The 45276-nt window shown below is 31.5% G+C and carries 44 protein-coding genes and 1 other RNA gene; 26 read left to right on the plus strand and 19 right to left on the minus strand.

The window, feature by feature from the left end; translation table 11 throughout:
- The first annotated feature begins 170 nt into the window (after positions 1 to 170).
- On the plus strand, positions 171 to 1010 hold the full coding sequence (locus Q0935_RS15485) for a tyrosine-type recombinase/integrase (RefSeq protein ID WP_299388211.1): 840 nt from the start codon (positions 171 to 173) through the stop codon (positions 1008 to 1010).
- A gap of 4 nt (positions 1011 to 1014) precedes the next feature.
- On the opposite strand, the gene Q0935_RS15490 is transcribed toward Q0935_RS15485, so the two are convergent.
- Both Q0935_RS15490 and Q0935_RS15495 read right to left on the minus strand, forming a co-directional pair.
- Complete coding sequence (locus Q0935_RS15490) at positions 1015 to 3474, minus strand: carboxypeptidase-like regulatory domain-containing protein (RefSeq protein WP_299388293.1); 2460 nt, start codon at positions 3472 to 3474, stop codon at positions 1015 to 1017.
- 21 nt (positions 3475 to 3495) lie between these two features.
- Positions 3496 to 5181, minus strand: a complete 1686-nt coding sequence (locus tag Q0935_RS15495; RefSeq protein ID WP_299388214.1) for a M23 family metallopeptidase — start codon at positions 5179 to 5181, stop codon at positions 3496 to 3498.
- Between the two features lie 218 nt (positions 5182 to 5399).
- On the opposite strand from Q0935_RS15495, the gene Q0935_RS15500 reads away from it, so the two are divergent.
- The 4 genes from Q0935_RS15500 to rny all read left to right on the plus strand — a co-directional run bounded on the left by Q0935_RS15500 (position 5400) and on the right by rny (position 7823).
- Positions 5400 to 5690 carry a hypothetical protein gene (locus Q0935_RS15500; RefSeq protein ID WP_299255292.1) on the plus strand — a complete coding sequence of 97 codons (291 nt, stop codon included), beginning with the start codon at positions 5400 to 5402 and terminating at the stop codon, positions 5688 to 5690.
- A gap of 16 nt (positions 5691 to 5706) precedes the next feature.
- A complete protein-coding gene (locus Q0935_RS15505; RefSeq protein WP_055437720.1) occupies positions 5707 to 6000 on the plus strand; it encodes a cell division protein ZapA in 294 nt (97 codons plus the stop codon).
- Positions 6001 to 6053: 53 nt separating this feature from the next.
- Positions 6054 to 6196, plus strand: a non-coding RNA gene (gene ssrS, locus Q0935_RS15510) — 6S RNA.
- A 52-nt stretch (positions 6197 to 6248) separates the two neighbouring features.
- On the plus strand, positions 6249 to 7823 hold the full coding sequence (gene rny, locus Q0935_RS15515) for a ribonuclease Y (protein WP_299255287.1): 1575 nt from the start codon (positions 6249 to 6251) through the stop codon (positions 7821 to 7823).
- A gap of 39 nt (positions 7824 to 7862) precedes the next feature.
- Here rny and Q0935_RS15520 read toward each other — a convergent pair whose 3' ends face one another.
- The 3 genes from Q0935_RS15520 to Q0935_RS15530 form a co-directional block, all read right to left on the minus strand.
- Positions 7863 to 8981: a PAS domain-containing sensor histidine kinase gene (locus Q0935_RS15520; protein WP_299388218.1), complete on the minus strand. Its 1119-nt coding sequence runs from the start codon at positions 8979 to 8981 to the stop codon at positions 7863 to 7865.
- A 139-nt stretch (positions 8982 to 9120) separates the two neighbouring features.
- Entirely contained in the window at positions 9121 to 10017 is an 897-nt protein-coding gene (gene xerD, locus Q0935_RS15525) for a site-specific tyrosine recombinase XerD (RefSeq protein ID WP_299388221.1), read from the minus strand.
- A 67-nt stretch (positions 10018 to 10084) separates the two neighbouring features.
- Positions 10085 to 10429 (minus strand): TM2 domain-containing protein, encoded by a 345-nt coding sequence (locus Q0935_RS15530; RefSeq protein ID WP_299388224.1) that lies wholly within the window; start codon positions 10427 to 10429, stop codon positions 10085 to 10087.
- Between the two features lie 49 nt (positions 10430 to 10478).
- On the opposite strand from Q0935_RS15530, the gene Q0935_RS15535 reads away from it, so the two are divergent.
- The 4 genes from Q0935_RS15535 (at position 10479) to aroQ (ending at position 13753) form a co-directional block, all read left to right on the plus strand.
- The gene (locus Q0935_RS15535) at positions 10479 to 11354 is read left to right on the plus strand and encodes a hypothetical protein (protein WP_299388227.1); all 876 of its coding nucleotides are present in this window, start codon (positions 10479 to 10481) and stop codon (positions 11352 to 11354) included.
- Between the two features lie 502 nt (positions 11355 to 11856).
- Positions 11857 to 12444 carry an outer membrane beta-barrel protein gene (locus Q0935_RS15540; protein ID WP_299388231.1) on the plus strand — a complete coding sequence of 196 codons (588 nt, stop codon included), beginning with the start codon at positions 11857 to 11859 and terminating at the stop codon, positions 12442 to 12444.
- Between the two features lie 183 nt (positions 12445 to 12627).
- Entirely contained in the window at positions 12628 to 13260 is a 633-nt protein-coding gene (locus Q0935_RS15545) for a porin family protein (protein WP_299388233.1), read from the plus strand.
- A 76-nt stretch (positions 13261 to 13336) separates the two neighbouring features.
- Entirely contained in the window at positions 13337 to 13753 is a 417-nt protein-coding gene (aroQ, locus tag Q0935_RS15550) for a type II 3-dehydroquinate dehydratase (protein ID WP_299388237.1), read from the plus strand.
- Positions 13754 to 13863: 110 nt separating this feature from the next.
- Here aroQ and lpdA read toward each other — a convergent pair whose 3' ends face one another.
- From lpdA to msrB (Q0935_RS15570), 4 genes are all read right to left on the minus strand, one after another.
- Positions 13864 to 15240, minus strand: coding sequence for a dihydrolipoyl dehydrogenase (gene lpdA / locus Q0935_RS15555; protein ID WP_299388240.1), 1377 nt, complete (start codon positions 15238 to 15240; stop codon positions 13864 to 13866).
- Between the two features lie 278 nt (positions 15241 to 15518).
- Positions 15519 to 16070: a DUF1572 family protein gene (locus Q0935_RS15560; protein ID WP_299388243.1), complete on the minus strand. Its 552-nt coding sequence runs from the start codon at positions 16068 to 16070 to the stop codon at positions 15519 to 15521.
- Entirely contained in the window at positions 16063 to 16464 is a 402-nt protein-coding gene (gene msrB / locus Q0935_RS15565; RefSeq protein WP_299388247.1) for a peptide-methionine (R)-S-oxide reductase MsrB, read from the minus strand. The genes Q0935_RS15560 and msrB (Q0935_RS15565) overlap by 8 nt, the downstream gene beginning before the upstream one ends.
- Positions 16457 to 16942 carry a peptide-methionine (R)-S-oxide reductase MsrB gene (gene msrB, locus Q0935_RS15570; protein WP_299255256.1) on the minus strand — a complete coding sequence of 162 codons (486 nt, stop codon included), beginning with the start codon at positions 16940 to 16942 and terminating at the stop codon, positions 16457 to 16459. The genes msrB (Q0935_RS15565) and msrB (Q0935_RS15570) overlap by 8 nt, the downstream gene beginning before the upstream one ends.
- 262 nt (positions 16943 to 17204) lie before the next feature.
- On the opposite strand from msrB (Q0935_RS15570), the gene Q0935_RS15575 reads away from it, so the two are divergent.
- The 4 genes from Q0935_RS15575 (at position 17205) to Q0935_RS15590 (ending at position 21394) form a co-directional block, all read left to right on the plus strand.
- The gene (locus Q0935_RS15575; RefSeq protein WP_299255253.1) at positions 17205 to 18038 is read left to right on the plus strand and encodes a M48 family metallopeptidase; all 834 of its coding nucleotides are present in this window, start codon (positions 17205 to 17207) and stop codon (positions 18036 to 18038) included.
- A gap of 55 nt (positions 18039 to 18093) precedes the next feature.
- On the plus strand, positions 18094 to 19383 hold the full coding sequence (locus Q0935_RS15580; protein WP_299388251.1) for an MFS transporter: 1290 nt from the start codon (positions 18094 to 18096) through the stop codon (positions 19381 to 19383).
- A 47-nt stretch (positions 19384 to 19430) separates the two neighbouring features.
- Positions 19431 to 20264 carry a hypothetical protein gene (locus Q0935_RS15585; RefSeq protein WP_299255247.1) on the plus strand — a complete coding sequence of 278 codons (834 nt, stop codon included), beginning with the start codon at positions 19431 to 19433 and terminating at the stop codon, positions 20262 to 20264.
- Positions 20265 to 20440: 176 nt separating this feature from the next.
- Complete coding sequence (locus Q0935_RS15590; RefSeq protein ID WP_299388254.1) at positions 20441 to 21394, plus strand: hypothetical protein; 954 nt, start codon at positions 20441 to 20443, stop codon at positions 21392 to 21394.
- Between the two features lie 71 nt (positions 21395 to 21465).
- Here Q0935_RS15590 and Q0935_RS15595 read toward each other — a convergent pair whose 3' ends face one another.
- From Q0935_RS15595 to Q0935_RS15610, 4 genes are read right to left on the minus strand one after another with little or no spacing between them, the layout of a single operon-like run.
- Entirely contained in the window at positions 21466 to 22200 is a 735-nt protein-coding gene (locus Q0935_RS15595; RefSeq protein ID WP_299255241.1) for a head GIN domain-containing protein, read from the minus strand.
- A 42-nt stretch (positions 22201 to 22242) separates the two neighbouring features.
- A complete protein-coding gene (locus tag Q0935_RS15600) occupies positions 22243 to 23340 on the minus strand; it encodes a hypothetical protein (RefSeq protein ID WP_299388257.1) in 1098 nt (365 codons plus the stop codon).
- A complete protein-coding gene (locus tag Q0935_RS15605; RefSeq protein WP_299388260.1) occupies positions 23318 to 23884 on the minus strand; it encodes a hypothetical protein in 567 nt (188 codons plus the stop codon). Before Q0935_RS15605 ends, Q0935_RS15600 begins: the two co-directional genes overlap by 23 nt.
- Positions 23885 to 23933: 49 nt before the next feature.
- Positions 23934 to 24491: an RNA polymerase sigma factor gene (locus Q0935_RS15610; RefSeq protein ID WP_299388264.1), complete on the minus strand. Its 558-nt coding sequence runs from the start codon at positions 24489 to 24491 to the stop codon at positions 23934 to 23936.
- Positions 24492 to 24856: 365 nt separating this feature from the next.
- Between Q0935_RS15610 and lon the strand changes: the two genes are divergently transcribed.
- From lon to cmk, 6 genes are all read left to right on the plus strand, one after another.
- Positions 24857 to 27304, plus strand: a complete 2448-nt coding sequence (lon, locus tag Q0935_RS15615) for an endopeptidase La (protein ID WP_299388268.1) — start codon at positions 24857 to 24859, stop codon at positions 27302 to 27304.
- A gap of 2 nt (positions 27305 to 27306) precedes the next feature.
- Entirely contained in the window at positions 27307 to 28578 is a 1272-nt protein-coding gene (locus tag Q0935_RS15620; RefSeq protein ID WP_299388272.1) for a LysM peptidoglycan-binding domain-containing protein, read from the plus strand.
- A 73-nt stretch (positions 28579 to 28651) separates the two neighbouring features.
- Entirely contained in the window at positions 28652 to 29188 is a 537-nt protein-coding gene (locus tag Q0935_RS15625) for a LysM peptidoglycan-binding domain-containing protein (protein WP_299388276.1), read from the plus strand.
- Positions 29189 to 29237: 49 nt separating this feature from the next.
- Positions 29238 to 30257, plus strand: coding sequence for a type IX secretion system protein PorQ (porQ, locus tag Q0935_RS15630; RefSeq protein ID WP_299255222.1), 1020 nt, complete (start codon positions 29238 to 29240; stop codon positions 30255 to 30257).
- Between the two features lie 22 nt (positions 30258 to 30279).
- Positions 30280 to 31197: a biopolymer transporter ExbD gene (locus tag Q0935_RS15635; protein ID WP_299388279.1), complete on the plus strand. Its 918-nt coding sequence runs from the start codon at positions 30280 to 30282 to the stop codon at positions 31195 to 31197.
- A 17-nt stretch (positions 31198 to 31214) separates the two neighbouring features.
- The gene (gene cmk / locus Q0935_RS15640; protein ID WP_299255216.1) at positions 31215 to 31910 is read left to right on the plus strand and encodes a (d)CMP kinase; all 696 of its coding nucleotides are present in this window, start codon (positions 31215 to 31217) and stop codon (positions 31908 to 31910) included.
- A gap of 212 nt (positions 31911 to 32122) precedes the next feature.
- Here cmk and Q0935_RS15645 read toward each other — a convergent pair whose 3' ends face one another.
- On the minus strand, positions 32123 to 32500 hold the full coding sequence (locus Q0935_RS15645) for a LysM peptidoglycan-binding domain-containing protein (protein WP_299255213.1): 378 nt from the start codon (positions 32498 to 32500) through the stop codon (positions 32123 to 32125).
- 432 nt (positions 32501 to 32932) lie between these two features.
- On the opposite strand from Q0935_RS15645, the gene rpsA reads away from it, so the two are divergent.
- From rpsA to Q0935_RS15670, 5 genes are all read left to right on the plus strand, one after another.
- On the plus strand, positions 32933 to 34765 hold the full coding sequence (gene rpsA / locus Q0935_RS15650) for a 30S ribosomal protein S1 (RefSeq protein ID WP_299388283.1): 1833 nt from the start codon (positions 32933 to 32935) through the stop codon (positions 34763 to 34765).
- Between the two features lie 153 nt (positions 34766 to 34918).
- Complete coding sequence (gene pyrR / locus Q0935_RS15655; protein WP_055437748.1) at positions 34919 to 35458, plus strand: bifunctional pyr operon transcriptional regulator/uracil phosphoribosyltransferase PyrR; 540 nt, start codon at positions 34919 to 34921, stop codon at positions 35456 to 35458.
- 147 nt (positions 35459 to 35605) lie between these two features.
- Positions 35606 to 36535 (plus strand): aspartate carbamoyltransferase catalytic subunit, encoded by a 930-nt coding sequence (locus Q0935_RS15660; protein ID WP_055437749.1) that lies wholly within the window; start codon positions 35606 to 35608, stop codon positions 36533 to 36535.
- Positions 36536 to 36538: 3 nt separating this feature from the next.
- On the plus strand, positions 36539 to 36871 hold the full coding sequence (locus Q0935_RS15665; protein WP_299255201.1) for a ribonuclease Z: 333 nt from the start codon (positions 36539 to 36541) through the stop codon (positions 36869 to 36871).
- A gap of 41 nt (positions 36872 to 36912) precedes the next feature.
- The gene (locus Q0935_RS15670) at positions 36913 to 37818 is read left to right on the plus strand and encodes a ribonuclease Z (protein WP_299255198.1); all 906 of its coding nucleotides are present in this window, start codon (positions 36913 to 36915) and stop codon (positions 37816 to 37818) included.
- Positions 37819 to 37847: 29 nt separating this feature from the next.
- On the opposite strand, the gene Q0935_RS15675 is transcribed toward Q0935_RS15670, so the two are convergent.
- A complete protein-coding gene (locus tag Q0935_RS15675) occupies positions 37848 to 38264 on the minus strand; it encodes a hypothetical protein (protein ID WP_299255195.1) in 417 nt (138 codons plus the stop codon).
- A 265-nt stretch (positions 38265 to 38529) separates the two neighbouring features.
- Between Q0935_RS15675 and pdxH the strand changes: the two genes are divergently transcribed.
- Both pdxH and Q0935_RS15685 read left to right on the plus strand, forming a co-directional pair.
- Positions 38530 to 39177, plus strand: a complete 648-nt coding sequence (gene pdxH / locus Q0935_RS15680; protein ID WP_299255193.1) for a pyridoxamine 5'-phosphate oxidase — start codon at positions 38530 to 38532, stop codon at positions 39175 to 39177.
- A gap of 181 nt (positions 39178 to 39358) precedes the next feature.
- Positions 39359 to 39844, plus strand: coding sequence for a CAP domain-containing protein (locus Q0935_RS15685; protein ID WP_299255190.1), 486 nt, complete (start codon positions 39359 to 39361; stop codon positions 39842 to 39844).
- Between the two features lie 488 nt (positions 39845 to 40332).
- Here the strand turns inward: Q0935_RS15685 and Q0935_RS15690 are convergent, their stop codons facing one another.
- The 4 genes from Q0935_RS15690 to Q0935_RS15705 form a co-directional block, all read right to left on the minus strand.
- Positions 40333 to 40521 (minus strand): hypothetical protein, encoded by a 189-nt coding sequence (locus Q0935_RS15690; RefSeq protein WP_299255187.1) that lies wholly within the window; start codon positions 40519 to 40521, stop codon positions 40333 to 40335.
- A gap of 65 nt (positions 40522 to 40586) precedes the next feature.
- Complete coding sequence (locus Q0935_RS15695; protein WP_299255184.1) at positions 40587 to 42530, minus strand: OmpA family protein; 1944 nt, start codon at positions 42528 to 42530, stop codon at positions 40587 to 40589.
- Positions 42531 to 42536: 6 nt separating this feature from the next.
- Positions 42537 to 43484: a type IX secretion system membrane protein PorP/SprF gene (locus Q0935_RS15700; RefSeq protein WP_299255182.1), complete on the minus strand. Its 948-nt coding sequence runs from the start codon at positions 43482 to 43484 to the stop codon at positions 42537 to 42539.
- A gap of 8 nt (positions 43485 to 43492) precedes the next feature.
- Positions 43493 to 45276 (minus strand): gliding motility-associated C-terminal domain-containing protein (locus Q0935_RS15705; protein WP_299388290.1); only part of this gene is annotated, 1784 nt, incomplete at its 5' end.

Genomic DNA, 45276 nt, shown 5'->3' on the forward strand with positions numbered 1-45276 from the left:
ATCAACACCTTTTTTTAATAAATCACTTTCTTTGGTTATTAATTCTATTCTCATTTTCTCTAATTACAGCTAACGTTTATATATACCAAATTTAATGATTTAAGTTTGTAATACAAGCTAAATGAGGAGAATAACCCAACTTTTGTAAAGGTTTGTATATATTTGCTTTTATGGCAGATATCCCAACTTTTTTAAATTTTAAAAAGCTATTAGAAATTAAAAGATATAGTGCTAATAGTATTAATACTTATTTAGGGCTTTTAAAATCGTTTCATAAGTACATTGGTGTTGAGGTAAATATGGCAGATCTTGAAAATAAAGATTTGTTAGCATTTATTATAGAAGCGGTTAAGGAGAAACAATTGGCTTATACAACGCATAAACAACTTTGTGCTGCTCTAAAATTGTTTTACAAAGAAATGTATGGTAGAGAGATCGATTTTTTACCTGTTTATCCAACAATTCGTCCAAAACCATTACCTAAAATTATTTCAACAAAAGATGTAAAAGCTATTTTAGATTGTCATACTAATTTAAAGCATAAAACAATGCTTACAGTTATTTATGCTCTAGGTTTACGAAGTGGTGAGCTAATTAGTATGAGAATTAATGATATTGATGGAGATAGAAATCAAATACATATTCGTTCTGGAAAAGGAAATAAAGATAGAGTAATACCATTGCCAGAATCTTTAAAAGTGATTTTAAGAGTATATTATTTAGAGTATAAACCTAAAACATATTTGTTTTGTGGGCAAAAAGGAAAGCAATACTCGCAAGAAAGTTTAAGAAAAGTTTTTAAAACGGCTTTAATTAAATCTAAGGTTAATAAAAGTATTACACTTCATGGCTTACGACATGCGTATGCAACGCATTTAATGGATAGAGGTACAGATGTAAGAATAATAAAAGAGTTATTAGGGCATAGCTCAATAAAAACCACTCTTATTTACACTCATGTAACTAATAAAACTTTAGAAAACGTACCAAGTCCTTTAGATTTTTTATAACGTTTTAAAAACGCATTGTAGTTCTAATATTAAATACTCTTGGTGTTAAATAATTAGGAATTGCATATTGTCTTTTGCTATACACATCGCGAACCCAAGTATTGGTAATCGAGTTTTGTACATCGAAAACATTAAAGATTTCGAAACCGAAAGAAAGATCTTTAAAAGGTTTTTTCCAACCGCTTTTAAATTGCTTTTTAGCATCTACAATTACAAACTGAAAACCTATATCTGCACGTTTGTAATCTGGTAATCTACTCTGGTACTGGTATTTGTCGGCATAACTTGGCGAACCACCTGGTAATCCTGTATTATAAACTAAGTTTAAATACATTTTAAAGTTTGGTAAATTAGGCACGTAATCTTGAAAAAGAGCTGCGAATTTTAAACGTTGGTCTGTTGGCCTTGCAATATCTCCTCTGTTATTAATATTTTCTTCGGTTTTAAGGTAACCAAAACTAAACCAACTTTCTGTTCCAGGAACAAACTCACCATTTAATCGCATATCTAATCCGTAGGCATACGCAGTTGCATTGTTTTCTGCAGCATAACGAATGCGAACGTTTTCTACGGTGTATGGGTTTACATCGGTAAGGTTTTTATAATATAACTCTGTGGTTAGTTTAAAAGGTCTGTCGTTCATTTTAAAACTATAGTCGTTACCTAATACAAAGTGAACCGATTTTTGCGCTTTTACATTAGGTTGTACAGTTCCGCTAGCATCTCGTAATTCTCTGTAAAATGGAGGTTGATAATATAAACCACCACTAACTCGAAATAACATATCGTTTTTCCAGTCTGGTTTAATAGCAAACTGCGCTCTTGGGCTAATTACTATTTGGTTGTCTCCAGTTATATTGGCATCTTTTACTTGCCAGTTATGAGCACGAACACCTGCATTGTACCAAACATCGGCATCGCCTAAAGTAGAACGTTTACTCCATTGTAAATAGGCTTGAATTCTATTAATTTGAGTATTATTTCTTGCTTGTACGTTTTGAAATGCCGTGATAGGAAATGTATCTGGCTCGTATGGTTCTTGGTTAAAACCTCCAGAAGCTGGTGGGTTTATAGAGAAACCTGCCGAGTCTATAACTTCCCATTCTATTAAACGATCTCGAATATCTTCTTTTGTATATTTTACAGACCATTTAATTTCGTTACCTTCAATATCTGCTGTTCCTTTATGTTCTACAGTTGTTATTAATGCGTCTAAATCGTTACGTCCATGATTTAATTGACCACCAATACCTTCAGAAAATTCGACTTCTCCTAAATCTTCATCTCCAATATTACTGTTTACTTCTCCTAAACGGTATTGTGCTAAAATATCGAAATGTTCTTCTTCTGTAGTATGATAGGTTGAAGCAACTAAGGCTAAATTTACATTATCATTTAATTCGTAATTAGCTTGTAAAGCACCAAAAAGAGTCTGGTAGCTATCGCGCTCTTGTCCTTCGTAAAATACTAATAAGGCTAACGGATTGTCTAACGTTCCAAAATTGGTTTGTCTGGTTTGTGGTTCGTAATTATATTTATTAAGCGAAGCGTTTCCTAAAAAACTCAGTTCTAATTTATCTGTAAAGCGATACGTTAAATAGGTTTGTACATCTGCAAAAATAGGGTTGTAGTTGGTTTCGGTTTCTTTTGCTTGTACTAAAAGCGAATTGTCTCTGTAACGTAAACCTGTAATGCTTGTAAATTTAGAATCTTTACTAGCTGTTTCTACGGCAACACTTCCGCCAAGTAAACTTAAATCTGCAGCGACAGCAAAATCTTTAGGTTTCTTATAGGTAATGTCTAAAACCGAAGATAATTTATCGCCATACCTTGCTTGAAAACCTCCTGCAGAGAAATCTACATTTTCTACTAAATCGCTATTTATAAAACTTAAACCTTCTTGTTGTCCAGAACGTACTAGAAATGGTCTGTAAACTTCAATACCATTTACGTAAACAAGGTTCTCGTCAAAATTTCCACCACGTACAGAGTATTGTGTACTTAATTCGTTGTTTCCACTTACTCCTGGTAATGTTTTTAGTAAATTTTCTACACCGGCTTGTGCTCCTGGAATTTTAATTAATGTTTCTGGAGCGATGTTTATAATACCTTGTACGTCTTTTCGTTTTCTTCCGTTAATAACAATAGTTTCAATTTGATCGACATCTGTTTTTAAAAGAGGATTAAACTCGAAAATCTCACCATTTTTTAAGTTAACAGTAACAGTTACGTTTTTATGCGATACATGCGAATACACTAAAGTAACATCTGTATTTGCTTTAACTGTAATTTCGTAAAAACCATTAGCGTTAGTGGTAGTACCCGAAGATTCTGTTTTAATATTTACAGCTTGAAGCGGAAAATTACCTTCGTCTAAAATAACTCCATTTATAGTTGCAGTTTGCGCTAATGCGTAGAGTGGAAGCAGTAATGTTAATAGTTTAAGAAAATTAGTTTTTGTAATCAAGGTCTTTATTTTTGTGTATTATTTCCTAAAAAAAGTAGTTTCAAAAGTAGTACTATTTCCTACGTTATCTGTAACAATTACTTTTAATTTATTCTTAGTTTCTATTGTAACAGCATCGTTAAAATCGTAAGTTAAAATTTTATTCTTGTAATTGTATTCCATTAAAACCCACTGGCCGTTTATAGTTGCTCTATAATTAGAAATACCAGTGCCTTTATCGTTAATTTTTACTTTTAAATAACGGTATTTACTTAGCCAGCTTCCGTCTTTAAAATTTACTGCTTTAATAGTAGGTGCAACTGTGTCTCTTGCTAAAACGTAGGTTCCTAAATCTTTAGTATATGTGCTAAGTGTATTTCCTTTTCTTTTTGTAGTAGAGTAGCTTGGCCAATTATTCCAACCTATTAACTCGGCTATGTAAAGTTGTTTTAAATCTTCTTCTTTAAAATTACTAATATCGTAAGATATGGTAAAGCTTTTCTTTACAGGTAAAACCGGTTTATGTAGTGTAAGTGTATCGTTTTTAACACTAAAGTCGATGAAAAAACTATCGTAAAAGGTGTCTTTATAAAAACTAACCTTAAAATTGTCTTGTTCTAATTCTGCTTCTAGGTCGTGTTGTATATAATGTTGTGTGGTTACTTTTTCTTCAACATCGTCTGGAAGCTTTACATCGCCTTTAAGTGTAATGTCTAAATTAGTTTCGTTACCTTTAAAGTCACTAATTTTTGCTTTGTAAACTGAAGCAGTACTATCGTAAATAGTAATATAACCGCTATCAATAATATTATCGTATAAACTTAACGGATTGTTTTCTTCTTTAAATAATTTTTGAAGTTTTTGCTTTTTATCTTTATAGTGAGAATAATCTATTAAGCGATTTAAATGTTTTGTTTCTTCAAATGAAAAACGTTTAAAATCTATTTCAAAATTCTGAATACCATTAAAGTAAGTAGAAATATTATAAACGCCATTTTTATTGGCTGCCAAATCTTGTCTGTCTATTGTTTCTACGGCAAAACCTATGGTTCCAAAGGCTTTTAAATCTTCAATTTTATAATCACCATTTTTTTGAGGGATTACACGTAGCTTTTGTTTTTTATTCGATCCATTAACATGAGAGGTTGGACCAACAGGATAAGCATACACGTTAGAAATTGTTGGTTTCGTAGTATCTTTAACGTCTACACCAAAAAGCATTGGGTTAATTGGTCTTTCGTCATTATCACGAATTTCGAAATGCAAATGCGGACCAGAAGAACTACCAGTATTTCCAGAATAAGCAATTAATTCGCTTTTGGTAATTTTTAATTCTTCAGGCGTTGGAAAAACTTCAACTTCAAAAGATTCTTTTTCGTATTGTTTCGCTTTAATATAGTCTTCAATTTTAGGACTAAACTTTTGTAAATGCGCATAAACACTAGTGTAACCATTAGGATGTGTAACGTATAAGGCTTTTCCGTAGCCAAAGTGAGCAATTTTTATTCTGCTAACATAGCCGTCTGCAATGCCATAAACTTTTAGGCCTTCAATTTGCTTGGTTTTAATATCTAAACCAGAGTGGAAGTGGTTAGAGCGTAACTCGGCAAAAGTGCCAGCTAAAACAATATTAATATCTAAAGGAGATCTAAAATAGTCCTGCGGATATTGATTTTGTGATAAAACAGAATAGCTAAGCAGGAAAAACAAAAGGAATTTACGCATATGTAATTTTTATATCGGTTTTTTGATACAGTTGCTAAAATATGCAATTGATTATTAATAGCAAAGACAAATTGAAAGACCAAGCCATAGTATTGATTTTTTGTTGTTTAAATACTAATAATTTGTTTTCCTAATTATTATTTAAAATTTTATGAAAAAACAATTGTTAAATAGGTTATGTTCTGTTAACTTTGTAAGATAAGTATTGATATTTGTAGATGAGTAGTATAGAAGGTATTGTAGATGCTTTAGAGAAAAAAATAAGCCAAGTCTTGAAGACCCAAGGTGTTTTAAAGGAAGCTAATTTAAAATTATCTCAAGAAGAAACGCAATATCGTAGTACCATAAAAAACCAAGAATTAGAAATTAAAGCTTGGAAAGAAAAGTACGAAACACTTAAAATGGCCAATACAATACTTGGCAGTGATGAAGATAAACGAGAAACAAAACTCAAAATAAACACATTAATTAGAGAAATAGATCATTGTATTGGTCAACTCTCAGAATAATGTAACATAGCAACTTATGGCAGAAATGCTTAAAATAAAGCTTTCGATAGCAAATAGAGTATATCCTTTAACAATTCCACCAAGTCAGGAAGAAGGATTACGAAAAGCAGCTAAGAATATAGAAGCTATGATAAAACAGTTTGAGCAAAGTTATTCTGTTAGAGATAAACAAGATGTTTTAGCCATGTGTGCATTACAATTTGCATCTCAAGTAGAACAGAAAAATTTAGATAAAGAACATGTAAACGAACACGTGGAAGAGAAGTTAAACGCTTTAAACCAAATGTTAGATTTGCATTTAAGTTCATAACGTTCTTATAAATAAAACTAGGTTACTGCCTACATTAATTATTTTTTTGATAAACTCAACAGTTAATTCTTTATAAAGGGTGAGTTTAAGTTGTAAAAGCGTGCTGCTAATAGCGTATTGCTGAATTTATTTTCAGTATCTATTTGGGCAGATACTTGATCAGCTTGTTAACCCTAAACGTGTATTTAAGGAGTTTATACAAAACCAAAATTAGTGTAGGCTTTTTTTATACAATTAAACTAACTAAAATGGATCAAACAATTATACTTAGTATAGCAGGCGTAGCAATTGGCGCTATTATTGGCTTTGCTATTGCTAAAATGATGGAGAGAAGTAATGCTTCTAAACTTATTAAAAACGCTAAAAAGTCGGCATCAAGTATCTTGAGAGAAGCAAAAAGCGAAGGAGAGAGCATTAAAAAAGACAAAATACTTCAAGCTAAAGAAAAATTTATCGAGCTTAAGTCTGAGCACGAAAAAGTAATTTCTTCAAGAGAAAAGAAAATGGCTGAAGCCGAAAAACGCACTCGTGATAAAGAGTCTCAGGTATCTAGCGAACTTGCTAAATCTAAGAAACTTAATACCGAAGTTGAAGCTAAACAGAAGGATTATAACTATCGCCTAGAAATTATAGACAAAAAACAAGAAGAGGTAGATAGATTACATAAAAGCCAAATAGAGCAATTAGAGGTTATTTCTAGTTTATCTGCAGAGGATGCAAAAACACAACTTGTAGAGTCTTTAAGAGGTGAAGCTAAGATTGAGTCTATGGCTTACGTTCAAGGCAAAATGGAAGAAGCGAAACTTACCGCTCAACAAGATGCTAAGAAAATAATAATTAATACCATACAACGTATTGGTACAGAAGAAGCAGTAGATAACTGTGTATCTGTATTTAATATTGAGAACGACGATGTTAAAGGTCGTATTATTGGTAGAGAAGGTAGAAATATTAGAGCTATTGAAGCTGCAACTGGTGTAGAAATTATTGTAGATGATACTCCTGAAGCAATTATTTTATCTTGTTTCGATTCTGTAAGACGTGAAATAGCACGTTTATCTTTACACAAGTTAGTTACAGATGGAAGAATACATCCTGCGAGAATTGAAGAGGTTGTTAAGAAAACTCAAAAACAAATAGAACAAGAAATTATAGAGGTAGGTAAGCGTACTGTTATCGATTTAGGAATTCATGGTTTAAATCCAGAATTAATAAAAATGGTAGGACGTATGAAATACCGTTCGTCTTACGGGCAAAACCTATTACAACACTCGCGTGAAGTCGCTAAGCTTTGTGGTATTATGGCTGCTGAGTTAGGTTTAAACCCTAAACTGGCAAAAAGAGCAGGATTATTACACGATATAGGTAAGGTGCCAGATGCAGAAGCAGATATGGAAACACCTCACGCTATTTTAGGTATGCAATGGGCAGAGAAATTTGGTGAAAAACCAGAAGTTTGTAATGCTATTGGTGCTCACCACGACGAGGTAGAGATGACTTCTTTATTATCTCCAATTATTCAAGTTTGTGATGCTATATCAGGAGCAAGACCAGGAGCAAGACGTCAAGTTTTAGATAGTTATATCCAACGTTTAAAAGATTTAGAAGATATTGCCTTTGGTTTCCAAGGTGTAAAGAAAGCATACGCTATTCAAGCCGGTAGAGAATTACGTGTTATTGTAGAAAGCGAAAGAGTAAACGATCAAAACGCAGCAGATTTATCGTTTAATATCTCGCAAAAAATACAAACAGACATGACTTATCCTGGACAAGTTAAAGTAACTGTAATTAGAGAAACAAGAGCAGTTAATATTGCAAAATAAAAAGTACAATTGTATTTATATAAAAGCCCAATTAGTTTTCTAATTGGGTTTTTTATTTGGAATAATAATATTAAATATTGTTCCTACATTAACCTCACTATTAACTGTAATTTTCCCTCCAAAGGCTTCGATTTGATTTTTTGTTAAATACAAGCCTACACCTTCGGCATCCTTATTATTATGGAACGTTCTATAAAGGCCAAAGATATCTTTGCCAAATTTGGCTAAATCAATACCAATACCATTATCCTGAATAGAAATAACTAATTTAGATTTAACTATTTTAGAACTTATTGTAACTACAGGATCTCTTTCTGGGTGTTTATACTTAATAGCGTTAGAAATAAGATTTTGAATGATACTCTCTAAATAGGCAGAGTTATAATATAAAAATAAACTAGGATCGACTTTATTATAAATAACAGTATTACTCTCTACTATAATAAGATCTAATACCTTAAGTGTTTCTTCTATAAAATGACTAATATACAGTTGTTCTAAATTGGTGTTCTTTTTAGATTGTACAGAGACTATTTCGTTTAAGTTTTGAATAGTTCTATCTAAGCAGCTAGAGACTTCTTTTAAATGGCCAATAAGTTCCTCTTTTTCCTTTATGCTTTCTGCTTCATCGTAAAACTCTAATAGGCTTTCAAAATTACCAGAATATTGCCTTAAGTTATGGGTTACAATGTGTGCGAAATTTTTAAGTTTGTTATTTTGTTTTGTTGCAATAGTAAGCGCATTGTGGACTTTAACTTCGTTTTTTTGTTGCTCTGTTATATCTGTATGCGTGCCTATAAAATGAATGTAACCATCTGTTACATGATCGTTAACAATTTGACCTTTGTCTAAAATCCATTTATAAGTTCCATTTTTACATAATATTCTATGTTTATTAATGTAAAAAACTGTTTTTCCATTAATATGGTTTCTAAAATCTTTTTTATACTCTTTTTTATCTTCTGGATGCACTCTACTATTCCAATCTTCAATATCATCACCAAAGGTATCATCGTCTTCAAAACCAATAATAGCTTTAGACGATTTAGAAAAGAAGACCTTATTCTTTTTTTCATTAAAATCCCAAACACCAATTTTCGATATTTCTAGGGCGGTTTGAAACTTTTTAAGGTTAGATTGTGGATTGTTTGAGTTCATAAAATAAATCGCGTTAGTTTATAGCATTGTAAAACGTGCTACAATTTAATTTTAAGGGATTAAATTATTTTATAAATGTGATATACTCAAATATATAGAAAAATCCTTACAATTCCATTTTTCAACTTAAAATGTTAATTTATTGTCTTGGGTGATAGGTGTTTATAACACTTTTTAAGTGGCTTTTATCTACATGCATATAGATTTCTGTAGTTGTTATGCTTTCGTGTCCGAGCATAAGCTGTATGGCTCTTAAATCGGCTCCATTTTCTAGTAAATGAGTGGCAAAAGAGTGTCTAAACGTATGTGGAGAGATGGTTTTTTCTAAATTAACTTTTACTGCTAATTGTTTTATTATAGTAAAAATCATGGCACGAGTAAGCTGTTTACCTCTTCGGTTTAAAAACAAAGTATCTTTAAATTCGTTTGGTATGGTTTGGTGGTTTCGTATTTCGGTTTTATAGATGTTAATGTATTTTTGCGTTGCTTCAATAATAGGAACAAAGCGTTGTTTGTCTCCTTTTCCAGTAACTTTAATAAAACCTTCCTCGAAAAATAAGTCCGAAATTTTAAGATTAGTTAACTCGCTAACACGCAAACCACAACCATAAAGCAGCTCTAAAATGGCACGATTACGTTCGCCTTGAGGTGTACTTAAATCTATAGCATCAATAAGTTGGTTAATTTCTGTTTCGCTTAAGGTATCTGGTAGCTTTCTTCCAATTTTTGGAGCATCTATGGTATCTAAAGGATTTGTTTCGCGATAATCTTCAAAAACCAAATAATTAAAAAAACCTTTTAAGCCAGAAATTAGCCTCGATTGTGAACGCGCATTAACCGTTTTGGCAACAGTATAAATAAACTGCTGTATAGTTTCTTTAGAGATTAAAATAGGAGAGACCGTAATACTATTATCTTCTAAGTAACTAATAAGCTTTTTAACATCAAAACTGTAGTTACTTATAGAATTGTCTGATAAGCCACGTTCTATTTTAAGATACAGTTTATAGTCTTTAAGTGCGTTTTCCCATTTCATAGCACTAAAATAAAAAAGCCACTTCAATAAAGAAGTGGCTTTTATAAAAAATAAAATTATTTAGCTGTTATAGCCCAGGATATTTATCTGTAATAATATCAATTCCATCAATTACCCATCCAACGAAAAAGAATCCAGCAGTAAGAATAAAAAGAATATTCCATCCAATTGGGCTTCCTAAATACCATCTGTGAGCAGCAAAACCACCTAAAAATACCCATAATAAAATGGCTGTAGTTTTGTCTTTTCTTTTCATAACAGCAGGAGACGTCATCTCTACATCTACAGTATCTGTAGTTATGTTAGTTGTGTTTTCTACTGTTTTAGCTGCACGCTTAACTGGAAACGATGCGCTTGCTGTAGTAATTCCAATAAAGAATACTAAAAACGAGAGTAATAGTTTAATTTTCATATTATTTGGTTTAAGTTTGTTTACACAATATCTATTTTTTTTTCCATTTATGAAACGTATAATACTCTTTTTTTTAATTTCATTTTGTTTTAAAATGTGCTTTGGGCAACAAGAGTACGAATACGTTGGTTTTATAAAACTTAACGATTCTTCATTAATAAGTTTAACTGTTAAACTACAAGAAACAAATGGAATTATTAATGGTTATACTTTAACCGATGTAGGTGGAGATCACGAAACTAAAACAAGTATTATAGGAGATTATAATGCGGAAAATAAACAGTTACGTTTTAAAGAAGTAGAAACCATTTACACTAAATCTGACGTTACCGAAGACGATTTTTGTTATGTAAATTTCACTTCAAATTCTTATAAATTAGGAAAGTCCTCTAAGTTAAATGGACATTTTAAAGGTTTGTTTCCAGATAAAACCGAATGTATTAACGGAGAGATCTTACTTTCTACCAAAGAAAAACAACTTAAAAAAATTGAAAAAGCAAACAAGTTTATTAAAAAAACGAAGCGCTTAACAGATAGTGAAAAGCAAAATATTGATATTGCTAAAACTATGGATTCTATTCAAATGAATATTTTAAGAAGCAAACAAATTATGAGTGTATTTGCTAAAAGTAAAAATATTAGAATTGAAATTTTCGATGGAGGACAATTAGACGGCGATAGAGTTACCTTAAAATATAACGGTAATACTGTATTAAGAGATTTTGAAACTACAAACCAAAGAAAAAGTATCCCATTAACATTAGTAAATAAAAAGAACACCTTTATATTAACTGCAGACAACGTTGGTACCATGTCTACCAATACTGCCGTAATAGAAATTTTTGTTGATGACTCTAAAATTAGAGCATTAACAAATTTAAAAGCTGGTGAGCAAACTCAAATAGATTTTTATTTTAAAAATTAAAATATCTTATTTATAAAATATTTAAAGCCGAAGCAATTGCTTCGGCTTTATTGTGCTTTAAACTAAGCTAAAACAAATATCAATTCGCTTAGCGGTATCTCCCAAACCGTAATTTATCGTTCAACTAAAATATTTACTTCAATTTCAAGGTAATTAACAGTGTAAATAATGCCACTTTTTATCCTTTTTTTTGCATTATTAGTCGACTTTAATATTTTTTAACACAGAGTATTCTGTTCTACGTGTTTTTTAATGATAAAAACGCAAAAAGACAATAGTTTAATTTGATGTTGGTTTGTTAATGTTCTTAAAGTCAATAGTTTAATTGTTTAATATGGAAAATCATTCTATCAAAAAAACTAAATTTTGTGTTAAATATTTTATGCTAAAAATTAATAATCAACAAGTTATAATTAGGCTCTTTTTTTAGGTTTGTTTTTGTTTGTTCAATATGTAAGTATCTTCTAATTTTGTATCCACAAATCAATAAAATCATATTAAAATGAAAAAATTATTATTTACAGCTGCTATCGCAGTATTAGGTTTTACAAGTGTTAATGCACAAGAAGATACTACTGTTGGTGGTTTCGAAAAAGGTGATGTTTATGTTAGTGGTACTGTTGGTTTTACTACAACTTCAGTAGCTGACGTTGATTCTAATCAATTTGAAGTTTCTCCATCTGTAGGATATTTTATATCTGAAAACATTGCTCTTGAGGCAGGATTGAGTTATGGTTCAGGTGAAGATTTTGCAGAAGATAAAACTTCTTCTTTTGGAGGTTCTTTAGGAGCTAACTATTTCTTTACACCATCAAATACTTTTTCTTTTACATTAGGAGCAGGAGTTAATTATAAGGCTGATAAGACTGAACCAAATGGAGGTGAAGAGTCTACAGTTAATACTTTTGGTATTGCAGTTTCTCCAGGAATTAGCTATTTCGTATCTGATTCTTTTTCATTAAGAGCATCTTTTGGAGCTTTATCTTATGATAATGCTAAAGGTGATTGGGATAATGCAGAAGCAGTTGATACTTTCGGATTAAACTTAGATTTATCTGAGATCAAATTTGGTGTTGCATACAAGTTCTAATTAGAGCCACTATAAAATTTAAAAGTCGAAGCTATATGTTTCGACTTTTTTTTGCTTTTTTTTGTGTTTAAATAATTTGTTTTCAGTGGTTTATGTGAAATTTAATTATGATTACGATTTTTTACAATTTTGGTATGCTTAGTTATCATAAATTTATGGTCTAATCAACAAACCAAATTTATTATGAAAAAATTATTACTTATTGCTTCTTTAGCAGTTTTTGCGGTATCAAATGTAAACGCACAATTAGACAAAGGAGATTTTGAACTAGGTGTAGGTATTGGTGCTAGTTTTTCTAATGTAGCCGTTGGAAGTGACGCAGAAGATACTTCAAACTCATTAACATCTATCAACTTTGGAGCTTCGGGAGAATACTATTTCTCAGACCGTTGGGGAATTAAAGCAAAGCTAATTTACGACCAAAAAGGTTGGGCAGACGGATTTATATATAATGAAGATACATTCGAAAATTTCACAACAGATTTTCAATTAGCATATTTAACAATTCCAGTAATGGCAAATTGGCATTTTGGATCTACAAGAAAATGGTATTTAAATTTTGGACCTTATGTGGGTATTCTTTTAAATGCAGAAGATTCTAAGTTAGGTATGGATGTAAAAGAAGCTTTTAATACTACAGATTTTGGTTTAGCTTTTGGGATAGGTTATAAGTTCGAAATAGCAGATAACACAAAACTTTATGTTGAGTATGATGGACAATCTGGTTTTTCAGATATATTCAAAGAAAATGCTGGTAGTTCAGTTAGAAACGGAAGAAGTAGTTTTAACGTAGGTGTTCTATTTGCTTTAAACTAATATTAAACTTAATGTTTATAAAACCGAAGCTTAACGCTTCGGTTTTTTTATGCCATAACTTTTGTATTTTTACATTATGAAAAAAATAATCATCATTAACGGACCAAACCTAAATTTACTAGGTAAACGAGAGCCTAATATTTATGGTAGTTTAACTTTTACAGAGTTTTTTGATACCGTAAAAGAAAAATACCCAAATGTAGCATTAGAGTATTTTCAATCTAATATAGAAGGCGAGTTAATAGATAAGCTACAAGCTTGTGGTTTTAATTACGATGGTATTGTGTTAAATGCAGCAGCTTATACGCATACCTCTGTAGGTATTGGAGACGCGGTAAAAGCAATAGAAACACCGGTTATAGAAGTGCATATTTCTAATACTTTTGGTAGAGAGGAGTTTAGACACCAATCTTATATTTCGGCTAACGCAAAAGGTGTTATTTTAGGTTTTGGTTTACAAAGCTACGAATTAGCAATACAGAGTTTTTTATAGTTTCTAATTACTAAGTTATTTTCAAATTTGTTCACGCAAATTTTAGACATAAAAAAAGTTCCAGAATTTTCTGGAACTTTTTTATTTATTATTTAAAAAATCTTAGCGATTTATAAATGTATTACTTCATCATAAGCATCTGCAACAGCTTCCATAACCGCTTCACTCATTGTTGGGTGAGGATGTACAGTTTTTAATACTTCGTGTCCTGTAGTTTCTAGTTTACGTCCTAAAACTGCCTCAGCAATCATATCTGTAACACCAGCACCAATCATGTGGCATCCTAACCATTCGCCATACTTAGCATCAAAAATAACTTTTACAAAGCCATCTTTAGCTCCAGAAGCACTTGCTTTACCAGAAGCCGAGAACGGGAATTTACCAACCTTAATATCTAAACCTTGATCTTTAGCTTGTTTCTCTGTTAAACCAACACTAGCAATCTCTGGAGACGCATAAGTACAACCAGGAATGTTACCGTAATCTAAAGCCTCAAAATGTTGTCCAGCAATTTTTTCAACACATAAAATACCTTCTGCACTAGCAACGTGTGCTAAAGCTTGTCCAGGAGTTACATCACCAATAGCGTAGTAACCAGGAATATTTGTTTGGTAGAAATCGTTAACTAATATTTTATCTCTATCAACCGCGATACCAACATCTTCAAGACCAATACCTTCAATGTTTGTTTTAATACCAACAGCAGATAAAACTAAATCAGCCTCTAAAACCTCTTCACCTTTTTTAGTTTTTATAGTTGCTTTAACACCAGTACCAGAAGTATCAACCTTAGTTACTTCGGCAGATGTCATTACTTTTATACCACTCTTTTTAAAAGATTTTTCTAATTGCTTAGAAACATCAATATCTTCAACAGGTACAATGTTTGGTAAATATTCTACAACAGTAACCTCAGTTCCCATGGCGTTATAGAAATAAGCAAACTCAACACCAATAGCACCAGAACCAACAACAATCATTTTCTTAGGTTGTTTTTTCAATGTCATTGCTTGTCTGTAACCAATAACTTTTTCACCATCTTGTGGTAAACTTGGTAACTCACGAGAACGTGCACCAGTTGCAACAATAATATGATCTGCAGAATATTCCTTTCCTTCAACTTCAACCTTTTTACCAGGCTTCAATTTCCCAAAACCATTAATAACGTCGATTTTGTTCTTTTTCATTAAAAACTGAACACCTTTACTCATGCCTTCAGCCACATTTCTGCTTCGGTTTACAACAGCATCAAAATCCTTATCATATTCCTTAACAGATAATCCGTAATCGCTAGCATGCTTTAAATATTCGAATACCTGAGCAGATTTTAATAAAGCTTTAGTAGGTATACAGCCCCAATTAAGGCACACACCACCAAGACTTTCCTTTTCTACAACAGCAACTTTAAAACCTAATTGCGAAGCTCTAATAGCAGTTACGTAGCCACCAGGACCACTTCCAAGAACAATAATATCGTATTTACTCATCGTGTAATTTTTAGTCGTTTTATAAAGTATCAAATTTAAGGATTTTCAAGCGGAAAATCCTAAATTCCAAAAAGCAAAAACAATAAAATTCTAAAAACGTTTAATATTCTTAAAACGCTATGCTTTTTTATGGGATTTAAAATATTTTGGGCGTGACCTAAAGGTCGTGCTATCCACTATATCTTTTGCTAAAAAAAGCAAAAGGATGCCGTTGCTATCACTCACGCAAACAATGGTAGTTGTATTTTAAAATTTTAGTAATTAAACATTATGGCTGTTTACAGATAGTCTGTAAAATGTCTTTTCTCTTTCGCTTTAGAAAATTTATCTTCATTGTAAGTAATAGAACCTCCTTTAGGTATCGATAAAGACTCCCAATCACTAGCTTTTAATAGTTTTCCTAAAAACACTATTTGCCCAATATGAAAACAATAGTGAGCCAATTGCCTATTAATAGCCTCGGTTACCGTATGACCTTGGTTTCTTATATAAATAATGTGTTCTGAATCGTCTTCGGTTAAAGGTGTAATAGCATCAAACAAACATTTCCAACCGGTTTCCCAGGCAGTAATTAAATCTTTATAGGTAGTAAAAGTAGCATTAAACTCTTCATCGCGATGTCTCCATTCTTTCTCACCATCTTCGGTTAAAAAATTGGTCCAACGTGATAACATGTTACCAACAATATGCTTTACAATAATAGAAATGCTATTAGCATCTTCATGACTTTGCCATTGCAACTCATCGAACGTTAATTGCTTAAAAGTTTTATCTCCAAGACTTTTATAGTATTCAAATTGCTTAATAGTACTAGTTAAATAACTACTCATTTGGTTTATGAAACTTTACGCTTAAAGAGTTTACGCAGTAACGTGTGCCGGTTTCTGTTGGGCCATCGTTAAAAACATGACCTAAATGCCCGCCACAATTAGAGCATACAATTTCGGTACGCATCATGCCATGGGTTTTATCTAAAACATATTTTACCGTGCCTTTAATAGACTCATCGAAACTTGGCCAACCACAATGTGCATCAAACTTACTTGAACTTTCAAATAATTGCTGATTGCATCCTGCACATTTATAAGTACCTTCTTCAAAATGAAGATTGTAAGTTCCAGTATGTGGTCTTTCGGTTCCTTTTTCTCTTAAAATACGGTATTCTTCGTCTGTAAGTTGGTCTTTCCATTCCTTATCAGACTTATTAATTTTAAAATTACTCATTCTCTTTTGGTATAAATTTTACTGCAACACCATTAATACAATGTCTCTTACCTGTTGTTTTACTTGGGCCATCGTTAAATACATGACCTAAATGTCCTCCACAAGTAGCACAATGTTCTTCGGTTCTTGCATGTCCTAGGTTGTAATCTACAGAAAAATCTACATTTCCTTTAATTTCTCTATCAAAACTTGGCCATCCTGTTCCAGAATCGAACTTATTTTTACCTTCAAATAAAGGAGTGCTACAAGCAGCACAAACATAAGTTCCTTCTCCGTATTCTTTGTTTAGTTTACTAGAAAAAGGTCTTTCGGTACCAGCTTTTCTTAATACATAATATTCGTTATCTGTTAATTGGGCTTTCCATTCGGCATCCGTTTTAGACACCTTAAAAACTTCTTTTTCCTTTTTTCCTGATTGTGCATTACTGTTACAGTTAAATAAAATTAACGCAAAAAATATTAGTGCAAATTTTTTCATAGAAATCTTTTTTTTAAGTATTAATTAATTTTTCTTTTTTTCAAAACTAAAGATAGTTGTAAATATCTTTTACATCTGTTTTAAGTCGTTATTTTAAGTAAATCATAACATTTATAACCGAATTTAATTCTACTATAAATTAATGCTTTTAACGTTTAAATTTGTTCTTTATCGAATAACCACCTACTATTTAGGGTGCTAGTACCACTATATTTACGCAACTTTTTGTAAATTGGTTTTATATTAATAAAAACAATAAATAATGAAACTTAAATCGAGTGTAACCTTAGCATTTGCATTGCTACTTTTTTTCTCATGTGCAACAAATCCTTTTACAGGAAAGAAGACAATGGCATTGCCAGGAACAGAGAATAGCTCATTATTTCCAACTGCTTTTGCACAATACAATCAGTTTTTAAATGAAAATAATGTAGTTACTGGAACTACAGAAGCCGAAATGATTACTAGAGTTGGACAGCGTATTGCTGTAGCTGCAGAACGTTGGTTAACTGCCAATGGTAATCAAGGTTATTTAAATGATTATAAATGGGAATACAATTTAGTAAAAGACGAAACTATTAATGCTTGGTGTATGCCAGGTGGTAAAATTGTTTTTTATACAGGAATTTTACCTGTTGCACAAAACGAAGCTGCTGTGGCTGCTATTATGGGTCATGAGGTGGCACATGCTTTAGCAAACCACGGACAACAACGTATGAGTGCAGGAATGGTACAACAAGGTGTAAATCTTGTAGGTAATGTAGCTTTACAAGGTGAAAAAAGAGACTTATTTAATCAATATTATGGTACAGCATCTACTGTAGGAGGTATGTTACCTTTTAGTAGAAGTCATGAAACTGAAGCCGATAGAATAGGTTTAATACTTACAGCAATTGCTGGTTATAATCCAGACGAAGCTGCAAATTTATGGAGACGTATGGGCGCTGCAAGTGGAGGAGAAGCACCACCAGAAATGTTAAGTACGCATCCAGCAACAACAACACGTATTGCTAATTTAGAAGCATTAGCGCCTACAGCAAAAACAGAGGCTAAAAAATACGGTGTAAAATCTTTTAGACCAGTTACACCTTACTAATAAAATATAAATTCTTATTTTCGAAGCCACTCTAAAAAACAGAGTGGCTTTTTTTATGGAAAAATTACAAAAAGGAGATAAAAAATTATTGAATGCTTGGGCCTTTTTCGATTGGGCAAATTCTGTATACACATTAACTATAGCATCTTCAATATTCCCTTTATTTTATGGCTTTATTTATCCAAATAAAGAAGAATTGATAAGTGTTTTTAATTTAAAACCAACCGTTTTAGTATCTGCTGTAACGGCGTTTACTTTTCTTGTCGTGGCTTTTTTATCGCCTTTATTATCTGGTATTGCAGATTATGTAGGGAATAAAAAAGTATTCATGAAGCTATTTTGCTACATAGGCGGTATAGGTTGTATTGGGTTATTTTGGTTTAGCAAAGAGTACATACATTTAAGTATGCTATTCTATTTTATGGGTTTAATAGGTTATTGGGGAAGTCTAGTATTTTATAATTCTTACTTACCAGATATTGCTTTTCCAGAACAACAAGATAAAATAAGTGCCAAAGGTTTTAGTCTTGGTTATATAGGAAGTGTAATACTTTTAGTTATTAATTTAGCAATGGTAATGAGTGTTGACGGAGAAGCTGCTATCGATATGATGCGTTACTCTTTTATAACTGTTGGTTTATGGTGGATAATATTTAGCCAATACACATTTTATATACTTCCAAAAGGAGTGTCTACAGGACATAAAGTAACTAAAGCTGTTATATTTAATGGGTTTAGAGAACTTAAGTTAGTTTGGCAAGAATTAAAGCAAAACAAACGATTAAAACGTTATTTAAATGCGTTTTTTGTTTTTAGTATGGCTGTGCAAACTATAATGTTAATGGCTGTTTACTTTGGAGAAAAAGAAATTTCTTGGGCAGATAGTGATGAGAAAACAATGGGTTTAATAGCTAGTATTCTAGTTATTCAAGTAGTTGCTATATTAGGAGCTTTTTTAACATCGAGAGCATCGGCCAAATTTGGAAACATTAAAACGTTAATTGTTATTAATATTTTTTGGATGTTTTTATGTTTCTACGCTTATTTTATGGTAACTCCATTTCAATTTTATATTGCAGCAGGTTTAGTAGGTTTTGTAATGGGAGGTGTACAAGCACTTGCTCGTTCTACCTATTCTAAGTTTTTACCAGAAACAGAAGACACTACATCTTACTTTAGTTTTTACGATGTCGCAGAGAAAATTGGTATTGTAATAGGTATGACGATTTTTGCAATAGTAGATCAAATAAGTACGATGCGAAATGCAATTCTATTTTTATTCATTTTCTTTTTAATGGGTATTATATTACTTTTTAGAGTCCCTAAAGAAGTAGTCTCAGAATAAGTTTTCGTTCCTTATATTTGCGTAACCAACAATTTAATATATTATAAATGAAGAAATTTAAGTTAGCCTCAGTTTTTGTTCTTTCTATTTTATTTACCACTTTTTATTCTTGTGATAATGAGCCTTTAGATTCAGAGTTTTTATCGGATTCAGAAGAAGGAATTTTTAATCCAGACATTATTGAAGAGCCAGGAGGTGATTCTACAGGAGATTATTGGCCTTTAGCTGTAAATAATGAATGGACGTACAACTATTATGTTGATGATGTTGCTCAAGAAGATTATGATATGAGTATTGGTTCTACTGAGGTTTATCAGGGAGAGTCTGTTTTTAGATTCAATCAATATTTACCATCTGCTACGGGTACAGATGGGACTCAATTTGATGGTTTAGATATTGATACTTACGTAAGAAAAAATGGTGGTGACTATATTGTTACTGTTGGAGATTTATCTGCTAGTTATTTAGATGGCGCTTTTGAGTTGTCTCAAACAGGTTATAGTTTAATAATTCTTAAAGATTATGTTGCTGTTGGTACATCTTGGACTAGTAATGTTCAAACTGTTACTTCGTTTGTATCTAATGATGAGATTTTTCCAGACTTACCATCTATAACTAATAACATTACTAATACTTTAGAGGTTGTAGAAAAGGATATTTCTGTAACTGTAAATGGAAATACATATGCAGATGTGATTAAGGTTAAATATGAACAAGAGTCGTATACTGCTGCAGCTCCAGATCAAACTACTAACTCTTTATATTACTATTATTTTGCTAAAGATGTTGGTTTAATTAAAACCGAAGGTTCTATAAGCGATAATGCAGATAATATTACATCTAACGTACTACAAGAATTAGATACTTTTGTATTAAATTAATTGTAATTTATATATAATTTAAAGCCACTATTTCAAGTATAGAAATAGTGGCTTTTTTTGTTTTTACAGTTTCAAGTTTTGCTTTTTTTTATTTAAATGAAGTGCTTTCTAGCTGTTAAATAGGCTTATACAGATTAATAGAATATTTCTTATGTTTGTGATATAAATAATTTGTTATGAAAAAACCAGCCATTCAGTTTTTAATGTTATTCTTATCAATGTCTCTATTTACATGTGATAACGAACCATTAGAACCAAGTTTGTTACCTCAAGAAGAAACTTCAAATTTAGATTGTTTAACAGCAACTCAAGCCTATATTACAGCAATTACAAATTTTGGTAGTTGGGATGGTAACGAGGCTACTTACCCACCTTTGTGTGCCGATTACGCAGCTTCTTTACAAGGGCTTATAGATAATTGTGGCGATCCAACAGGTAGTTATCAAGCACTACTAGGAACTTTAGGAGATTGTAGTGAGCCATTAGATCCAGACACTTGTGAGTCTGCAATTGCAAACTCTGGTATTGCAGAGGCTAATTTAAATAATGCTACAAGCGATTTATATACTCAGTTTTGTAATGGATATGTACTAGCATTACAAGAGCAAATAGAAATTTGTGGTGATGCAGATGGTTCTATTCAATCTACTATAGACGGTTTAGGAGATTGTTCGGAAACAGTGCCAAATGCAGATATTGTTGGAACATGGTTATTAACAGCTTGGAATGGTGAAGCTATAGACCTTAATAACGATGGTACCGAAAACACTAACTTTTTAAATGAAATGGATTGTTATACAAACGAAACATTAATCTTTAATTCAGACAATACAGGTACGGCAATGAGTACTTCTTTTGCAACCTTTACATTTGAAATAGAAACAGGAACAACAAACTCTTATGTTTATACTATAGAGTGTGAAGATGAAATTGAAAATTCTGACTTTACATGGACACAAAACGGAAACACTATTACTATTACAGATACTGCATCGTCTGATGTTTCTGAGTGGACTATAAATGGTAACGATTTATCCACAGATATACCTAGTGGGTTTATTGCTTTCGATAGCGATGATTTTTCAGTAGTTGTAACTCAAGATTTAACTTTTGTATACGAGAAACAATAGTATAAATTCAAGTAATAAAAAAAGCCTCTTTTCTAAATTAGAAAAGAGGCTTTTTTTAGTTAAGATGTAAACTAGTTTCCAATACTTCCAGAACCAGTAACCTTAGTATCTTCATGTTTAGGGTTTCCTTTATATTCTATATCTCCCGAGCCTGTTACTCTTGCGTTTAAATCGCCATTACATACAATTTCTACATCTCCAGAACCTGTAACTTTAGCGTCTACATCTATGGCATCTAAATTATAACCATGGAAATCTCCAGAACCAGTTACACTAGCTTTTAAGTCTTTAGTTTTACCATTTAAAGTTAAATCTCCAGAACCAGTTACAGAGGCATTAATATCGTTTGCTTCTACGTCTAAAACAACATCTCCAGAGCCAGAAACTTTTGCTGTAAAGTTATTAGCAGTAATTTTATCTTTATTAATAATATCTCCAGAACCAGATAAACTTACATAGTCTATATCTTTAAAAGGAATTGTTATGGTAATAGTCTTGTTAAAGCTTGTTTTTAAACTAATGTTGTTTTCGGTTTTAATTTTAAGAGTGTTGCCTTCAACTTCAGTAATAATATACTCTAACAAGTTGCTTTCGCCTTCAATTTTAATGTCACCTTCTTTTCCTTTTACTAAAACAAAGTCCATCCATCCTGCACATTTAATGGCATCGTAGTCCGATGTAGATCTTGTAATAGTAGTTACATTTCCGTTACCTTTTATTTTTTTACTTCCCCAAAGTTGTGCTTGAGCAAAAGAGAAACTTAGTAATGCGATAGCTATTAATAGCGTGTTTTTTGATGTCTTCATGAGTGTTGTTTTTAATGATTATTTTGATTGATTTTTTTATTTTTAATTCTGATAGAAAGTAACACTACCATATTCTGAGTTTATTTTTACTAAACTTCCAGAGTTTTGTGTGTTTTGGTAACCTGTGTAGTAACGATCTGAAGATTCTATACGTTTTTTTACAAAGTTGAAACTATCGTCATTATCTTTTAAAGAGCCGTATTCTAATTCTATATCAAAATCGAAAGCTAATTGTGAGTCGTAACCAATTTTTATACCTACGTAATCACTATTTATAGAAACGTTTTTAACGCTCTTTTGCAGCTTTGTAATTTTAATAGAACCATAATCTGCAGAGATATCTAAGTTTTTATAGACATCGCCAATTAAAACAGTTAAATAATCTCCATTACCTTTTAGGTTGTTTACTTTATCTACAGTAATACCACCGTAGTCGCAATTGTATGTTATGTTTTCGGCAACTTCTACTTTAGATTTTGTGTAGTCTGCAATAATTTCTAAGGTATTAGCTTTAGAGACAGTAAAACCGCTATAATCGGCATCAATTTTACCACCTTTAATAAACTCGAAATAACAGTTGTTAGAGTAATCGAAACTAATATCATTATTATCTGCTAGTAACTCTTTAGTAGTAATCTTACCGTAGTCGCAACTTAATTCTGCACGACCTTGAAGCGTACCTAAATTAATATTTCCATAATCGTTACTTAAGTTTACGTTATTGGTAATTGGCATTTTAATTAAATAATTAATTTTCATTTGGACATTGTTGCTATTTGTCCAGCTCCACCAAGATTTACTCTTGTTTTTACTAAAGTTTGTAATGGCAGTAACTAAATCTTGAGATCCAGAGAAGTCTACGGTAATACCATCTAGTTTTTGCTGTACTTTATCCTCGTCGTTACCAGTAGTGGTAATTATTATTTCAAAATCTATAGTGTTACCATCCCAGGTAACAACATCTATATTTCCATAGCTGTTATCTACTTTTAAAGTCGCATTATCGTTAACATTAAATGTTTTTGTAATGGTCTTTTCCTTTTTGTATTTACCATCTCTGTCGTTATTATTGCTTGCCATTAATACTAGAGGAAGCATGAGTAAAATGGTGAATAATTTATAGTGTAATACTTGTCTCATCGTTGTTTAATTTAAATGTTTTTATACCTTCTATGTTTTCTACTACAGATTTTAGAATGTTAATTCTATTCCAGAAATTATCAATCATGGCATGTATTACACGCTTATCGTTTCCGCTTTCTGTTAAGTCTATTTTTAATTGTTTGTATTGTGTTTCTAATGTTTCCATTTGCGTCATGGCATCTTTTATAAGAGCTTCGGTTTCTGGAGTACGCTCGCTATCTATTTTTTCTAATTCTTCGGCAATAACTGAAGTAAAGAAATTTTGAGTATTTGCCATTTCTGGAGAGACACTTGCTAAATCTTGAGTTTTAGTTTCTGTATTAAAATTAAAAGCTAAAGAGATTAGCAATAGAATTGAAGCTGCAATACCTAGAAACGGTTTCCATAAATTTCTATTTGTTTTTGTTACAACAACATCTTGCGATTGCTGTTGTGCTTTTAGTTTTTCTAAAAATCTATTTTCGTGACCATGGTTTGGCACTTCAACATCAAAATCGTGTTGGATTTTTTCGAAAAGTTGATTTATATTATCGTTTTTCATTTATTACTATTTTTTATTATTTCCGCGTAAGCGAAAACAGTATTCTTTTTTAGCCTACTAAGGCTTGCATTTTTTTTCTTAAACTTTCTTTTGCTCTTGAAATGGTTGTACGACAATTAGCGCTAGATATTCTCATAATATCGCTTATCTCATCGTAATCAAAGCCTTCTATTAAATGAAGCGTTAAAGCCACACGATAATTCTCTTTCAAGGTTTTCATTGTTTCTATTACTTGTTTAGCTTGTACGTTAGTAAACTCGTAATCTTCTGCTATGGCATCTGTATCTTCAACTTTATAAAGTACATCATCTAGAGGCACTTCGTCAAACTTGGTGCTTTTATTATAGTGGTAAATACTTTTGTTAATTACTATACGTTTAAGCCAAGCTCCAAAGGTTTTAATATCTTTTAAAGTGTCGATTTTAGAAAATGCTAATAAAAAAGCATCTTGCATAACGTCTTCGGCTTCAAAACTGTTTTTTACAATACGGTAGGCAGTGTTGTACATGGCTTTGTAGTACCTATTGTACAGTTCCAATTGCGCGAATTGGTTGTTGGTTTTACAAAGCTCCACGAGCTGTTCGATATTGTGGTTGGTTAATGTCAATTCTAATGGTTTGTTGTAGTAAAGATATAAGTTAAATGAGTTTGTTACAGTTTCTATTATTTTTTTTTAAAATAATTGCGAGTTAACAGTTAAAAACTAAAAGTTAATAGGTGTTTACTCGATTGTGATTATTCACAGTCAATTAAATTTTTAATAAGTATGAGTAAGAAAAACTATTATCTCTTCACTTTTCGCTCTTCACTTAGAATATGGCATATTAATTGAAGTTTTAGAAACAGATACTCACAATAGATTATTAATAATCGGTTGATAATCAAGGTGTTTATGAGTTATAACTATTAATTTTACAAACAGAACATTATAAGCCAGATTGTATTTGGTGACATAATGACGTAAATATACATATGAAGAAATCTAATTTTATTAGTCTAGACAGTTTGTCATTGCAAGATTTTGATGAGAATTCAGAGTTAATTCCATTAATGACACCAGAAGACGAAGAGAAAATAAACAAAGAAGAATTACCAGAAACATTACCAATCTTATCGTTGCGTAATACTGTGTTATTTCCTGGTGTTGTAATACCAATTACTGCAGGAAGAGATAAAAGTATTAAGTTAATAGACGATGCTAATAAAGGTAATAAAGTTATTGGTGTAGTGTCGCAAAAGGACGAGGCTGTAGAAGACCCAAAAGCTGGAGATATACATTTAGTGGGTACAGTTGCACGTATTCTTAAGGTGCTTAAAATGCCAGATGGTAATACAACAGTTATTATTCAAGGTAAAAAACGTTTTAGTATTGCTGAGGTTATTACAGAAGAGCCATACATTAACGCTACAGTAAGAGAAGTGCCAGAAGCAAAACCGGCGAAAAAGAATAAAGAATTTCAAGCGATTACAGATTCTATAAAGGATTTATCGCTTCAAATTATAAAGGACAGTCCAAATATTCCTAGTGAAGCTTCTTTCGCTATTAATAATATTGAGAGCGATTCGTTTTTAATAAACTTTGTATCTTCTAACATGAATTTGCCTGTAGAAGACAAGCAAAAACTTTTAGAAATAAACGATCTTAAGGAACGCGCATTAGAAACTTTAAAGTTTATGAATATCGAACTCCAGAAATTGGAGTTAAAAAATGATATACAATCAAAGGTTCAAAGTGATATGAACCAACAGCAACGTGAGTATTTCTTAAATCAGCAAATGAAAACCATACAAGAAGAGCTTGGTGGTGGCAATGCAGAGGAGATGGAAGATATGAAGTTGCGTGCTAAGGATAAAAAGTGGGATGATAAAGTTGCAGCCCATTTTGAAAAGGAATTATCTAAAATGCAACGTATGAATCCGCAAGTTGCAGAATACTCAATACAGCGTAATTATTTAGACTTGTTTCTAGATTTACCTTGGAATGAATTCAGCAAGGATAAATTCGATCTTAAACGTGCCAAAAAGATATTAGATAGAGACCACTATGGTTTAGACGATGTTAAAAAACGTATTATAGAATACTTAGCAGTATTAAAATTACGTAACGATATGAAGTCGCCAATACTATGTCTTTATGGACCTCCAGGTGTTGGTAAAACATCTTTAGGGAAATCTATAGCAGAAGCTTTAGGTAGAGAATATGTGCGTATGTCTTTAGGTGGTTTAAGAGACGAAGCAGAAATTAGAGGACATAGAAAAACGTATATTGGTGCTATGCCAGGACGTATAATCCAGTCTTTAAAAAAGGCAGGAACATCTAATCCTGTATTTGTACTAGATGAGATAGATAAATTAACAAATTCTAATCAAGGCGATCCATCGTCTGCATTATTAGAGGTTTTAGATCCAGAACAGAATAGCGAGTTTCATGATAATTTCTTAGAAATGGGTTACGATTTATCTAAGGTGTTATTTATTGCGACTTCTAATAGTTTAGGAAGTATACAACCTGCATTAAGAGACAGAATGGAAATTATAAATGTAACCGGATATACTATTGAAGAAAAAGTAGAAATAGGTAAGCGTCATTTATTACCAAAGCAACTTAAAGAACATGGTTTAGAAGACAAGCATTTAAAACTTGGTAAACCACAAATAGAGAAAATTGTAGAAGGTTATACAAGAGAATCTGGTGTAAGAAGCTTAGACAAGCAAATTGCAAAAATGGTGCGTTATGCTGCCATGAATATTGCAATGGAAGAAGAGTACGATCTTAAAGTAACTAACGATACTGTTATAGAAGTTTTAGGCGGACCAAAATTAGAGCGTGATAAATACGAAAACAACGATGTTGCTGGAGTAGTTACAGGTTTAGCTTGGACTAGAGTAGGTGGTGATATCTTATTTATAGAATCTATTTTATCTAAAGGTAAAGGCTCAATGTCTATTACTGGAAACTTAGGTAAAGTAATGAAGGAATCTGCAACAATAGCTATGGAATATATAAAAGCTAATGCTGAAGAGTTTGATATTAATCCAGATGTTTTCGATAAGTACAATGTACATATTCACGTACCAGAAGGTGCAACACCTAAAGATGGACCAAGTGCTGGAGTTACAATGTTAACTTCTTTAGTATCTTTGTTTACACAGCGTAAAGTGAAAAAGAGTCTTGCAATGACGGGAGAAATTACACTTCGTGGGAAAGTTTTACCTGTTGGCGGAATTAAAGAAAAAATATTAGCAGCAAAACGAGCAAGGATTAAAGAAATATTACTTTGCGAAGAGAATAGAAGAGACATTGAGGAAATTAAGCAAGATTATTTAAAAGGCTTAACATTCCATTATGTTACAGATATGAAAGATGTTTTAAAGCTAGCTTTAACAAAGCAAAAGGTTAAAAACGCTAAAAAATTATAAAAATGAAAGCAATCGCAATTGGTTTATTCAGTTTACTATCTTTAGGAGTTTTTGCTCAAGAGACTGATGAAGAATTTCTTCCTATTGAAGTAGAAGGAAAAGAAGCATTTATGTCTACTAAAACTGGAGAATTTACCTTTCGCGAACATGCAAAAACAGATCCTGCGCAATTAAAAACAACTGCAAGCGGAGTTGTTTACACAGACATTTCTATACATACTATTAAAAAAGGTGAAACATTATCTGCTGTAGCCAGAAAAAACGGCATTACTGTTTCAGAACTTAAAAATTATAATAAAGAAGCAACTTCAAATTTAAAAATAGGAAGTAAACTTAAAATTGTAAAAAACATATTGGTTAAATCTAGTAGTCCGGTTATTAGTTATGCAGGAGAAGAACAAATTATAGCAAAGCTTCGTCCAGGTGAATCTCCTGGACAGTTTGCTGCTCCACCATCTGTAGAAGAGGTGGAAAGTAAAGTTATTGAAACTAAGAAGACAGAAGAGAAGCCTTCGGCTACTGTTTATAAGGCGGAAACAAGCGTTAAGAATCCTATTTTTGGGTTGGATAATACTGATGATACAGCAGAGGAAGAATCTATAGAAGATTTATCTAAAGCAATTAGTAAAGAAGTAACAGAAGCGAAATCAGAAGTAGTAAAAGAGAAAGTTGCTGTTGAGATTGAAAAGGTTGAAATAAAAACAGAAACTAAAAAAGAGAAACTAGCTAGGCTAAAAGCAGAAATGCTAGCTTTAGAAGCAGAGTTAGATCAAGAGTCGCCTAAAGCACTTACAAAAGAAACTATTGAAAAAGAAGTAGAGAAAGTAAAAACGACTGTAGCCGAAACAAAAAAGGATGCAATTGCAGAAGCAGAAACTACAAAAGTAATAGAGCAAGTAAAAAAAGCGAATCCAAACGCAGAAATTGAAGAAGCTGCAAATGGTGAAAAGGTTATGGTTTTCGAAAACAAACCAAAAGTAGAAGTGTCTACTGCAGAGAAAGCGAAACAAGCTATAGCATCGGTTAGAAAAACTGAAAAAGAAGTTGAGGTTTCTAAAGCAGTTGAGGGTGAAGTAGAAAAAGAAGTTGCTGCTAAGAATGATTCCGAAGAAGAGAAAAGTGAAGCAACTTACTATACAGTGGCTAAAGGTAATTCGTTATGGTCTATAGCTCAAAAGCACAACATGACTGTAGATGCAATAAAAGAACTGAATAATTTAAAGAATAATAATCTTAAAATTGGTCAGAAATTAAAAGTGACTCCTAAAAAATAATTCAAATGAAATCTTCTAGTTTTCGTTAGTTAGTGAGCACAATTACAAAAAAAATAAACACATTTTTTATAGTATGAATAAAATAGTATTGGCATGTGTATGCCTAATAAGTATTAGTGCATTTTCGCAACAAAACATTGTAGATGTTACTATAGATGGTAAGCCTGCAAAAATGAATACTACAACAGGAGTTTATACATTTACAAATGGTGCACCAAGTAGTTATACTTCTCAATCTAATACACAAACAGAATCTGCAGTAGAAACAATGGTAAGCGAAACCGATGTTAAGGTTACTGGAGGCAGTACGCTACATACTGTAAGTAAGGGTGAAACTTTATATTCTATTTCTAAGAAATATCAAATTAGTATGGCTCAAATTAAGAGTATAAATAATCTTGATACCAATGTGCTTAGTGTAAACCAAAAACTAAAAATTGGATATAATGCATCAGCAGAAATTAAAGAAGTATTAGTTTATACAGTCGCTAAAGGTGATACTTTATATCGTATTGCAAAAGCATCAAACCTTTCGGTTCAAGAATTAAAAGAATTAAATAACTTAGAGAATAATAATATTAGCATAGGTCAAGAACTTAAATTAAAATAAAAAACACAACTCTGCGTTTTAAGATAGATTTAATTACTTTTGCCACTTTATGCTTAAAAAAATTACTCTTTTTAGTTTTGTTTTATTTAGCACCTTTTGCTTTGCGCAATTAGGTGGGCAATCTACTTATCAATTTTTAAATTTAGTATCCTCTCCAAGGCAAGCAGCTTTAGGTGGTAAAGTACTTACTAATGTAGATTGGGATGTTACGCAGGCGCTTTATAATCCAGCAACTATTAATGTAGAGATGGATAATCAGTTTGCATTAAATTACACTAATTATTTAGGAGGTATTAAATACGGTACTGCAGCTTATGCATATACAGTAGATAGACGTGTGCAAACTTACCATGCTGGAATTACTTATATTAACTATGGTGATTTTGAAGGTTATGATGAAGAAGGTAACGAAACTAGTGAGTTCTCGGGTTCCGAAATAGCATTATCCTTTGGTTACGCCAAGCAAATAGGGTACAGCGATTTTTATGCTGGAGCAAACATAAAACTAATTAATTCTAGTTTAGAACAATACAACTCGTTTGGTGTTGCTACAGATTTAGCACTTATGTATATAGACGAGCGTTTAGAGTTTCAAGGCACTTTAGTGGTTAGAAACTTAGGAACTCAAATTACTACCTATGCAGGTAGGCAAGAATCTTTACCTTTAGAAATAGATATAGGTCTATCTCAAACCTTAGAAAATGTACCATTACGTTGGCATTTAACTTTCGAGAATTTACAGCAATGGCCTATTGGAGAACCTAATCCTGCCAGAGCAACTACAGATTTAGAAGGTAACCAAGAACAAGAAAAAGTTGGTTTTTTATCTCAAGTAATAAGACATACAATATTAGGAGCAGAGCTATTTCCAAGTAAAGGTTTTAATATTCGTTTAGGTTATAACTTTAGACGTGCCGAAGAACTTCGTATAGAAGATCAGCGTAATTTTTCAGGTTTATCGGCTGGTTTCTCTGTAAAACTTAATAAAATGCGTTTTAGTTATACTCATGCTAAATATACTTCAGCTGCAAACTCTAATTTCTTTGGGTTACAGATTGATTTAAAGTAATATTACTCAATAAACAGAATTTATGAAAAAGTTTATTTTATCAAGTATAGGTGTTTTATTATGCCTAACAATATCATTTGCTCAAGATACTCGACCAGAGGCAGAATTGATGAATTGTATGTATAATAGTTATAAAGACGGAGGTGTCGCTTTTAAAAATATATTAAATGATTTCGAGCAACAGCTAGTTGTAAATAATTTTTTAAATGATGCATCTGGAGAAAGTTATATCGCGCTTTTAAATAAAATGTCGAACAAAGAGATTAATAATTTAAAGCTATCTTCATTTTCTTTTAATGCTATTAAAGAAATAGAAACGCTTAGTGTATTAGAAGCTCAAATTTGCAGTCAGGAACTAAAAAAAGAGTTAGATTTAGATAAGTTTAAAGGAACAAAACTAGATAGTGTAATGAATGAGGTAATGTCTGCAGATAACATATCTATCACGCAATATTCTAGTTCTTTATTATCTTTTTTAACGGCAGAAGATTTCGAATTAGATCTATATAAAATAAATTTATTGTATTTTTTTGGAATCGTTAATAACGATATTAAATCGGGAATAGAAAGAAAGGGATCTATTGACTATAAAGAAACAGAAACTTTTAACTTAGAGAAATCAATAAAGGTGTTTATTAATTCAGAAAACAAGATTTTTATAGATAATAACGAAGTTTCAGTTGAAGTATTAAATACTAAAATTAGAGATTATATGATTCAAAATAAATCGGAATCATATATAGTAATTGAAAATGATTTAGAGGTTTTTTACGAAAAGTACATACAAGTCCATAATTCAATTATTTCTACAATTAATACTTTAAGAAAAGAGTTGTCAATTAAAAAGTTTGATAAAGAATATAAAGATTTAAATATTGAAGAGGTTGAGATAGTTAAAGCGGTCTATCCAATAAATATTAGAGAATCAAATTCAGAATAAATTAGAATTCTATTTTAATGCAAAAAATAACAATAGCCATAGACGGTTTTTCGTCAACAGGAAAAAGTACGGTAGCAAAACAGCTGGCAAAACACTTAGGTTACATTTATGTAGACACAGGAGCAATGTATCGTGCAGTTACCTTATTTACTATGCGTAATGGTTTTATTACTAAAGAAGATTTTAATGTTAATGCATTAGTAGAAAAACTGGGAGAAATAACCATTAATTTTAAGTTTAATCCAGATTTAGGTTTCGCTGAGGTATATTTAAATGGTGAAAATATAGAAAGAGAAATACGAACATTAGAAGTCTCAAGCTATGTAAGTAAAGTAGCAGCAATACCAGAAGTGCGTTACCAATTGGTAAAGCAACAACAACAAATGGGAAAAGATAAAGGTGTTGTTATGGACGGTAGAGATATTGGTACAGTAGTATTCCCATACGCAGAGTTAAAACTTTTTATGATAGCTTCCGCTGAAAAAAGAGCAACACGTCGTTTCGATGAGTTAATAGGTAGAGGAGACGATGTAAGTTATCAAGATGTTTTAAGAAACGTACAAGAACGCGATTATATAGATTCTAACAGAGAAGATTCTCCACTACGTAAAGCAGACGATGCTATAGAAATAGATAATAGTAATTTGTCTTTAGAAGAACAATTTAAAAAAGTACTACACTTAGTAGAAGCAACTTTTGAAGGTTTAGAATAAAATTATTTAGCTCTATATAGTATTTTAAAGAAAGCGCTTCGTCCATTCATGTATTTTTTAAGTATAAAAAATTTTATCGAGAAGCTTTAAGTTAAATACGCGGTAAAATAGATTCCTGCCTTCGCAGGAATGACAAATAATCAAATTAACACAAAATAAAAAGCGAGCTAACAATTGTTAACTCGCTTCTCAAAAGAAATCGCTATTAATTCCTACAAATTCGGAATTATTAATTCTTGATCTGGGTGTATTACATCTGGGTTCTTTAATATATCAGTATTTGCTTTAAAAATAGCATTGTATTTTCCAGCACTTCCGTAATACTGTTTAGCAATAGCTCCTAAAGTTTCTCCGCTTTTAACAGTGTGTCTAGCAAAGATACTTGAATCTGCAACAGCTATATCTGCAACAATATCGCTTGGGCTTTCACCGCCAGAAGCTTTTATTTCATCCCAAATTAAATTCTTTTCATATTGCGTAGCAGCAGTTCCTTTTACTGTTAATACACCATTAGCTTCAGAAACGTCTCCGTTTTGAATGTTTAATTTCTCGCCTAAATCAAGTACTGCTTGATATTTTGCTCTTACCATGTTTGTTTTGTTTTTAAGTGTTATTCTTATAGTACTAAAGATAGTAATTAATCATTTAATAAGTCTCTATATAAATTCTATAAAAACAAAACACATTAGTTTATTAGATTAAGTGTTTGTTTTTATCGCTGAAACACCTGATTTAGGTAAGTGTTATATAATTTATAAATCGACTGTTTTATAGCATTAAGTTATTGAATAATAGTGTGTTTAATTTTTTTGTAATGCGTTTAGGTAATATGATTTAAAAGTATTATTTTTGCACTCCTTTTTAGCACCTCTAGGAAAGATGAAAAGGGATTAAAACAAATTTATTTATAACACTTCTGTGTGTTAGTGCTTTAGAATCTTACAAGACATACAGAATACAACGCGATGTAAACGTATTTTCTCAAAAAGAGGAAGCGAATAAACATCGCAGAATTATTTTCAATGGCTGACAAAGCAAAAGAAGTAGAAGCTCAAGAAGTAGCAACTGCAAAAAAAGAAGCTCCAGTAGTATCTGAAGCACAAGCAAATCCTGAAAAATTCTTAAAAGAATTCAACTGGCACAACTACCAAGAAGGTATTGATGAAGTTGAAGATTCTCAATTAAAAGAATTTGAAAAATTAGTATCAGAAAATTTCGTTGACACTTTAGATGACGAGGTTGTAACTGGAGAAGTAGTTTTCATGTCTGACCGTGATGTTATTATTGACATTAACGCAAAGTCTGAAGGTGTTATTTCTTTAAACGAATTTCGTTACAATCCAGATTTAAAAGTTGGAGACAAAGTAGAAGTATTAATCGATGTTCGTGAAGACGCAACAGGACAATTAGTATTATCTCACAGAAAAGCACGTGTTATTAAAGCATGGGATCGTGTAAACAATGCACACGATACAGGTGAAATCGTTAATGGTTTCGTTAAGTGTAGAACTAAAGGTGGTATGATTGTAGATGTTTTCGGAATCGAAGCATTCTTACCAGGTTCTCAAATTGACGTTAAGCCAATTAGAGATTACGACCAGTACGTAAATAAAACTATGGAATTTAAAGTTGTGAAAATCAACCACGAATTCAAAAACGTAGTAGTTTCTCATAAAGCGCTTATTGAAGCTGATATTGAAGAACAGAAAAAAGAAATTATCGGTCAATTAGAAAAAGGTCAAGTATTAGAAGGTATCGTTAAGAACATTACTTCTTATGGTGTATTTATTGATCTTGGTGGAGTTGATGGATTAGTACATATTACAGATTTATCTTGGTCAAGAATTAACCATCCAAATGAGATTGTTGAGTTAGATCAGAAATTAAATGTTGTAATCCTTGATTTCGATGAGAACAAATCAAGAATCCAATTAGGTCTTAAGCAATTATCTAAACATCCTTGGGATGCTTTAGGAGAAAGCGTAGCAGTTGGAGACAAAGTAAAAGGTAAAGTTGTTGTAATCGCAGATTACGGTGCATTTATCGAAGTTGCAGAAGGTGTTGAAGGTTTAGTTCACGTTTCTGAAATGTCTTGGTCTACACACTTACGTTCGGCTAACGATTTCGTAAAAGTTGGTGATATGATCGATGCTCAAATCTTAACTTTAGATAGAGAAGATCGTAAAATGTCTCTTGGTATCAAGCAATTATCGCAAGATCCATGGACAGATATTACATCTAAATACCCAGTAGGTTCAAACCACAAAGGTATTGTACGTAACTTTACAAACTTTGGTGTTTTTGTTGAATTAGAAGAAGGTATCGACGGATTAATTTATATCTCAGATTTATCTTGGACTAAGAAAATTAAGCATCCATCTGAGTTTACAAACGTAGGTGATACTTTAGAAGTAGTAGTATTAGAGTTAGATGTTGAAGGGCGTAAATTATCTTTAGGTCACAAACAAACAACTGAAAATCCTTGGGATAAATACGAAACTGAGTTCGCTTTAGGTTCTACGCATACTGCAGAAATTTCTGAAGTTGTAGATAAAGGTGCAACTATCGATTTCAACGAAGATATCGTAGCTTTCGTTCCTTCTCGTCACCTTGAAAAAGAAGATGGTAAGAAACTTAAGAAAGGAGATTCTGCTGAATTCAAAATTATAGAGTTTAACAAAGAGTTTAAGAGAGTAGTTGCTTCGCATACTGCAATCTTTAGAGAAGAAGAGATGGCTAACGTTAAAGCTGCACAAGCTAAACAAGCTTCTCAATCTGCTGAGTCTAAACCAACTTTAGGTGATGCAAATGATGCTTTACAAGCTCTTAAAGATAAAATGGACGGAAAAGCTTAATTAGTTTTTTAATTCTGTACTAAATACAGAATCCATTTAATATTACTAAAAAGCCTCTTGGAAACAAGAGGCTTTTTTTTTACCATTAATTACTCTTTATTCTTCTAAAATTTTGCGCTATATTTGTAAACCTACACACGTTTGGAAAACAATATGAGTCAGAAAGTGTTACTTAATGCAACAGCCATAAACATCATTCTTCATAGATTGGCTTGCCAATTAATTGAAAACCACAAAGATTTTTCTAATACCGTTTTAATAGGTATACAGCCAAGAGGAAAGTATTTAGCTAATCGTTTAGCCGAAATGCTAAAAACGGAATACAAGATTAAAAACTTACAATTAGGTCTTTTAGATATTACTTTTTATCGAGACGATTTTAGGCGTGGAGATAAAATACACGAAGCTAATACTACAGAAATAGATTTTATAGTCGAAGATAAAAACGTTGTTTTTATAGACGATGTTTTATATACAGGACGTAGTATTCGTTCTGCATTAACAGCTATACAATCTTTTGGAAGACCAAACGAAATAGAACTACTTACTTTAATAGATAGACGTTTTAGTAGACATTTACCAATACAGCCTAATTATAGAGGCAGACAAGTAGATGCCATAAACGAAGAGAAGGTAAAAGTAAGCTGGAAAGAGAACGATGGAGAAGATGCTGTTTATTTAGTAAGAAGCTAAATTAGCTTTACGGTTTTACACCTAGAGTAGTTTAAGTACTTCTAATTATAAATTATGATTTGTCATTCCTGCGTAGGCAGGAATCCACAATAAAAGAATAAAGAAATAGATTCCTGTTTTTTTGCAGGATTGACAAAAGAGAAAATTATGAGCGAATTAAGTGTCAATCACTTATTAGGAATTAAATACCTTCAGGAAAAAGACATCCAACTTATTTTTGAAACTGCAGATCATTTTAAAAAAGTGATTAATAGGCCTATTAAAAAGGTACCATCGCTTAGAGATATTACAATAGCCAATTTATTTTTTGAAAATTCAACAAGAACAAAACTGTCTTTTGAGTTAGCCGAAAAACGTCTTTCTGCCGATGTCATAAATTTTTCAGCAGGACAATCTTCAGTTAAAAAAGGAGAAACCTTAATAGATACAGTTAACAATATCTTATCTATGAAAGTAGATATGGTGGTTATGCGACACCCTAATCCTGGCGCAGGTGTGTTTTTATCTAAACATGTAAAAGCAAACATTATAAATGCAGGAGATGGTGCACATGAGCATCCTACGCAAGCCTTGTTAGATTCTTACTCAATAAGAGAGCGTTTAGGCGATGTTGCAGGAAAAAATGTAGTTATCGTTGGCGATATTTTACACAGTCGTGTTGCATTATCTAATATTTATGCTTTAAAATTACAAGGTGCTAATGTTATGGTTTGCGGACCAAAAACATTATTACCAAAATATATAGACCAATTAGGCGTTAAAGTAGAAACGAACTTACGAAAAGCATTACAATGGTGTGATGTAGCCAATATGTTACGCGTTCAAAATGAGCGTATGGACATTAGTTACTTCCCATCAACAAGAGAATACACACAACAATTTGGAGTTAATAAAGCACTATTAGATTCTTTAGATAAAGAAATTACTATTATGCATCCGGGACCAATTAATAGAGGTGTTGAGATTACAAGTGATGTTGCAGATTCTAAGCAAGCTATTATTTTAGATCAAGTAGAAAATGGAGTAGCAGTTAGGATGGCAGTAATATATTTGTTAGCTTCAAAAATAAAACAATAAATTATGATAATAGATCAAGAAGAAAATACTTCAATAATTACTCAAGAAAAGGCTACTATTATAGAATTAGTTAAAAAAATAGAAGCACTATATCCAAAGTTTGAAAAACATAACATCATTATAAAATTATCTTCTTTGGGAAAAATAACTTTAGAGAATGTTAATGAGTTTTTACGTCTTTCAAAAAAACACCGTGCAGCAAAACACTCGTTTGTAGTGGTTACAAATGCAATGGGTGCAGACGAAACTCCAGAAGAAATTATAGTAGTGCCAACAGTTAAAGAAGCTTTCGATATTATTGAAATGGAAGTTATGGAACGTGATTTAGGTATTTAATTTTCACTTAAAGTTAAAAATTTTTAAGCTAAATTGTATTAATGAAATTAAACATCTTAGGTTGTTACAGCGCAACGCCACGAACGTTTACTAATCCTACATCTCAAGTATTAGAAATAAACAATCATGTTTTTTTAATAGATTGTGGAGAAGGTACTCAAGTGCAATTGCGTAAACATAAAATTAAGTTTAATCGTATTAAACACATTTTTATATCTCATTTACACGGCGATCATTTTTTTGGTTTAGTAGGTTTAATATCTACCATGCGATTATTAACGCGTGAGACAGATTTACACATTCATGCACCAAAAGGTTTAAAAGAAGTAGTTACACTACAGATGAAATTAGCAAACTCATGGACAAATTATAATCTTTATTTTCATGAATTAACCAGTAAATCGTCAGAGTTAATTTTTGAAGATGATAAAGTAGAAGTATACACAATACCTTTAGACCATCGAGTATATACTAATGGTTTCTTATTCAAAGAAAAAGAAGGAGACCGTAAGCTGGATATGAATGCAGTTTTAAATGCAAATATAGATGTCGCTTATTATAGAAAGCTAAAACAAGGCTTCGATGTAGAGAATAATGATGGGCAACTTATAAAAAACGAAACTGTTACATTTCCTCCTGAAAAACCTAAGAGCTATGCCTTTTGTAGCGATACAGCATATAAAGAAGATATAGTGCCTATTATAAAAGATGTTGATGTGTTATATCATGAATCTACTTTCTTAGAGCAGCATGCACATTTAGCACCTAAAACAAAACACAGTACTGCTAAAGAGGCTGCTAGTATTGCTAAACAAGCTAATGCGGGCACTTTGTTGTTAGGACACTATTCTACTCGATACGATGATTTAAACCTGTTTAAAACTGAAGCTCAAGAGTATTTTGAAAATGTAGAGCTTGCAGACGATGGTAAGGTTTTCGAATTTTAGTATAAATCACCTTTTTTACATTTATAAGGCTAATTTTTAAATTCTTTTAGATTGGTAATCCAATTTATAGATTCTTCTATATTATCAGTTCTTTTTATACTTTTCTTAGAAAACTGTTTTTCAATAGTTGCGTTAACATAATTAATTTGTGAATAGCATACAGATACACTTGCAACAACAAAATCGTATTTTTGGTGAAACTTTTTCCATAAGTTTGGCTCATAGGAATAAGAGTTTACTTTATTAGAGATATATCCAATTTTACAATTTACACCATAATGTAAAAAGACTAATTCTATTACTTTTTCTATTTTATTCCAATCTAAGTGTACACCATAGTTTACTTCAGAAAGAATAAATTTTGGAAATAAATATATTTTACAAAAAGGTAATTCTTTAACGGTATAAATAAGCTGTTTACTTATTTGAGAGTTTTCAAATTGCATTTTAGGGTGGTTAGTTTATCCTAAATATATTAATTTAAAATTTCATTCTACTTGGTTTTTAATAGCTAATCCATTTGCTTTTTTTATGTTTTTTCTATCAGTTTAATAATGAGTTTATTAAATCTAATATGTTTATGTTAAAAAAACGCCTTGGTTGTTTTTAAATACTTTTATCCATATTTATAGATAAACACCACGTCCTTATTTAATATCTAAATTTATTAAAACTTTTTCAAGATGATTTTTAATTCTTGTAAATTGCAGTATGGAAAAAGATTTAGGAAATTATAGAAGATCTTACGAGAAAAACGAACTATTACTCGAAGACACACCAGAGAACCCAATAGAGCTTTTTAGGACTTGGTTTAATGAAGTTGATACTCATTTTCCAGAAGACGAAACCAATGCCATGACGATTTCTACAATTGGCTTAAATGGCTTCCCTAAAAATAGAGTAGTGCTTCTTAAAAAATTTACATACGAAGGTTTTATTTTTTATACTAATTACGAAAGTGAAAAAGGTATGGCAATACAAAACAATCCTAAAGTATGCTTGTCTTTTTTTTGGGCTGGAGCCGAAAGACAGATAATAATAAAAGGTGAAGCTGAAAAAATAGCAGCAAATTTAAGTGATGGTTATTTTGAATCTCGTCCTAGAGGAAGTCAATTAGGAGCGATGGTTTCTAAACAGAGTAGTATTATAGAAAATAGAAATGTTCTAGAAACACAACTAAAAAAATTAGAGCAAGAATATGAAGGTAAAGAGATACCAAGACCAGAATTTTGGGGAGGATTTATTGTAAAACCTGTTGAAATAGAATTTTGGCAAGGAAGAGCAAATAGGTTACATGATCGTATTCATTATAGAATGGATGAGGACTATTCTTGGGTTAAAAACAGGTTGTCGCCATAATCAACGATTAACGACCGTTTATTGCGTCAAAATACATTTCATAGCGTTCGAAAACTGTGTTTCAACGATTAAAAACATTTAATCACGATGAAATACATGTATTTTGTCGATTTTAACATTTCTTTAACACTTCGTGAGGTTTTGGTTAGGTATATTTAATTCCCAAACAAAATGTACCCTTATGAAAACCTTACTTAACCTACTATTTTTAGCCTTATTTTTAACTTTCGCAACATCATGTTCTTCAGAAAGTTCAGACGATTTGCAACTTGAAAATATCACTATTCCACAGACAAAAGAAATAGAGATCGAGATAATGGAGCTTATTAATGCTTATAGAATTGAGAATGGTCTAAACGCATTATCTAATCATGATTTAGTAAAATCGCAAGCTTTTAGTCATTCAGACTATATGGCAGAAGAGGATAATATGTCACATGCAAACTTTTATAATAGAAAATCATTTTTAGTAAATAATGCAGGAGCTAGTGTAGTTACAGAAAATGTAGCATATGGGTTTACATCGGCACAATCTGTTGTTAATGCTTGGATAAATAGTGAAGGTCATAGATTAAATATGGAAGGTGATTATACAAATTTTGATGTATCTGCAGAACAGAATGCAGAAGGTAAGTGGTATTACACAAATATATTTATGAAAAAATAAATAACTTAATTATATATAAAAAGCGTTTCGAGAGAAACGCTTTTTTTGTTTTCAATTTGGAGTAATTGAAAATTTTGTGAAATTAAATTTATTACTGTTTTCTATTTCTCAAATCAGTTATCGATTAGTTTATAACGCTATATACACGAAAGTTAGGCGAGTGGTAATTAAGTATTATTATTTGTATTTAACACAAGCTTATTATTTTTATGTCATTTTTAAGTAGTGTTATTAGGGAATTCATCAATTGTGTTATATTTTTCAATTTCATCACTATTGTCAATCGAAATGTAAAGACCATTAGCTATGATTAAATGTGATTGAAATTCGGGCACAATATTTTTCAAAACTTTGAAAACATAAGTTTTATTATTTACAATAAAAGAACATTCATTATCATGGTGAGATAACATTTTTCTTTCTCGATAATTTCAATTCCGAAATTGATTAATCCAATGTCTCCAGCTTGATTTAGAAAATTAATTAGCTTATCTACTTTTTATAAACTCCGGAAATGCCTTTAAGGTTGCAAAGCCGTAATTTCTGCATACGATTGAAGTTAATCTAATGTTGTCTGACTTATCTATTGCTTTTAGTCCAAAGACCGTAGAGATGCCATTAAAATACAATTCAAAACCTTTTTCCGGTTCTTTATATAAATATAATAATGGCTTCATATCTTTTGCTCAAGTTTTATTTTTCAATCGATATAAAATGACATTAATGAAGAGAGTAGTAACCATTATTTAGCATAGCCGCTAGTAATAATAAACTTAGAACGTCTATTTTCTTGATGTTGTTCCTCAGTACAATTCTTACTATTTGCATCGTCGCAATTGTTTATTAATTGACTTTCTCCATAACCAATAGCACTTTCTACTCTGTTTTCGGTAATGCCTCTAGAGAATAAATAATCTCTTGTAGATTTAGCTCTTCTATCAGATAACTTCTTGTTGTAAGCATCTCTACCACGACTGTCTGTATGCGATTCTATTTTAATTACCATTATAGGATGTTCACGCATAACGGCTACAATATTTTCTAATTCGTAAGCAGCATCTGGTCTAATATCAGACTTGTTATAATCGAAGAAAATAGGATTAATTACAATTTCGCTATCAATTATTAAAGGAGTAAGGAAGAGGTCTACAGTGTTTTCTATACCGCTTTCTTGGGTTGTAGTTACTTCTTTTTGGTCTGGTCTGTATATTACTTTTTCACCAAGTACAACAAAAGTGTTATCGCAAGCGACATCTTTAAACTCATATTCACCTTTCTCGTTAGAAGTTTCCATTTGTATTACTTTACCATTTTCATCGATAAGTTTTACAACCACTTTTGGTAGTGGTTCATTAGAAATTTTGTCTTTAGTAATTCCTTTAATTATTTGTTTACACTCATAACGACCAAAACTATAAATATCATCACCACCTTTTCCACCATCTCTGTTAGAAGAGAAGTATCCAGTGTTTGTATCAGTATCAATAAAAAAGGCAAAATCATCGAAACCACTATTATATGGTGCACCAAGGTTTTTTACGAAAACTTGTGATGTATCTTTTTTAAGAATATTACTTTCAAAAATATCATATAAACCTAAGTTTAAATGCCCATCGGATGAGAAATATAGTGTAGAATCTTTAGCAATAAAAGGGAAATTTTCTCTTCCTTCTGTATTAATTTTAGCTCCTAAATTAATAGGATTACCAAAGGTTCCATCATTATTTATTTTTACTTTATATATATCTGTAAGTCCTTTTGAGCCCTCACGATCTGAAGAGAAATATAAATCTTTCTCGTTAGGACTTAGAGCAGGAGATCCTGTCGAAAAATCTTCGCCATTAAAAGGTAACTCTTCTATTTTCTTCCATTTACCATCAACATTCTTTGCTCTAAATAATTTAATTTGTGAAGTACCTCCTTTATCGTATTTGGCTTTGTTCTTCTTATTTAAATTTATTCTAGTAAAATACATTGTTTTACCATCTTTTGTAATGGCAACAGAGCTTTCATGAAAATCTGTGTTAATTTCGTTTGATGTAATAAGTGAAGGTGATCCAACTATTTTGTTTCCTTCTTCTATAGTTATTCCAGATTGATAGATATTTAGGAATGGTTCTTTATTCCATTGATACAGTTTTTTTTCGTCTATTACAGTATCTGTTACTCGAGTAGAAGCAAAGTATAAAATGTTATCTTTTTCAAAACTTCCAAAATCTGAATATTCTGTATTAATATCAAGATTTTTATAATCTACATATGTACGATCTGTAGACTCTAATGCTTCAAATTTTTCAATATCGAATACATCTTCTTCTTTTACACGTCTATCATTTCTTTTACGGTCTTTAAAAATAGTAGTCCATTTTTTAGATTCCTCAAACTGATTTAAGCTTCTTAGAGTTTGAATATATTTATAGATATACTCTGGATTTACATCCTTATATTTTGTTACTGCTTTCTTGTACCAATAACTAGCTAGTTGTACGTTAGAATTGTTGTAGTAACAATCACCAAGTCTAGTAACGACATGTTCTGTAGTATCTCCTTTTTTTAAAACTTCTAAATAAAGTTCTGTTGCCTGATAATAGGCATAATCTTTAAAGAAATTATCGGCTACTTTAATCTGTGCACTTGTTATAGAGACAGTAAAAAAGAATAATATGTATAGTAAACTATTTTTCATTTTATATTAGAAATATCTTGGAGATTTAATACGTTTTCTTGGTTTGTAAACTTCAAACATTAATAGAATTTCATGTGTTCCACTTGTATACGGTCTTAAATCTGATAAAAAATATTCATAAGAATATCCAATTCTTAATTGTTGAGAGACTTGAAAATCTGCAAGTGCACCTATGGTTGAAGTATCTTGATTATATCTATAAGCACCACCTAACCAAAATTTTTCAAAGAATAGGAGGTTAGCATTAATATCGAACGAAACAGGTGCTCCATTTGTAACTTTTAATAGGGTAGATGGTTTTAGTTTTAGATTTTCATTAAGTTCAAAAACATAACCTCCAGTTAAATAATAACCTATTCTCTCTAAAGCTAAATATTCTGGTCCAGCATCTTGATTACCTCTTAAATTATAATCGGTATTTAATATTCTTGGAGCAGATAAACCAACATACCATCTATTACTATGCAAAAACAAACCAACTCCAATATTTGGATTCCAACGACTAGAAATGTCGCTAAAAAATGGATCTGTATAGACTTGTTCTTGGTCTAAAAAACCAACGGTATCTAAGTTGTAATGAGTAAAACCAGCTTTTAAGCCAAAAGCTAATTTTGTTGTTTCACTTGTGTTTATTGTATATGAAAAATCACCATACATAAAAACAAAATTTTCATAACCTAATTGATCGTTAATTATGGATAGTCCTAAACCTAATTGTTCATTTTTTAGAGGAGAATGTATAGAAAGTGTTTGAGTACTTGGTCCTCCTTCTAAACCTACCCATTGACTTCTATGTAAACCAACTAAACTTATTGTTTCTCTACTTCCTGCATATGCGGGATTTACAGATATGGTATTAAACATATACTGTGAAAACTGCGGTAATTGTTGAGCAAAGGAAAAAACACAACTTAGTGCCACAATAGTAAATATATAAATTCTATTTCTTTTCATTCATTTTTTTATTTTGTACCTAAAAATAATGGGCCAGTAATAGGATCTAAACCGCTATTTCTTAAAATAATAACATAATAGTATGTACCATTTGGAAGCTTATCTGCAGTCCCTAGTGACTGTTTAATCGCTTGACCACTCCAATCATTTTTATAATCTTTCACATCATAAATTATGCCACCATAACGATTAAATATCTGTAAATCTATTATGAAACCACATTTTTGATCTCCTTGTATAAAGAAGAAATCGTTATGCCCATCACCATTTGGCGTTACTGCTTTAGAAATAACAAGACCTTCTACACCGCATGGCTGAACAATACATTTATCGTGTATGTTTAATGTAACTCTAATTGTAGCTCTACAATCATCACTTGCCATTGAATAGGTAAAGATATAATCACCAAGTTCTAAGTCGATAGGATCGAAGGTACCATCAGTATCTAATACAACATCACCTTGCTCAACTGTCCATGTTCCAGAGGTGTCAATACCTTCTGTTAAGTACTCGAATAAATCTATAGTACCATCATTATTACAATGTTCACCATCAAGGTCTGTAACAAAGTCTTCACTAATAACGTTTACAGTATGTGTATAAACATTAGAGTTATTACAACTGTCACTAACAATCCATTCCCAAACTATTTCATAATCTTCACCATCACCAGCGTTATTATTCGTTTCATTAAAATCGATAGTAACTTCTATATTAGAACATTCGTCTGAGAATTCTAAAGTTGGCGGCTCAGGGATTTCAGAACAAATAACGTAAGATTCAGGCTCTAAATTAGTTAATAAAGTAGGAGCAGTAGTATCTTCAATCGTTAGTGTGGCAATTGAAATAGATTCATTTCCACAATCATCAGCAACAGTATAAGTTACTTCAATTGTTCCTCCAGCACCACAATTAGAATTTAAATTAACAAATGAATAATTAGAAGTTACTGTATTTGTAGTATCAGCATCACAAGCATCAACACCACAAGATGTAAGAGTTTCAATGTTATTTGCATTCCATTCATTTGCTAATGTTTCATTTTCACTTCCATTGCATTCTATAGTTGTATTTGTAACATTACAGTTAGATAAATCTGGACCAGTTGAATCTTCAAGTGTCAATGTAGCTGTTGTTGTTGCAGTATTACCACAATCATCAGTAACAGTATAGTTAACAATAATAGTTCCACCTAAACCACATGTTGACACTAGGTTGTTAAAGTCGAAATCTGAAGTTACTGTGTAAATAGAATCCAAATCACAATCATCACCAGGACAAGTAGAAAGAGTAGTCATATTATCAGCATTCCATGTCGAAGCTATTGTTGCATTATCTGTACCATTACATTCTATAGTAGTATTTGTTACATCAGTACAGATAGTTAAATCTGGACCAGTAGTATCTTCTAGTGTAAGAGTTGCAGTAAGTTGTGTAGTATTACCACAATCGTCTGCTACCGTATAAGTAACAGTAATTGCACCACCTGCACCACAATTAGACACTAAGTTGTTAAAGTCGTAATTAGAAGTTACTACGTTAGTTGGATCTACATCACAAGCATCGGTACCACAGTTTTGAAGTGTTGCAATATTAGCAGCATCCCAAGCGATCGCAATGTTTTCGTTATCAGTTCCACCACATTCGATAGTTTCATCAACAACAGTACAATTAGTTAAATCTGGACCAGTAGTATCTTCTAGTGTAAGAGTTGCAGTAAGTTGTGTAGTATTACCACAATCGTCTGCTACCGTATAAGTAACAGTAATTGCACCACCTGCACCACAATTAG

The sequence above is a fragment of the uncultured Lacinutrix sp. genome (assembly GCF_947500605.1).
Lineage (GTDB): Bacteria > Bacteroidota > Bacteroidia > Flavobacteriales > Flavobacteriaceae > Lacinutrix.

What these genes read in the sequence shown, in the direction of transcription:
- Q0935_RS15485 (WP_299388211.1), top strand. Translation starts at nt 171, where the DNA reads ATGGCAGATATCCCAACTTTTTTAAATTTTAAAAAGCTATTAGAAATT.
- Q0935_RS15495 (WP_299388214.1), bottom strand. Translation starts at nt 5,181, where the DNA reads ATGCGTAAATTCCTTTTGTTTTTCCTGCTTAGCTATTCTGTTTTATCA.
- Q0935_RS15500 (WP_299255292.1), top strand. Translation starts at nt 5,400, where the DNA reads ATGAGTAGTATAGAAGGTATTGTAGATGCTTTAGAGAAAAAAATAAGC.
- Q0935_RS15505 (WP_055437720.1), top strand. Translation starts at nt 5,707, where the DNA reads ATGGCAGAAATGCTTAAAATAAAGCTTTCGATAGCAAATAGAGTATAT.
- rny (WP_299255287.1), top strand. Translation starts at nt 6,249, where the DNA reads ATGGATCAAACAATTATACTTAGTATAGCAGGCGTAGCAATTGGCGCT.
- Q0935_RS15520 (WP_299388218.1), bottom strand. Translation starts at nt 8,981, where the DNA reads ATGAACTCAAACAATCCACAATCTAACCTTAAAAAGTTTCAAACCGCC.
- xerD (WP_299388221.1), bottom strand. Translation starts at nt 10,017, where the DNA reads ATGAAATGGGAAAACGCACTTAAAGACTATAAACTGTATCTTAAAATA.
- Q0935_RS15530 (WP_299388224.1), bottom strand. Translation starts at nt 10,429, where the DNA reads ATGAAAATTAAACTATTACTCTCGTTTTTAGTATTCTTTATTGGAATT.
- Q0935_RS15535 (WP_299388227.1), top strand. Translation starts at nt 10,479, where the DNA reads ATGAAACGTATAATACTCTTTTTTTTAATTTCATTTTGTTTTAAAATG.
- Q0935_RS15540 (WP_299388231.1), top strand. Translation starts at nt 11,857, where the DNA reads ATGAAAAAATTATTATTTACAGCTGCTATCGCAGTATTAGGTTTTACA.
- Q0935_RS15545 (WP_299388233.1), top strand. Translation starts at nt 12,628, where the DNA reads ATGAAAAAATTATTACTTATTGCTTCTTTAGCAGTTTTTGCGGTATCA.
- aroQ (WP_299388237.1), top strand. Translation starts at nt 13,337, where the DNA reads ATGAAAAAAATAATCATCATTAACGGACCAAACCTAAATTTACTAGGT.
- lpdA (WP_299388240.1), bottom strand. Translation starts at nt 15,240, where the DNA reads ATGAGTAAATACGATATTATTGTTCTTGGAAGTGGTCCTGGTGGCTAC.
- Q0935_RS15560 (WP_299388243.1), bottom strand. Translation starts at nt 16,070, where the DNA reads ATGAGTAGTTATTTAACTAGTACTATTAAGCAATTTGAATACTATAAA.
- msrB (WP_299388247.1), bottom strand. Translation starts at nt 16,464, where the DNA reads ATGAGTAATTTTAAAATTAATAAGTCTGATAAGGAATGGAAAGACCAA.
- msrB (WP_299255256.1), bottom strand. Translation starts at nt 16,942, where the DNA reads ATGAAAAAATTTGCACTAATATTTTTTGCGTTAATTTTATTTAACTGT.
- Q0935_RS15575 (WP_299255253.1), top strand. Translation starts at nt 17,205, where the DNA reads ATGAAACTTAAATCGAGTGTAACCTTAGCATTTGCATTGCTACTTTTT.
- Q0935_RS15580 (WP_299388251.1), top strand. Translation starts at nt 18,094, where the DNA reads ATGGAAAAATTACAAAAAGGAGATAAAAAATTATTGAATGCTTGGGCC.
- Q0935_RS15585 (WP_299255247.1), top strand. Translation starts at nt 19,431, where the DNA reads ATGAAGAAATTTAAGTTAGCCTCAGTTTTTGTTCTTTCTATTTTATTT.
- Q0935_RS15590 (WP_299388254.1), top strand. Translation starts at nt 20,441, where the DNA reads ATGAAAAAACCAGCCATTCAGTTTTTAATGTTATTCTTATCAATGTCT.
- Q0935_RS15595 (WP_299255241.1), bottom strand. Translation starts at nt 22,200, where the DNA reads ATGAAGACATCAAAAAACACGCTATTAATAGCTATCGCATTACTAAGT.
- Q0935_RS15600 (WP_299388257.1), bottom strand. Translation starts at nt 23,340, where the DNA reads ATGAGACAAGTATTACACTATAAATTATTCACCATTTTACTCATGCTT.
- Q0935_RS15605 (WP_299388260.1), bottom strand. Translation starts at nt 23,884, where the DNA reads ATGAAAAACGATAATATAAATCAACTTTTCGAAAAAATCCAACACGAT.
- lon (WP_299388268.1), top strand. Translation starts at nt 24,857, where the DNA reads ATGAAGAAATCTAATTTTATTAGTCTAGACAGTTTGTCATTGCAAGAT.
- Q0935_RS15620 (WP_299388272.1), top strand. Translation starts at nt 27,307, where the DNA reads ATGAAAGCAATCGCAATTGGTTTATTCAGTTTACTATCTTTAGGAGTT.
- Q0935_RS15625 (WP_299388276.1), top strand. Translation starts at nt 28,652, where the DNA reads ATGAATAAAATAGTATTGGCATGTGTATGCCTAATAAGTATTAGTGCA.
- porQ (WP_299255222.1), top strand. Translation starts at nt 29,238, where the DNA reads ATGCTTAAAAAAATTACTCTTTTTAGTTTTGTTTTATTTAGCACCTTT.
- Q0935_RS15635 (WP_299388279.1), top strand. Translation starts at nt 30,280, where the DNA reads ATGAAAAAGTTTATTTTATCAAGTATAGGTGTTTTATTATGCCTAACA.
- cmk (WP_299255216.1), top strand. Translation starts at nt 31,215, where the DNA reads ATGCAAAAAATAACAATAGCCATAGACGGTTTTTCGTCAACAGGAAAA.
- Q0935_RS15645 (WP_299255213.1), bottom strand. Translation starts at nt 32,500, where the DNA reads ATGGTAAGAGCAAAATATCAAGCAGTACTTGATTTAGGCGAGAAATTA.
- rpsA (WP_299388283.1), top strand. Translation starts at nt 32,933, where the DNA reads ATGGCTGACAAAGCAAAAGAAGTAGAAGCTCAAGAAGTAGCAACTGCA.
- pyrR (WP_055437748.1), top strand. Translation starts at nt 34,919, where the DNA reads ATGAGTCAGAAAGTGTTACTTAATGCAACAGCCATAAACATCATTCTT.
- Q0935_RS15660 (WP_055437749.1), top strand. Translation starts at nt 35,606, where the DNA reads ATGAGCGAATTAAGTGTCAATCACTTATTAGGAATTAAATACCTTCAG.
- Q0935_RS15665 (WP_299255201.1), top strand. Translation starts at nt 36,539, where the DNA reads ATGATAATAGATCAAGAAGAAAATACTTCAATAATTACTCAAGAAAAG.
- Q0935_RS15670 (WP_299255198.1), top strand. Translation starts at nt 36,913, where the DNA reads ATGAAATTAAACATCTTAGGTTGTTACAGCGCAACGCCACGAACGTTT.
- Q0935_RS15675 (WP_299255195.1), bottom strand. Translation starts at nt 38,264, where the DNA reads ATGCAATTTGAAAACTCTCAAATAAGTAAACAGCTTATTTATACCGTT.
- pdxH (WP_299255193.1), top strand. Translation starts at nt 38,530, where the DNA reads ATGGAAAAAGATTTAGGAAATTATAGAAGATCTTACGAGAAAAACGAA.
- Q0935_RS15685 (WP_299255190.1), top strand. Translation starts at nt 39,359, where the DNA reads ATGAAAACCTTACTTAACCTACTATTTTTAGCCTTATTTTTAACTTTC.
- Q0935_RS15690 (WP_299255187.1), bottom strand. Translation starts at nt 40,521, where the DNA reads ATGAAGCCATTATTATATTTATATAAAGAACCGGAAAAAGGTTTTGAA.
- Q0935_RS15695 (WP_299255184.1), bottom strand. Translation starts at nt 42,530, where the DNA reads ATGAAAAATAGTTTACTATACATATTATTCTTTTTTACTGTCTCTATA.
- Q0935_RS15700 (WP_299255182.1), bottom strand. Translation starts at nt 43,484, where the DNA reads ATGAAAAGAAATAGAATTTATATATTTACTATTGTGGCACTAAGTTGT.